At 34.3% G+C, this 57,671-nt stretch carries 57 protein-coding genes and 5 tRNA genes (2 of these 62 running past the window's edge); 50 read left to right on the plus strand and 12 right to left on the minus strand.

The features are described from left to right. From AC13DP_RS09690 to AC13DP_RS09790, 21 genes are all read left to right on the plus strand, one after another. Positions 1-366 carry the 3' end of a glycosyltransferase family 2 protein gene (locus tag AC13DP_RS09690; protein ID WP_483067700.1) on the plus strand. It extends 471 nt beyond the left edge of the window, so the window shows 366 of its 837 coding nt (coding positions 472-837); its start codon lies off the left edge, out of view; it ends in the stop codon at positions 364-366. After that, a complete protein-coding gene (locus tag AC13DP_RS09695; RefSeq protein WP_273300126.1) occupies positions 363-1,148 on the plus strand; it encodes a glycosyltransferase family 2 protein in 786 nt (261 codons plus the stop codon). Before AC13DP_RS09690 ends, AC13DP_RS09695 begins: the two co-directional genes overlap by 4 nt. Before the next feature lie 9 nt (positions 1,149-1,157). Continuing rightward, complete coding sequence (locus AC13DP_RS09700; RefSeq protein ID WP_273300124.1) at positions 1,158-2,180, plus strand: glycosyltransferase family 2 protein; 1,023 nt, start codon at positions 1,158-1,160, stop codon at positions 2,178-2,180. 56 nt (positions 2,181-2,236) lie between these two features. After that, a complete protein-coding gene (locus AC13DP_RS09705) occupies positions 2,237-3,310 on the plus strand; it encodes a glycosyltransferase family 2 protein (protein ID WP_483067701.1) in 1,074 nt (357 codons plus the stop codon). Between the two features lie 25 nt (positions 3,311-3,335). Beyond that, positions 3,336-4,445: a glycosyltransferase gene (locus AC13DP_RS09710; RefSeq protein WP_483067735.1), complete on the plus strand. Its 1,110-nt coding sequence runs from the start codon at positions 3,336-3,338 to the stop codon at positions 4,443-4,445. Further along, positions 4,435-5,598 carry a hypothetical protein gene (locus tag AC13DP_RS09715; RefSeq protein ID WP_483067702.1) on the plus strand — a complete coding sequence of 388 codons (1,164 nt, stop codon included), beginning with the start codon at positions 4,435-4,437 and terminating at the stop codon, positions 5,596-5,598. The genes AC13DP_RS09710 and AC13DP_RS09715 overlap by 11 nt, the downstream gene beginning before the upstream one ends. After that, positions 5,595-6,407 carry a polysaccharide pyruvyl transferase family protein gene (locus AC13DP_RS09720; protein WP_483067703.1) on the plus strand — a complete coding sequence of 271 codons (813 nt, stop codon included), beginning with the start codon at positions 5,595-5,597 and terminating at the stop codon, positions 6,405-6,407. The genes AC13DP_RS09715 and AC13DP_RS09720 overlap by 4 nt, the downstream gene beginning before the upstream one ends. 111 nt (positions 6,408-6,518) lie before the next feature. Beyond that, the gene (locus AC13DP_RS09725) at positions 6,519-7,673 is read left to right on the plus strand and encodes a cytidylyltransferase domain-containing protein (protein WP_483067704.1); all 1,155 of its coding nucleotides are present in this window, start codon (positions 6,519-6,521) and stop codon (positions 7,671-7,673) included. Continuing rightward, entirely contained in the window at positions 7,670-8,545 is an 876-nt protein-coding gene (locus AC13DP_RS09730) for an N-acetylneuraminate synthase family protein (RefSeq protein ID WP_483067705.1), read from the plus strand. The genes AC13DP_RS09725 and AC13DP_RS09730 overlap by 4 nt, the downstream gene beginning before the upstream one ends. Continuing rightward, positions 8,545-9,942 (plus strand): UDP-glycosyltransferase, encoded by a 1,398-nt coding sequence (locus AC13DP_RS09735; protein WP_483067706.1) that lies wholly within the window; start codon positions 8,545-8,547, stop codon positions 9,940-9,942. Before AC13DP_RS09730 ends, AC13DP_RS09735 begins: the two co-directional genes overlap by 1 nt. Continuing rightward, positions 9,942-11,096: a glycosyltransferase family 4 protein gene (locus AC13DP_RS09740; protein WP_272958432.1), complete on the plus strand. Its 1,155-nt coding sequence runs from the start codon at positions 9,942-9,944 to the stop codon at positions 11,094-11,096. The genes AC13DP_RS09735 and AC13DP_RS09740 overlap by 1 nt, the downstream gene beginning before the upstream one ends. Further along, a complete protein-coding gene (locus AC13DP_RS09745) occupies positions 11,093-12,631 on the plus strand; it encodes a glycosyltransferase family 2 protein (RefSeq protein ID WP_483067707.1) in 1,539 nt (512 codons plus the stop codon). The genes AC13DP_RS09740 and AC13DP_RS09745 overlap by 4 nt, the downstream gene beginning before the upstream one ends. Beyond that, complete coding sequence (locus AC13DP_RS09750; protein ID WP_483067708.1) at positions 12,628-13,608, plus strand: glycosyltransferase family 2 protein; 981 nt, start codon at positions 12,628-12,630, stop codon at positions 13,606-13,608. Before AC13DP_RS09745 ends, AC13DP_RS09750 begins: the two co-directional genes overlap by 4 nt. After that, a complete protein-coding gene (locus AC13DP_RS09755) occupies positions 13,605-14,369 on the plus strand; it encodes a hypothetical protein (RefSeq protein ID WP_272958435.1) in 765 nt (254 codons plus the stop codon). Before AC13DP_RS09750 ends, AC13DP_RS09755 begins: the two co-directional genes overlap by 4 nt. After that, positions 14,369-15,184, plus strand: a complete 816-nt coding sequence (locus tag AC13DP_RS09760; protein WP_483067709.1) for a class I SAM-dependent methyltransferase — start codon at positions 14,369-14,371, stop codon at positions 15,182-15,184. Before AC13DP_RS09755 ends, AC13DP_RS09760 begins: the two co-directional genes overlap by 1 nt. After that, positions 15,184-16,293: a glycosyltransferase family 4 protein gene (locus AC13DP_RS09765; RefSeq protein ID WP_483067710.1), complete on the plus strand. Its 1,110-nt coding sequence runs from the start codon at positions 15,184-15,186 to the stop codon at positions 16,291-16,293. The genes AC13DP_RS09760 and AC13DP_RS09765 overlap by 1 nt, the downstream gene beginning before the upstream one ends. Beyond that, a complete protein-coding gene (locus AC13DP_RS09770) occupies positions 16,290-17,378 on the plus strand; it encodes a glycosyltransferase (RefSeq protein WP_272958438.1) in 1,089 nt (362 codons plus the stop codon). The genes AC13DP_RS09765 and AC13DP_RS09770 overlap by 4 nt, the downstream gene beginning before the upstream one ends. Then, a complete protein-coding gene (locus tag AC13DP_RS09775) occupies positions 17,362-18,729 on the plus strand; it encodes an O-antigen ligase family protein (protein ID WP_273300103.1) in 1,368 nt (455 codons plus the stop codon). The genes AC13DP_RS09770 and AC13DP_RS09775 overlap by 17 nt, the downstream gene beginning before the upstream one ends. Then, positions 18,683-19,705: a glycosyltransferase family 4 protein gene (locus AC13DP_RS09780; protein WP_272958440.1), complete on the plus strand. Its 1,023-nt coding sequence runs from the start codon at positions 18,683-18,685 to the stop codon at positions 19,703-19,705. Before AC13DP_RS09775 ends, AC13DP_RS09780 begins: the two co-directional genes overlap by 47 nt. Then, the gene (locus AC13DP_RS09785) at positions 19,695-20,702 is read left to right on the plus strand and encodes a glycosyltransferase family 4 protein (protein WP_228251850.1); all 1,008 of its coding nucleotides are present in this window, start codon (positions 19,695-19,697) and stop codon (positions 20,700-20,702) included. The genes AC13DP_RS09780 and AC13DP_RS09785 overlap by 11 nt, the downstream gene beginning before the upstream one ends. Before the next feature lie 33 nt (positions 20,703-20,735). Next, positions 20,736-22,124, plus strand: a complete 1,389-nt coding sequence (locus AC13DP_RS09790; protein ID WP_228251851.1) for an exopolysaccharide biosynthesis polyprenyl glycosylphosphotransferase — start codon at positions 20,736-20,738, stop codon at positions 22,122-22,124. 303 nt (positions 22,125-22,427) lie between these two features. Here the strand turns inward: AC13DP_RS09790 and lnt are convergent, their stop codons facing one another. Beyond that, entirely contained in the window at positions 22,428-24,020 is a 1,593-nt protein-coding gene (gene lnt / locus AC13DP_RS09795; RefSeq protein ID WP_483067711.1) for an apolipoprotein N-acyltransferase, read from the minus strand. 179 nt (positions 24,021-24,199) lie between these two features. Between lnt and AC13DP_RS09800 the strand changes: the two genes are divergently transcribed. Further along, positions 24,200-24,940 (plus strand): CDP-alcohol phosphatidyltransferase family protein, encoded by a 741-nt coding sequence (locus AC13DP_RS09800; RefSeq protein WP_483067712.1) that lies wholly within the window; start codon positions 24,200-24,202, stop codon positions 24,938-24,940. Positions 24,941-24,979: 39 nt separating this feature from the next. On the opposite strand, the gene lptB is transcribed toward AC13DP_RS09800, so the two are convergent. From lptB to AC13DP_RS09820, 4 genes are read right to left on the minus strand one after another with little or no spacing between them, the layout of a single operon-like run. Then, on the minus strand, positions 24,980-25,720 hold the full coding sequence (lptB, locus tag AC13DP_RS09805; RefSeq protein WP_013070628.1) for an LPS export ABC transporter ATP-binding protein: 741 nt from the start codon (positions 25,718-25,720) through the stop codon (positions 24,980-24,982). A gap of 40 nt (positions 25,721-25,760) precedes the next feature. Continuing rightward, a complete protein-coding gene (locus AC13DP_RS09810) occupies positions 25,761-26,117 on the minus strand; it encodes a carboxymuconolactone decarboxylase family protein (RefSeq protein ID WP_013070629.1) in 357 nt (118 codons plus the stop codon). A 3-nt stretch (positions 26,118-26,120) separates the two neighbouring features. Next, entirely contained in the window at positions 26,121-26,951 is an 831-nt protein-coding gene (gene tatC / locus AC13DP_RS09815; RefSeq protein WP_483067713.1) for a twin-arginine translocase subunit TatC, read from the minus strand. Continuing rightward, positions 26,951-27,916 (minus strand): KpsF/GutQ family sugar-phosphate isomerase, encoded by a 966-nt coding sequence (locus tag AC13DP_RS09820; RefSeq protein WP_013070631.1) that lies wholly within the window; start codon positions 27,914-27,916, stop codon positions 26,951-26,953. The genes tatC and AC13DP_RS09820 overlap by 1 nt, the downstream gene beginning before the upstream one ends. Before the next feature lie 85 nt (positions 27,917-28,001). Between AC13DP_RS09820 and recQ the strand changes: the two genes are divergently transcribed. After that, positions 28,002-30,197: a DNA helicase RecQ gene (recQ, locus tag AC13DP_RS09825; protein ID WP_483067714.1), complete on the plus strand. Its 2,196-nt coding sequence runs from the start codon at positions 28,002-28,004 to the stop codon at positions 30,195-30,197. 10 nt (positions 30,198-30,207) lie between these two features. Continuing rightward, on the plus strand, positions 30,208-30,405 hold the full coding sequence (locus tag AC13DP_RS09830) for a hypothetical protein (RefSeq protein WP_041578709.1): 198 nt from the start codon (positions 30,208-30,210) through the stop codon (positions 30,403-30,405). Between the two features lie 72 nt (positions 30,406-30,477). Here AC13DP_RS09830 and AC13DP_RS09835 read toward each other — a convergent pair whose 3' ends face one another. Then, on the minus strand, positions 30,478-31,266 hold the full coding sequence (locus AC13DP_RS09835; RefSeq protein WP_272958584.1) for a hypothetical protein: 789 nt from the start codon (positions 31,264-31,266) through the stop codon (positions 30,478-30,480). A gap of 25 nt (positions 31,267-31,291) precedes the next feature. After that, a complete protein-coding gene (locus AC13DP_RS09840; RefSeq protein WP_483067715.1) occupies positions 31,292-31,999 on the minus strand; it encodes a class I SAM-dependent methyltransferase in 708 nt (235 codons plus the stop codon). 20 nt (positions 32,000-32,019) lie between these two features. On the opposite strand from AC13DP_RS09840, the gene AC13DP_RS09845 reads away from it, so the two are divergent. Beyond that, complete coding sequence (locus tag AC13DP_RS09845) at positions 32,020-32,514, plus strand: YkgJ family cysteine cluster protein (RefSeq protein ID WP_013070636.1); 495 nt, start codon at positions 32,020-32,022, stop codon at positions 32,512-32,514. A gap of 16 nt (positions 32,515-32,530) precedes the next feature. Here the strand turns inward: AC13DP_RS09845 and AC13DP_RS09850 are convergent, their stop codons facing one another. From AC13DP_RS09850 to AC13DP_RS09860, 3 genes are read right to left on the minus strand one after another with little or no spacing between them, the layout of a single operon-like run. Continuing rightward, positions 32,531-32,959: a methyltransferase domain-containing protein gene (locus AC13DP_RS09850; RefSeq protein ID WP_483067736.1), complete on the minus strand. Its 429-nt coding sequence runs from the start codon at positions 32,957-32,959 to the stop codon at positions 32,531-32,533. Beyond that, positions 32,929-33,147 carry a hypothetical protein gene (locus AC13DP_RS09855; protein ID WP_483067716.1) on the minus strand — a complete coding sequence of 73 codons (219 nt, stop codon included), beginning with the start codon at positions 33,145-33,147 and terminating at the stop codon, positions 32,929-32,931. Before AC13DP_RS09855 ends, AC13DP_RS09850 begins: the two co-directional genes overlap by 31 nt. Before the next feature lie 18 nt (positions 33,148-33,165). Beyond that, positions 33,166-34,416 (minus strand): exo-beta-N-acetylmuramidase NamZ family protein, encoded by a 1,251-nt coding sequence (locus AC13DP_RS09860; protein WP_483067717.1) that lies wholly within the window; start codon positions 34,414-34,416, stop codon positions 33,166-33,168. A gap of 13 nt (positions 34,417-34,429) precedes the next feature. On the opposite strand from AC13DP_RS09860, the gene AC13DP_RS09865 reads away from it, so the two are divergent. Next, complete coding sequence (locus AC13DP_RS09865) at positions 34,430-35,662, plus strand: ABC transporter permease (RefSeq protein WP_339809611.1); 1,233 nt, start codon at positions 34,430-34,432, stop codon at positions 35,660-35,662. 119 nt (positions 35,663-35,781) lie between these two features. Here AC13DP_RS09865 and AC13DP_RS09870 read toward each other — a convergent pair whose 3' ends face one another. After that, complete coding sequence (locus AC13DP_RS09870; RefSeq protein WP_483067718.1) at positions 35,782-36,222, minus strand: copper resistance protein NlpE N-terminal domain-containing protein; 441 nt, start codon at positions 36,220-36,222, stop codon at positions 35,782-35,784. A gap of 138 nt (positions 36,223-36,360) precedes the next feature. Here AC13DP_RS09870 and AC13DP_RS09875 point away from each other — a divergent pair, with 138 nt between their 5' ends. Both AC13DP_RS09875 and AC13DP_RS09880 read left to right on the plus strand, forming a co-directional pair. Next, the gene (locus tag AC13DP_RS09875; protein ID WP_483067719.1) at positions 36,361-37,338 is read left to right on the plus strand and encodes a PLP-dependent cysteine synthase family protein; all 978 of its coding nucleotides are present in this window, start codon (positions 36,361-36,363) and stop codon (positions 37,336-37,338) included. Positions 37,339-37,432: 94 nt separating this feature from the next. Further along, positions 37,433-39,526, plus strand: a complete 2,094-nt coding sequence (locus tag AC13DP_RS09880; RefSeq protein ID WP_483067720.1) for an amino acid carrier protein — start codon at positions 37,433-37,435, stop codon at positions 39,524-39,526. Positions 39,527-40,092: 566 nt separating this feature from the next. Here AC13DP_RS09880 and AC13DP_RS09885 read toward each other — a convergent pair. After that, positions 40,093-40,299: a hypothetical protein gene (locus AC13DP_RS09885; protein WP_483067721.1), complete on the minus strand. Its 207-nt coding sequence runs from the start codon at positions 40,297-40,299 to the stop codon at positions 40,093-40,095. A 332-nt stretch (positions 40,300-40,631) separates the two neighbouring features. Here AC13DP_RS09885 and AC13DP_RS09890 point away from each other — a divergent pair, with 332 nt between their 5' ends. From AC13DP_RS09890 to rpoB, 22 genes are all read left to right on the plus strand, one after another. Further along, complete coding sequence (locus tag AC13DP_RS09890) at positions 40,632-41,351, plus strand: SGNH/GDSL hydrolase family protein (RefSeq protein WP_272958579.1); 720 nt, start codon at positions 40,632-40,634, stop codon at positions 41,349-41,351. Between the two features lie 58 nt (positions 41,352-41,409). After that, positions 41,410-42,687 (plus strand): DUF2851 family protein, encoded by a 1,278-nt coding sequence (locus tag AC13DP_RS09895; protein ID WP_483067722.1) that lies wholly within the window; start codon positions 41,410-41,412, stop codon positions 42,685-42,687. 13 nt (positions 42,688-42,700) lie between these two features. Continuing rightward, entirely contained in the window at positions 42,701-42,931 is a 231-nt protein-coding gene (locus AC13DP_RS09900; RefSeq protein WP_013070646.1) for a PspC family transcriptional regulator, read from the plus strand. Positions 42,932-43,087: 156 nt separating this feature from the next. Beyond that, entirely contained in the window at positions 43,088-45,172 is a 2,085-nt protein-coding gene (locus AC13DP_RS09905; RefSeq protein WP_041579674.1) for an amino acid carrier protein, read from the plus strand. A 23-nt stretch (positions 45,173-45,195) separates the two neighbouring features. After that, entirely contained in the window at positions 45,196-46,050 is an 855-nt protein-coding gene (locus AC13DP_RS09910; protein ID WP_483067723.1) for a ComEA family DNA-binding protein, read from the plus strand. Between the two features lie 127 nt (positions 46,051-46,177). Further along, entirely contained in the window at positions 46,178-47,362 is a 1,185-nt protein-coding gene (locus AC13DP_RS09915) for an acyl-CoA dehydrogenase family protein (RefSeq protein WP_483067724.1), read from the plus strand. A 697-nt stretch (positions 47,363-48,059) separates the two neighbouring features. Next, entirely contained in the window at positions 48,060-48,254 is a 195-nt protein-coding gene (gene rpsU / locus AC13DP_RS09920) for a 30S ribosomal protein S21 (protein WP_013070650.1), read from the plus strand. Between the two features lie 112 nt (positions 48,255-48,366). After that, entirely contained in the window at positions 48,367-49,260 is an 894-nt protein-coding gene (locus tag AC13DP_RS09925; protein ID WP_228251867.1) for a tyrosine-type recombinase/integrase, read from the plus strand. Between the two features lie 34 nt (positions 49,261-49,294). After that, positions 49,295-49,597, plus strand: coding sequence for a ribosome hibernation-promoting factor, HPF/YfiA family (hpf, locus tag AC13DP_RS09930; protein ID WP_013070652.1), 303 nt, complete (start codon positions 49,295-49,297; stop codon positions 49,595-49,597). 101 nt (positions 49,598-49,698) lie between these two features. Beyond that, positions 49,699-49,772 (plus strand) — tRNA-Thr (locus tag AC13DP_RS09935). Positions 49,773-49,965: 193 nt separating this feature from the next. Continuing rightward, positions 49,966-50,048: transfer RNA gene (locus AC13DP_RS09940), tRNA-Tyr, on the plus strand. A 72-nt stretch (positions 50,049-50,120) separates the two neighbouring features. Beyond that, a tRNA-Gly gene (locus tag AC13DP_RS09945) sits at positions 50,121-50,193 on the plus strand. 99 nt (positions 50,194-50,292) lie between these two features. Further along, positions 50,293-50,364: transfer RNA gene (locus tag AC13DP_RS09950), tRNA-Thr, on the plus strand. 57 nt (positions 50,365-50,421) lie between these two features. Beyond that, complete coding sequence (tuf, locus tag AC13DP_RS09955) at positions 50,422-51,609, plus strand: elongation factor Tu (protein ID WP_228251869.1); 1,188 nt, start codon at positions 50,422-50,424, stop codon at positions 51,607-51,609. Between the two features lie 57 nt (positions 51,610-51,666). Beyond that, positions 51,667-51,739: transfer RNA gene (locus AC13DP_RS09960), tRNA-Trp, on the plus strand. A gap of 15 nt (positions 51,740-51,754) precedes the next feature. Beyond that, on the plus strand, positions 51,755-51,952 hold the full coding sequence (gene secE, locus AC13DP_RS09965) for a preprotein translocase subunit SecE (protein ID WP_013070654.1): 198 nt from the start codon (positions 51,755-51,757) through the stop codon (positions 51,950-51,952). Positions 51,953-51,959: 7 nt separating this feature from the next. Further along, positions 51,960-52,511 (plus strand): transcription termination/antitermination protein NusG, encoded by a 552-nt coding sequence (nusG, locus tag AC13DP_RS09970; RefSeq protein WP_013070655.1) that lies wholly within the window; start codon positions 51,960-51,962, stop codon positions 52,509-52,511. 70 nt (positions 52,512-52,581) lie between these two features. Next, positions 52,582-53,019, plus strand: coding sequence for a 50S ribosomal protein L11 (gene rplK / locus AC13DP_RS09975; RefSeq protein WP_013070656.1), 438 nt, complete (start codon positions 52,582-52,584; stop codon positions 53,017-53,019). A 19-nt stretch (positions 53,020-53,038) separates the two neighbouring features. Further along, a complete protein-coding gene (gene rplA / locus AC13DP_RS09980) occupies positions 53,039-53,737 on the plus strand; it encodes a 50S ribosomal protein L1 (protein ID WP_013070657.1) in 699 nt (232 codons plus the stop codon). Between the two features lie 9 nt (positions 53,738-53,746). Next, positions 53,747-54,268 (plus strand): 50S ribosomal protein L10, encoded by a 522-nt coding sequence (gene rplJ / locus AC13DP_RS09985; RefSeq protein WP_013070658.1) that lies wholly within the window; start codon positions 53,747-53,749, stop codon positions 54,266-54,268. A 57-nt stretch (positions 54,269-54,325) separates the two neighbouring features. Beyond that, entirely contained in the window at positions 54,326-54,703 is a 378-nt protein-coding gene (gene rplL / locus AC13DP_RS09990) for a 50S ribosomal protein L7/L12 (protein WP_013070659.1), read from the plus strand. Positions 54,704-54,833: 130 nt separating this feature from the next. Beyond that, on the plus strand, positions 54,834-57,671 hold the 5' portion of the coding sequence (gene rpoB / locus AC13DP_RS09995) for a DNA-directed RNA polymerase subunit beta (protein WP_013070660.1). It continues 975 nt past the right edge of the window; only the first 2,838 of its 3,813 coding nucleotides appear in the window; the start codon lies at positions 54,834-54,836; the stop codon falls past the right edge of the window.

Consider the following 57,671-nt stretch of genomic DNA (forward strand, 5'->3'; position numbering starts at 1 on the left):
TTTAAAAAAGATTTATGGACTGAAGCTGAAGGTTATGATGAAAACTTGAAATCATTTGAAGATTGGGATTTTTGGATTAGGGCTTTAAATCATAAATCGAAAATTAAGCATATTCCAAAAGTCTTATATTTTTATCGTAAGCATAGTACCGGTAGTCTTACAAATACTTTTAAAAATAACCCAGAATATTATTTTGGATTATATGATTACGTTTATACGAAGAATAAAAGTATTTATCAGGAAAATTTTCCTAACCCAATTTTAGCATATCAGGAAAATGAAGCATTAAGACAATTCAATAGTAAAGTGAAAAACACGTTTTTTTTTAGATTATATACAATATTTAAGAGAATTATTAAAAAATGATTTCAGTAGTTATCCGAAACAAAAATGAAGCAAAAGATTTAGAATTTTTATTATTCAATCTAACCAATAGATATTCTCATGCTATTGATGAAATAATAGTAGTTGATAATGAATCCACAGACGGTAGTGAAAGGGTAACTAAAAAATTTAATGCTCGTTTTGAAACCATAAAAAACTTTTCTTATGGCGGGAGTGCAAATTTTGCAGCTGAAAAGGCTAAAGGTGATATTGTAGTAATATTTAGTGCGCATTCTTATCCCGTAAGTCCTGAATTTTTTGATGTAATAAAAGAAAAATTCGATACTAATAAAAAATTGGCAGGTGTTAGATGTTTGCATGCCCCAAATGATTATCGAAATTATATTCTGAGTATAGATGCTGAGAACGACCCAAATAAGTCGGGCTTAATTTTTACAGGTTCAGCATTTAGAAAAAAGGTATGGGAGAAAATTCCATTCAATGATAAAGTACCCACTTTTGAAGATAAAGACTGGACAAAAAGGGTACTTAAAAAGGGATATCAGATAGAATTTGCTCCGGTAATATTTGCTTATGAGGTAAGCAGAACGAAAGCTCAGGCTTATTTTCGAAGAAAAAATGATTTGTTAGGAAATTATCAAATATGGCATATGGAAATAAAAGTGAGACAAGCTTTTAATAATGTTGTGGCTACATTTTTAAACGGATCTAAAAGATTATTTATAGACGTGTATTATGCAATTAAATTTTTCTTTTTTGTTTTGGAATTTAAGAAAAAAAAGCCTGAAAAATTTGAATACTAATTTTATCGGATGAGGAAAGGACATAATCCAAATAAAGATAAAGTTGTATCGGAAGTTAAATTTTTCCATCAAATCCTTATTCCGGTTTATATCCCTAATCAAAAAGATTACTTTAAAGATGCTTTTAAAATTTTTAAAAAGTGCCTTCAATCTATATTTGATACAGTCGATTTAGAGTACACTTATATCGCTGTGGTGAACAACGGAAGTTGCGCTGAAGTTGAAAACTATCTTTCAGCTTTAAAAAGTGAAAATAAAATTCAGGAGCTTATCAATACCTCGAATATCGGGAAGTTAAATGCAATCTATAAAGGTATGGTAGGGCATAATTTTGACTTGGTAACCATTGCAGATGCCGATACTATGTTTTTGTCTGGATGGCAACAGGAAACTATCAGGGTTTTTAATACATTTTCTAAAGCAGGTATGGTAGGTATTGTACCTCAATTTAATATGTATGCCAATTTTTGCACCAATGTGATATTCGATAATTTTTTTAAAAAAAGAATGCGATTTTTTAAGGTAGAGGAACCAAAGAAGATGCAAAAATTTTATCAGAGTATTGGATGGAATATGGATGAGGATCATTATTATTTGCAATATATTTTGGGAATTGAAAAAGGAGGATTGAAAGCTTGTATAGGTTCGAGCCATTTTGTGGCAACGTATAGAAAAGAAATTTTAAATAATGTAAAAAAATTTGTTCCGGCTAAAATGGGGGATAACAGCGAGCGTTTATTAGATGTAGCTCCATTAAATATGGACTTATGGAAGCTTACTACATTTAAAAATTACGCCTACCATATGGGTAATGTTTATGAAAATGGGATGGATGAGGTGAAATTTAATCAAAACAAAAACAAATTAGAATATAATAAATTTCAATTAAATCAACCTTCAAAATTAGCTTTCCTAATAAAGAATAAATTTTTTAAAAAAATCATGCGTATTAAGCTTATTAATGATTGTTATTTTGAATACAAGGGGTTACCCAAAACTTTTCTATCTAAATACGGTAAAACATACTATTAATTTGCTTCGTAAAAATAAATATTATTTCAAATTAGATTCTTTAATCAAGACTTTTAATGCTTAGCCTCGTTTTAACATATCGTAATCGCGATTTAAAAATCGTAAAGCGTTGTTTAGGATCCTTAAAAATTCAAAGCGATCAGGATTTTAAAGTTTTTCTGGTAAACTATGGAAGTTCAGATAAATTTACAGCCGAGATAGAAGGTCTTGTAAAATTATATGACTTTATAGATTATATTTTTGTGCCAACCTATGGGCAACTATGGAATAAGAGTAAGGCAATTAATATCGCTCTAAAAAAATGTACGACTTCATATTTTTTAATGGGTGATATCGATTTGATATATCATCCGGAAATGATTGAAAAATGTAAACAATTGGTAAAGAATTATGAGGTTGTTTATTTTCAATACGCTTTCTTAGATCAAAAAGAATCTTTAAAAGATTACGATTTTTTTGGTTTTGAGGCCTCTTTTCTAGGAAATGAGGAAATCACCGGTACAACTTTATATAAAACAGAGACTCTTAAAAAAATCAATGGCTATGATGAATTTTATCATGGCTGGGGTGCAGAAGATACCGATGTGCATTTACGATTTAAGAATGCCGGTCATTCTGTATATTTTTACGATCAGGAAATTCTGGTAAAACATCAATGGCATCCAAAACAGTATCGAAGTAAAGAAAGTGAATATCCTTTTCATACCAATCTCGAAAAAATTAATCATCGATATATGGTGTTGCAAAATCAGCATAAAATTACCCAAGCTAATCCCGAATTTGAATGGGGTAAAATGCCTGATATTGAAAATTTAAAAAAATTACAAAAACCAATAAACAAATTGGAAATCACTTCAGAATGTTTTCAATTCGATGCTTTTATTGTCGGTATTTTTCCTAGCCTAAAAGAAGCTTCTGAAATTAAAATTACTACCGATAATCGCGCAAAATCAATAAAAAATCAGATAAAAAAAATTATTGGCAAAAAACATCTACAAACGTATTCTCTAGACTTCATCAACAATAAGCTTTTAGAAGCAATTATTCAACAACATAGGTTGGCATCTTACCACTATAAAATCGATTGGCAAAAGGAAGAGATAATGCTAAAAATTGTACCCGATGCCTAAAAAAAAGAAAATATTAATGGTATCGATGCCCAGTTTGCATTTTTTTAGATGGGTGGATCAGCTAAAAGATAGTGATTTTGAAGTGTATTGGTTTGATATTACCGGAGCCGGTAAAAGTATAGAACGTATTAGCTGGATACATCAAATTACTAATTGGAAAATGAAATGGGATGTTCCCGGTCGAATTTTTATAAAATCGAAACTTCCGAGTGTATATCGTTGGATTCAAAAAATTAACGAGCGTAGTATTGCTTCAGAATTTGATAAAACACTTGCTAAAATTCAACCCGATTTAGTACATAGTTTTGCACTTCAGCATGGTTGCCTGCCTATTTTTAATTCAATGATTGGCAATGATATTTTATGGCTATTTTCCACCTGGGGGAGCGACATTTATTATGAAAATAACAAAATCAATTTTGAAGAAAATTTAAAAAAAATTTTATCTCGGGTAAATTTTTTAATCACAGATTGTAAAAGAGACTACAATATTGCTAAGGTTAAAGGGTTTTGCGGAGAATTCTTAGGGGTTTTTCCGGGTGGAGGTGGGTTTTTTTTAGACGAAATTCAGCCAATACCTTTTAATGAAAGAAAAATAATTTTAATAAAGGGATATGATAATAAATTAGGTAAAGCAATTAACGTCTTAAAAGCATTAGCGTTCTTTAAAAAGGAAATAATAGATTATAATGTTATAATTTTTGGGGCATCACCTGCTGTGAAAACTTATTGTAGTGAAAATGAATTCTGGGCCAAAAAAGCTCGAGTATATGATTTTATTCCCCATTCTGAACTAATCAAACTTATGAGTAAAGCAAAACTGTATATAGGAAACAGTTTGTCTGACGGAATGCCCAATACATTGTTAGAAGCTATTTGCTATGGTGCTTTTCCAATTCAATCTAATCCTGGCAATGCAACAAGTGAAATTATTAAAGATGGATTTAATGGATTGCTTATTCAAGACGCTAAAAATGTAGATAATATAAAACAAGTTCTTCATCAATATTTTCTTTTAGATGATATAGATGAAGGTTTAAATTATAATTTTTCAAATTTGAGAAAAAATTATGAGCGTGAAATGATCAAATTAAAGGTGATCTCAAAATATAAAGAAATACTATATGATAATTAAATCACCTCAAAAAAGAATTCTAGATGATAAATGTCGTGTAGAATGTATTTTTACTATTCATGAGACTGAAAAAATACTTTATTATGACTTCCCTAAAGAGTACTATAATTTTTTAGTGACAGAGAATTGCGATGCTTTTTTAGTAGGATTAGTGCTTCTTGCTATGAAAAATGGAGAAAATATTGAAATCGATGGAAAAGTATCTGCAAAATTATATTATAATTTGCTAAATTATTTTATCCCTATATTTTCTACCATACATGATCATTTTTCAGTTATTAATTTAAAATGCAAAAATTTAAATTATAGTCCTTTAGAATCTGAATCAAAGGTCGGAACTGGTGTATCGTGCGGAGTAGATTCTATGTCTACAATTTTTTCGCATCTAAATGACGAAGCTTACCCTATCGATTATTTAGTTTATTTAAATGCTGGATCACATGGACATTGGGCAGATCGAAAATCTAAATTAATTTTTAAAAGAAGGTTAGATAATGCGATGCTTTTTTCTGAAAGGATAGGAAAAAATATCATCGAAATCACTACAAATTTAAGTGAAATTATACAGATTGAATTTCAAAGTAGCCATAGTATAAGAAATCTATCCTGTATTTTAAATTTACAAAATCTTTTCAGTCATTATATATATGCTTCTGCTCAAAAAGTGCAATATCATAGTGTAAACTCCAAAGATGGGAGTGGTTGGGATATATATATTAATAAGTTACTGGAAACCGAAACAATAAGTTTTAGTACATCTATGGTTCAATACTCACGGTTTGAAAGAGTAAAACTAATTTCTAATGAAAAAGAAGTTAACCATTTTTTAGATGTTTGTGTATCTCCTGATCCTAACGCTAAAAAATTGAATTGCTCAAGATGTTATAAATGTTTAAGAACTCTAATCAGTTTAGAACTGATAGATAAACTACATGAATTTTCTGAAGTTTTCGATATGGAAACTTATAACTCACATAGAGATTTAGGTATTTCTGAAATTATCTTAAAAAGAAAAGAAAATGTAGATATTGGAGAACTATATTCTCAATTAAAAAAATACAATAAAATAAAGGTAAAACATCTGGTTATGGTGCAAAAAATGAGAATAGATAAAAAAAAGAAGAACATCAAACAATTGATTAAAAGCAAATGAAAAATATCAGACTTTTTTGGTGGAATGAGCGTATAATTCAACAAAAACCAAAAGAAAATTATGGCGATATGTTGGGGAAATATCTTGTTGAAAAAATATCAGGTAAGAACGTTGAATTTGCCTGGCCAAAAAAGTGGAGTTATAAGGATTATTTTTCCCCAATCTATGTGACTGTAGGCAGCATTTTAACTCATATAAATAAAAAATGTATTGTTTGGGGAAGCGGTATAATTAGCAAAGAATACCATATAAAAAATGCAAAGTTTTTAGCTGTACGTGGACCTCAAACGCGTATGTTTTTGATCAATCTTGGTTATCAGGTCCCAGAAGTTTATGGAGATCCTGCGTTATTACTTTCCAAATATTTTAATCCTCCTGTAGAGAAAAAGATACGTTATGGAGTGATACCGCATTATAATGATTATGATAAGATCAAAGATTGGTTTAATGAATTTGATGATGTAAAAGTTATTGATTTAATGACTAATGACGTTGAAAAAACTACCATTGAAATCATGGAATGTGAGAATATAATATCGTCTTCATTACATGGTTTGATTGTGAGCCATGTTTATAACATTCCTGCTATTTGGCAAAAATTTTCTAATAAGGTTTTTGGAGATGATATCAAATATCAGGATTATATGGAATCGGTTCAACTTTCTTTTTACAAACCCGAAATTCGGCAAACGCCATATACATATTCAGAATTAGAAATGCTGTTTACCAGTTATCCTAGTTTACCAGATGCTCAAAAAATGGAAAACATTAAAATAGGCTTATTGGAAACATGCCCTTTCAAGAAATAAAAATGACTATTGATAGTCACTATCTTCCAGTTACAGATAAAATTTAGCATTCATCGAATTCAATTTCAAAGGAAATTATAAATAGTATATTAGCATTTAATTAACAAAGTAATGAAAGCGTTAGGTTTTGTTCCATTGCGGAAAGGTTCTAAAGGTATTCCCGGTAAAAATAAGCGTAAAATGCTTGGTAGACCTCTATTTTGTTGGGTACTTACCGAAGCCATTTTTTCGAAACTTGATGAGGTTATTGTTTTTACCGATGATACTGAAATTATTGAATTTGTTGAAAATCAATTTAGTTGGACAAGCAAAGTTAAAGCCATATTACGTTCAGAAAAAAGCGCTGATGATATTGCTTCCACCGAATCCGCTATTTTAGAATATTGTGAAAAAGTAGCTTATGATTTTGATATATTTTGTTTGTTGCAGGTCACTTCTCCGTTTACAAAAGTAAGCGATATAAATGCCGGACTTTTAAAAATAGAGGAAGGTGCAGATGCCTCATTAAGTGTTGTTAAAACACACCGGTTTATTTGGAATCAGAAAGGAGAGTCTATAAATTATGAGTATGCAAATAGACCCAGAAGACAAGATTTTAAAGGCTTATTAGTTGAAAATGGCGCTGTTTATTGTACTACAAAAAAGGCCCTTCAGATTAGCAAAAATCGAATAAGTGGAAACATAGTTCCGTTTGAAATGCCTGAAGTTTCCTATACAGAAATCGATAGTGAAGCCGATTGGATTACTGTGGAAAATCTTTTAGCAACGGACTTAAGAAAACAAAAAGTTAATAGTAAAATCACTCATTTGGTATTAGATGTAGACGGGGTGTTTACTGATGGTAAAGTCTTATTTTCTGAAAATGGAGAATTAGCCAAATCTTTCGATATGCGAGACGGTATGGGCTTAGAAATTTTACGCCAGTACCAGGTAAAAGTGATGGTGATGACTTCTGAAAATTCTGCTCTGGTAACCGCAAGAATGAAAAAACTCAAAATCGAGACGGTATTCTTAGGGGCAAAAGATAAGTTTGGATTGCTTCAAGAATATTGTTTAAAAAATAATTTAGAAATAAGCAATTTGGCGTATGTAGGAGATGATGTTAACGATATGGCTAATATGTGCCGGGTAGGATGGAGTTTTGCTCCTGCCAATGCCATGGAAGAAATTAAAAGAATTGCCGATGTGAATTTGGCAAAAAAATCAGGAGAAGGTGCTATTCGAGAGGTAGCTCAATTTATACAAAAATACAATACTAGATTTTGAACACTTATAAGGAACCTTACGTAATTGCCGAAATTGGGTGTAACCATAAAGGCGATATGGAAATTGCAAAAGAGCTTATTAAAGTAGCTAAAATATTTTGCAAGGTAGATGCTGTAAAATTTCAGAAACGGAATAATAAAGAATTATTAACTGAAAGTCAATATAACGCGCCACATCCTAATCCTGTAAATGCTTATGGAGATACCTATGGTGAGCATCGTGAGTTTTTAGAATTTTCGATAGACCAACATCAGGAGTTAAAAAAAATTTGTACAGAAATGGAAATTACCTATTCTACGTCGGTGTGGGATTTAACTTCAGCACAGGAAATTGCCAGTTTGCAACCTGATTTCATAAAAATTCCTTCGGCTTGTAATAATCATTTTGAGATGTTGACCTGGTTGTGCGAAAATTATTCTGGGGAAATTCATATTTCTACGGGGATGACGACTAAAGACGAAATAGGGGAGTTGGTCAATTTTTTCACTGAAAAAGGTAGAAATCAAGATTTAGTAATTTACAATTGTACCTCTGGCTATCCTGTTCCATTTGAAGATGTATGTTTATTAGAAATTACAAGAATGAAACAACTTTATGAAGATAAAGTAAAGCACATAGGATTTTCTGGTCATCATTTAGGGATTGCAGTAGATGTAGCAGCGTTTACCTTAGGAGCCAATGTGGTGGAACGGCATTATACTTTAGATAGAACCTGGAAGGGAACCGATCATGCGGCTTCTTTAGAACCTTCAGGCTTGCGAAAATTAAAACGAGATTTGAGCGCGGTATACCAATCCTTAACCTATAAAGAAAAAGATATTCTAGATATTGAAGTGGTTCAGCGCGAAAAATTGAAATTCAGAAAAAATTAATGGCTAAAAAAAAGGTTTTTGTTTTTTTACCCGATGGTGTTGGCTTGCGTAATTTTGCGTATACTAATTTTAATGATTTAGGTCTGGAATTAGGAATGGATGTGGTGTATTGGAATAATAGCATTTTTCCCTTACAAGAAAAATTAGGATTAAATGAAGTGAAAATAGCATCGAATAACTTACATCCATTAACACCTATTTATTCCCGAGCTAGAAAACGAATAGAGCTTAATTTATGGCAAGCAGAGTTTAACGATCCGGTTTACGATACCTACAAATTTCCTTTACAATACAACACGATTAAAAATGCGACTCGTAGTGTATTGACTAGTCTTTTAATTACCAAGCATGGCTCACAAAAAGGATTAGCTGTAATTAAAGAAAAAATTAAAAAATTAGAACGAAAAAATCCTAAATATCAATACTGTAAAAAGCAATTAGAAGGTCATCAGCCAGATTTTGTTTTATGTACTACTCAGCGTGCTACGCAGGCAATAAGTGCATTATTAGCAGCTAAAGATTTAGGAATTCCCACAGCCACTTTTATTTATAGTTGGGACAATGTTCCTAAAGCGATGTTAGTGGTAGAAACCGATTACTATTTTGTATGGAGTGATTTAATGAAAGCCGAAATGCTGAAGTATTATCCATTTCTAAAAGATAATCAGGTTATTGTTACCGGTACCCCGCAATTTGAACCTCATTTTAATCCAAATCGGATTACACCTAGGGCTAAATTTTTTGCAGAATATGGTCTCGACGAAACCAAAAAATATATTTGTTTTTCAGGTGATGATACAACTACTTCTCCTTTAGACCAATATTATTTAGAAGATTTAGCCGTTGCTGTACAGAATCTTAACAAAGAAGGCTATAATTTAGGAATTATATTTAGGAAAGCACCGGTAGATCATACAGGTAGATATCAGGAAATTATTGAAAAATATAATCAGGAAATTACAGAAATAGCACCAGCGTGGAAAGCAATTGGAAAACAATGGAATACTATTCTTCCTGAACCTTATGATTTTTCCTTATTATCAACAGTTTGCGAGCACTCAGAACTTGTAGTGAATATATGTTCTTCTATGGTTTTTGATTTTGCGATTCATAATAAGCCCTGTATATATATCAATTATGAGCAACCACAATTGAAAAAAGGGACCAGGGATATTGGGCAAAATTATAGGTATGTACATTTTAGGTCAATGCCTTCTGAAAAAGCAGTGGCTTGGGGAACTTCAAAAGAAGCTTTACAATTTATTCTAGAAAATTTATTGAATGATCCGAAACCTGTTATAGCTCAAGCTAAAAAATGGTTTACAGTGGTGGCCGGTAAAAATCCGAAAGATTCCTCTTTGGAAATCTGGAAAGCAATAGAAAATATATTGAATTAATGCACATAGGTTTTCTAACTCCCGAATATCCTCATGATAAAATAAACCATTCTGGTGGTTTAGGAAGTAGTTTGCAAAATTTGGCGATATCTTTACAAGCAAAAGGCGTAAATATTAGTGTTTTTGTATATGGTCAAAAAACAAATACTGAATTCGATGAGAATGGGATTCATTTTTATTGTATTAAACAGAAAACCTATAAAATTGGCGGATTTTATTTATATCGAAAACACATAAATAAAAAACTAAATTATTGGATTCAGAATACCAATATAGATTTATTAGAAGTCCCAGATTGGACAGGTATTACTGCTTTTATGAAGTTTTCGATTCCGGTAATAATGCGCTTTCACGGAAGCGATACCTATTTTTGTCATATAGAAAAGCGTCCCCAGAAGATTAAAAATCGAATTTTTGAACAACAAGCTGTAAATCACGCTTTGGCATTTATTGCTCCAACAACTTTCGCTGGAAATGTTTCAAAGGAATTGTTTCATATTAAGAATAAGACAGTAAAAACAATTCATTATGGGGTGGATTTAGCAAAATTTAATAATGAAGATCCCCAAAATTTTGATTCATTTTCTATATTATATTTAGGTACGTTAATTCGGAAAAAAGGTGTTTTAGAATTACCTGATATTTTTGAAAAAGTACAACAAAAATACCCAAAAGCAACATTGCTATTAATAGGGAGTGATAGTGCAGATATCAAAACAGGAAGTACATCAACTTGGGCACTAATTCAACAAAGAATTGAAGAGAAGAACCTTTCTGGGGTTCAGTATTTAGGTAAAATGCCATATTCTGAAGTAAAAAAGTATATTAAAAAAACTCATGTTTGTGTTTTTCCATCGTATGCTGAAACCTTAGGGATGGTTACTATAGAGTCAATGGCTTTACAAAAAGCAGTGGTTAATACTAATATTGGCTGGGCTAAAGAATTGATTACGCATCAAGAAGATGGATTATTAGCATATCCTGCAGATCATAACGCATTTTCAGAAGCTATAAAACAAATATTTGAAAGTGAGGATTTTCGGAAACAAATTCAGCAAAGTGCTAGAAAAAAAGTGGAAAATATATTTGATATTCAGCAAAAGGCCGTTGAAAATATCGAATATTATGAAGAAATTTTAGCTAGGCAAGTATGATTAAGTTGGTTCATCAATATAGCGAGAAAATAGTAGCCATTTATAAAGATGGAAAGCAAATAGAAGGATATGCTGATGAGGTGGTAATAACTGCTTTTTGGGCAATAGCAAGTGATTATCCAGATCAATGGATTTGTTGGATCGAAGAAAGACAAATAGATAATTTCGACGAAGCTACTTTTTTTGAAATTTTTCATCACAAGTTGATAATGGCTTCCTGTGCCGTTGAAACAAGTTTTTTTAACGAAGACATCGGTTATGTCGATCAATTTCCATTTGTAGCTGTAAATAGATCGGTGAATTATCCTACATGGTTAATGAGTAGTGATATAGGTGCTATACATGCTAATGCGCTATTGAAATTTAAGAGAAGCGTAAGTATATTTTCTAATTTTGATTATCTTCTAAATGCGATAGCAAAATTAGGTCAGCAAAACGGGCTTTTTTGCTATCATTCACCAAACTTGGCTATAAAAAGAAATCAAAATATTACGTATAAAGCGTCCGAAGCTGATTTATTTTCGTTTACATTTCAATTTTATAAAAAAATAAGGGCTGTTATCTTGTTCTTATGTTTTATACAGTACAAAAAAAAATATTACTTACAATCTTTCATTTTTAATTGTTTTAAGCGAAATTTTTTTTCTATTGATATTGATTTTTCTGATATAGCAATTGAATCTTCTAAACTGGGTATCAATAATGCGGTAGATGTTATAATTCCGACAATTGGGAGGCCTAAGCATTTGCTGAATGTCCTAAAAGATTTAAAGAAGCAAACCTTGCTTCCTCATAAAGTTATTGTAGTTGAGCAAAATCCGGACGTAGGAAGCAAAACTGATTTTACTTTTATTGCTGAAGATTGGCCATTTGAAATTAAGCATATTTTTACCCATCAAACTGGTGCGTGTAATGCACGCAATATGGCTTTGAAAGAAGTAACAGAGAGTTGGGTGTTTTTTTGTGATGATGACAATAAATTTGATACTAACCTACTAAAAGATACTTTTTTAATAATAAAGAAATATGGAGTACAAGTATTGGTAACATCTTACCGGACGAAGAATGAAAGCCTATTATACAAAAATGCTAAGCAATGGGGGACTTTTGGAGCTGGAAATGCTATTGTTAAATCGAGTACTATAGCTAATATTCAATTTGATAGATCTTTAGAGCATGGTTATGGAGAAGATACAGATTTCGGAATGCAATTGCGTAATAAAGGTGTCGATATTATCTATCATCCAGATGTCGAGATTATTCATCTTAAGGCACCGATGGGCGGTTTTAGAACTAAAATAATCAAAGCTTGGGAGCAAGTAAAGCTGATTCCAAAACCGTCACCTACCGTAATGATTTATATTCAAAAGAATTATACTTTAGAACAACGAAGAGGATATAAACTCATTCTATGGTTAAAGTTTTATAGATCTCAAAAAATAAAAAATCCATTTAAGTATAAAAGGCTTATGCAAAAACGCTGGGAAGAAAGTGAGCGTTGGGCGGCTAAATTGCAACAAAATAGAGAGGGATGAAGTTTGCTTTAATAATTTGTACTTTTGAAAGAGCAACGGCTTTACTTAGGCTGCTTAACTCTGTAAAAAGACAAGAGGTCTATCCTGATGAGATTCTTATAATAGATGGATCTTTAAGTCATAATACCAAAAAGGCATTAAAGGAGTATGCTATTTCAAACTTAGACTATTATTATGTTCAAACAAAGTATCGGGGTCTAACCAAACAGCGAAATTTCGGAATATCTAAACTTTCATCTGGACTAGATATTGCTTTTTTTCTTGATGATGATGTGGTCTTAGAACCCCATTATTTTGAAAATATACTAAATACTTACAGAAAACATCCAGATGCTTTAGGAGTAGGAGGCTATATAATAGATAATAAGATTAATTGGCATAAAGTAGAAAATACCACTGTTTTAAATGATGAATTTGAATATGATGGCTGGAAACGAAAGTTAGGAAGTCGGAACTTTTTACGAAAAAAGCTGAATTTATTGAGCGATTGCGCACCTGGAATTATGCCGGAGTTTTCTAATGGTTTTTCAATTAGTTTTTTACCTCCTAGCGGAAAAACATATCCGGTTGAATTTTTTATGGGAGGTGTTTCTTCTTTTAAAACTAAGATTCTAAATGAGGTGCAATTTTCAGGATATTTTGAAGGTTATGGTTTATATGAAGATATGGATTATTGCCTTCGAGTATCTAAACTAGGGCAATTGTATGTAAATACTTCCGCCCGTTTGTATCATTATCACGATCCCGACGGTCGGCCAAATCAATTTAGATATGGTACAATGGTGAGTCGAAATGGTAAATATGTTTGGCGAGTAAAATATCCTAATCCTAGATTTAAAGCTAAAATTAAATTTTATAAAATATCATTGCTACTAACGCTAGTTAGATTGGGAAACGCTTTAACTACTTCTAAGCGGAAGGAAGCTTTTACTGAAGCTTTAGGGCGTTTTTATGGAATAATAACAAGTACGAAATGAATTTAAGATCTCTTTTTAAAAAGCGCAACTATTTATATTTATATAATAAATATAAATCTTATCCATCAACAGTTAATTCATTTCCGAATGATTATAGTGAATATGAAAGTTTTAAGGATATTCTAAAATACATTGCAGTTGAAAATTTTGAAAAAGTAGTTGCAGTAGCAAGTGGGCCTACGGCTAAAAATATAGAGTATAATGATAAATATTTGTACTTCTGCACGAATAATTCTATTGAGCTGGTAAAAAATAAAGTAAATTATATTTATACTGTAAGCGATGAATTTTATCTCTATAAGTATTTAAATTCTTTCAAAGAAGATCAATATTGGGTTTCAACTTTTTTTTATTTTTATTTGAACTCAGCCTCGGAATCTAGGAAAAATGATATTTCAAAATATCTGACTAACAATAGTCGTAGCCGGAAGGAATTTCTAATTACCAATGAAAAAAACTCTTTTAATTCGGATAAAATAAATTCCGATATAAAAGAAGTATTTGTGAAATGGAAATATAATCATTTTGGTGTTAATTCAGGATTTAATAATCTCGTACTTTCTTCAATAGTTGCCAATTTCGCTAATCTACCTCTTGTTTCCTATGGGTTGGATATGGGAGAGGGAGGGCAATACTATTTCAATAAACCTAGTTCTTTAGGAAGAAGTATCAAAGGTGATTTTTCTAAAGCAAAGGTAACTGAATTTCTGAAAGTGCTAAATAATGAAGTTACTTTTGAAAATAATTCAAATTTCAAATAATGTATAATAGTTGTAAAATATGTAATAGTGATGTTTTAACAGAAAACCGTACTTATAGTTTAGTTCGATGTCAGTCTTGTGACCTTGTTTTTTGTAGTAAAGAATATAGAGAAAATGATTTCAAAGTTTTATATGATAATTTATATAACGTTGGAAACAATCCTAAATATGAAATTCATAGTGGGGTTGAATATAATGAAATGAAATCTGGGAAAATTGCTATTGGATATAATAGACGAAAATTAATTAAAAACAATGTTAGGGCTAGCGATCGTGTTCTGGAAATAGGTTCAGGAAACGGTTTAGTCGGCTTGTTTCTTAAAAAGAATTTTGATGTTCAATATACGGGGATTGAAATAGATCACGAAACATCAAAGAAAGCTATTGCTTTTGGATTGAATGTTATTAATAGCGATTACAAAGTCATTCAAAATTTATCAGAAAAATTTGATGTGATAATGATGTGGGAAGTATTGGAACACATTCAAGATCTGGATTTTTGTCTAAAACTCCTAAAAAAAAGTCTTTCAGAAAATGGACGTATAATATTATCAGTTCCTAATTATGATAAAAGACTTAATTATAATAACAGAAAAGATAAATTGTATCAAAGTGGTCCTCCAATTCATTTAAATTTTTTTACGGAGCGTTCGCTTAAAAATACTTTTAAATACTATGGGTACAGTATAGATAATATTAGACAGAAAAAACTACCATATATGAATTTTAAAAACCCTGATTTTCTGCGATTAATATGGATGAAATGCATGGGCAGATTTCAGGGACCAACGCTTTATTTAATCACTTCTGCTTAATGAAATTTGTTATCATTACACATGTTGTACATAAGCAAATAAAAAATAATTATTTTGGTTATTCACCATATATTCGTGAAATGAATAGATGGTTAAAATATGTTGGTGCAGTGAAAATAGTCGCACCTCTAGATATAGACTACGCGTCTAGAATAACAGCAACCTACCATCATGATCAATTAGAGTTTGAGAGAGTTTCGCAAATTTCATTACTTTCAATATTGGATGTTTTAAAAACTTTTTTTAAACTACCAGTTATTTGTTTTAAGATATGGAAATCAATGAGATGGGCCGATCATATTCATTTACGTTGTCCTGGCAATTTGGGATTGTTAGGAAGTGTAATTCAGGTATTTTTTCCATCCAAAACAAAAACAGTAAAATATGCCGGTAATTGGGATCCCAATTCGGACCAACCGTGGAGTTATAAGCTGCAAAAGTGGATTTTATCCAATACTTTTTTAAGCAAAAATATTAAGGTTTTGGTTTATGGGGAGTGGGCAGGTCAAACTAAAAACATTCTCCCTTTTTTTACGGCATCATTTTCTGAAAAAGATATAGAATTTATCGATAAGGATTTTTCAAAAAATCTAAATTTTCTTTTTGTAGGCAGTCTGGTGGAAGGAAAGCAGCCGATTTATGCTATTCGTTTAGTAGAGGAATTGAAAGCAAGTGGAAAGAATGTTTGCTTGAAAATCTTTGGAGAAGGACCTTTACAATCTGATTTAGAGAATTATATTGAATTAAATAATATAAAGGATTTTATTAAAATTTGTGGAGGAATTTCGTTGATTGAATTGAAAGAAGAATATAAGAAATCTCAATTTTCAATTTTGGCGTCCAAAAGCGAAGGTTGGCCCAAAGCAGTAGCTGAAGCGATGTTTTTTGGCTGTATCCCAATCGCTACCAAAGTTTCATGTGTGCCTTGGATGTTAGGAAATGGTGATCGTGGAATTTTACTTTCTGAGAAACTGGATAAGGATAGGAATACTATTCTTGAAATATTGGATAATACTAGACAATTAAAAATAACCTCCAGAAATGCGATGGAATGGTCGCAATATTATACTCTTGAATATTTTGAAAAAGAAATAGCAAAGCTTTTATGAGAATTTTACAGATAATCGATTCTTTAGATTCAGGCGGAGCAGAGCGTATGGCGATTAATTATCACAATCATTTGAATGAATTAAAGGATATTGAAAGTTTTTTAATTTCTACTAGAAAGAAAGGAAAACTTTTAAGTATGGTGAAATTTCCTGAAAAATATTATTTCCTAAACCGAACAAAAAAAGGATTTTTTTATTCGGTATTGGATTTAAAAAAGTTTCTAGAAGATAAAAATATTCAGATTATTCATGCTCATGGAACTTCAATTTTTTTTGTTGGATTTCTTAAAATCTCAAAATTGCTCTACGGGTCAAAGGTAGTTTGGCACGATCACAATGGTAATAGTCCTAATATAAAAGGATTAAGAAAAATCATTTTATTTAAGATTTTAAAGAAAATAGAAAAAATATTAGTTGTAAGCAGTTATCAAAAAAACTTTTATGAAATTAATTTTAAGGCTGATTTCATTCAATATTTACCAAATTACTCTTCAGTAAAAAAGAAATATAAGGAGAGCTGTGAAGATGATGTTTTTAGAATTGTACTTACAGCAAATTTACGGTATCCTAAGAATCATCTCCTAGCCCTAAGGGCTTTAAAAATATTGGTGAAAAAAGGCTATAAAATACATCTAACTTTTATAGGTCGCATTACAAATGATGATTATTTTATTGACGTAAAGAATTTCGTAGTTTTAAATAAATTAGATGATTATGTAACCTTTTTAGGTGAAGTTAATAACACGGAAGAACATTTGCATAAATTTGATTTGGGCATACTAACATCGTTTTATGAAGGCTTTCCGGTATCCCTTATTGAGTATGGAATATTTGGTCTCCCTGTTGTGGCCACTGATGTTGGAGAGTGTAGCTCAATAATTGGAGGTGCAGGCACTATTATTTCATCGAACAATTTAGAAGAATTGGTAAATGCCATAGAAAAGTATTATATCGATAGATCTTTATGTGATGTACATGGTAGGATTTTTAGGGAAAGAGTAATGCAAGAGTTTTCTCGGGATATAGTATTAAAGAAATTGGTGAATGTTTATTCTGAAGTAATGGAAAATGGAGCTACAAGTTAATCAAAATAGAAAGCAATATTTTCAATTATTACTTTTACATATAGCAATGGCATTTGCCATTTATATATTTCGTCCTATTTCCTTCATTCTAACGAACGGAATTCTGCTTTTCTGGCTGATTTATATACTTCAAAAGAAAAATAGAAATAATGAGGCTTTGATGGCTGCTGCGTATGTAGCGGGTGGGGAGGTCTATTTTAGAATGACTGATGGAATTATTTTCTATGAAACTGGAAAATATATGGTTATTGTATTTCTACTTCTCGGGATGTTTTTTAAAGGAACTTCTTCCAAAACAGTTCCTTATTGGTTATTTATTTTAATGATGGTACCTGGAATTTTGGTATCTGCAATTAATATCAGTTATGGCGCTGATTTTAGAAAACTAGTGGCTTTTAATCTTAGTGGACCGGTTTGTCTGGGGATTGTAGCCGTTTACTGCTATTATAAAAAAATAAAGAAATCTGATTTTGAAAAAGTTATTTTAATGCTTCTTCTTCCTCTGATATCCAATATGTTTTATCTATATTTATATACTCCAAGTCTAAAGGAGTCACTTATTAATGTATCTGCGAACTATTTAGCTACTGGGGGTTATGGGCCTAATCAAGTGTCTACTATTTTCGGAATGGGCTTTTTTCTGATATGTACCCGATTATTTTTAGTAAAAGATAAATTAGTAAATCTTATTGATTTTATCTTGTTGGGATTAATGGGCTATAGGGCAGTGGTTACATTTTCGCGTGGAGGCGTGTTTACAGGAATTATCTGTATAAGTACTTTTCTGATTTTCTATTATTATAAAATGAATAGAAAATCAAGATCGGCTGTATTTAGGAAAATTCTTTTTATAGGAGCCGTAGGGCTGGGAGTCTGGACCTTTAGTTTGGTGAAAACCTACGGGTTGATTGGGAATAGATATACAAACAAAGATGCCTCCGGTAAATTGAAAGCTGATATTACTACTGGGAGATCTGAATTGATCGAAACCGAACTACATGCTTTTATAAATCATCCTATTTTGGGTATAGGCGTTGGTAAAGGAACAGAATATAGAGAAGAGCAATTAGGGATAAGCATTGCTACACATAATGAAATCAGCCGTATGCTTTCAGAACAGGGCTTGCTTGGTTTGATAAGTTTACTTATATTAATTTTTGTTCCTGTTATATTTTGGTTTAAATTCGAAAACAATTATTATTTTTTAGCCTTTTTAGCTTTCTGGTTTTTAACAATTAATCACTCCGCCATGCGAATAGCTTTACCAGCATTTGTATATGGTTTGGCATTACTTTATATAGTAGATGACAAAAAAGATCCTGTATATAGGAAACGACTTGCGGGTAGATAGTTTTACGGCTACTTATATCTCTTTCTTAAGTAAAATGCTAAGAAAAGAGGGCTTTAAGGTGAAAACTGCATCAGCAAAAAATAATAAGCTTGTCCGTTTGACTGAAATGTTGTGGCTTATTTTTAAATATCATACTAATACAGATATTGTACTCATAGATACTTATGGAGCCACTAATTTTTATTATGCCTATTTAGTAGGTCGCCTTTGTCAGCTCTACCAAATTCCGTACGTACCGATCTTACATGGTGGCAACTTACCGGAACGTTTAGATAAAGATCCTAAATTAAGTAAAAGTCTTTTTAAGAATGCTTATGTAAATGTAGCGCCCTCCAATTTTCTTAAAAATGAATTTGAATCAAGAAACTTTAAGGGGGTGAAGTTGATTCCTAATTCTATAAATCTTAAAGATTATCCTTTTAAAAAACGAACGGTTTTTCAACCAAAGTTGCTTTGGGTACGGAGATTTCAGCGTAGATATAATCCGAAAATGGCATTGAAAGTTTTAGAATTATTATCTATTGAATATAAGGAGGCCGAGCTATGTATGGTGGGGCCGGAAAAGGACGGGAGTATGCAGGAGTGTAAACGAATGGCTCATAAAAAGAAGCTTAAGGTTAAGTTTACCGGAAAATTAAAAAGAAAAGAATGGGCGGCACTATCTTCAGAATACGATTTTTTTGTAAACTCAACTACCATAGATAATACACCCATAAGTGTAATCGAATCGATGAGTTTGGGACTTCCCATTATTTCAACCAATGTAGGTGGGATGCCTATATTGATCGAGCACGAAAAAGATGGTATTTTGGTGAATTCAGAAGATGACCATAGGATGTTTTTGGAAATTAAAAAGATCGTTGAGAACCCTGAAATTGGAGAACAATTAGCTTGGAATGCCAGAAATAAAGCCGAATCTTTTGGATGGGAAAAGGTTAGGAAAGCTTGGTTAGAAGTGATTAATAATGTCGGATAAAAGTATACTTTACCTGGGGAATAAGCTTGCACGTTTAAATCGTACCCCTACTGCCGCCGATATTTTGCCAGGTTTACTAACGGAAGAAGGATTTAGGCTCTATTCCTTTTCTTCCAAGAAAAATAAAATTTTGCGCCTGAGCGAAATGTTGTATCAGACTATGATTTTATCTATGAAGGTAGATTGGGTAATTATAGATGTTTACAGTACTCAAAATTTCTGGTATGCCTATCTCTGCGGAATGATCTGTAAGTTAAAAAGTGTTCCTTATATTAACATTTTACATGGAGGTAATTTAGAGAACAGATTAAGAAAAAGATATTTTTCTTTTTTTAATGGGGCTGATTATAATATAGCGCCTTCCAGATTTTTGTATACTAAATTTACGGATGCCGAATTAAAAAACTTAAAGTTTATACCAAATGCTATAGCTTTAAATGAGTATGAGTTTAAGCAACGCGGAAAATTAAAACCAAAATTACTTTGGGTACGAGCTTTTGCAGAAATTTATAATCCTTTTTTAGCCATTCAATTATTGGAAAATGTTATACAAAAATATAGAGATGCAGAACTTTTTATGGTGGGGCCTAAAAAGGATGGAAGTTTTGAAAAGTGCCGTGCATATGCTCGTAAGCATAAACTGCCAGTTCATTTCACCGGAAAACTGGAAAAAAATGAATGGCACCAGCTGTCAGAAGAATGTGATGTTTTTATAAACACCTCCACTATAGATAATACTCCGGTAAGTATCATTGAGGCCATGGCACTAGGCTTGCCTGTTGTGAGTTCTAAAGTAGGAGGGATTCCTTTTTTAATTGAAGATGAGGTGGATGGAGTATTGTTCGAGAATAGAAATCTTCAGGATTTTACCAACAAAACTATCGATTTATTAGAAAATAGATTAGATTCTATGAATATTAGTATGGAAGCTCGAAAAAAGATTGAGAAATTCGACTGGAAAATTGTTAAGCATCTGTGGATTAATGTTTTAACTTAAAGTAGTATCTTCGCTAAAAGAAATTTTATAGGAATGGCAGACAAACCCCTACTACATTTCGAAATTTCAGAAAGAAAAGTACTTCTACGGATTTTTGATGTGCTTTTTGTTCTGATAGCGTTACTTTTATTAAATAATTTCACCGATTTTGATTACTTTAGAATAACTAAAGACTTTTGGTATTGGACGTTTTTACTGGTTACTTATCTTGAAGTATTTGCACATATTTTTGAACTTTATGACCTTCAGAAAGCCAGTAAATTTGATATCGTTCTTAAAAATGTTGTTTTAACAAGTTCGATTACCGTACTCTTTTTTATTCTTACCCCAATTATTAGTCCCAGTTTGCCAGATAACCGTTTTCAAATTTTATATTTTTTCTTAACCATAAGCATCACACTTTTATGTTGGCGTGCAGCTTACATATATTTGATCGCTTCCCCGAGATTTAATAAAAAAGTCATCGTCGTAGGAGATAGTTTTGACATCCAAATGATTGCTGAAGCTTTTAAAAAAGCCGATCCTAATTATGAGATAGTCGGTTTTGTAAATACAGATGGGAAGATAGAGACTTCTAATGATGAACTTATCCAATTTAATGTGAAGGAGCTTCGGGAAGCTGTACAAAATTATCATATCAAAGAAATCGTTGTGGCCAGCGGTTATAAAACGGGGTTAATGCTGCCTTTATATAATGAACTGAGTTTCTTATTAAATAAGGGTTTCCCCATAAGGGATTATATGCAGGTTTATGAGGAAATTACAGCCAGAATTCCCGTGCAAAATGTAGATCATGATTTTTATCGCTACTTTCCATTTAGCCGAAGTAATCAAAATAAATTTTATTTATATGGATTGCGATTGTTTGATATTGTTATTTCGTTAATCGGAATTTTATTTGGAATTGTTTTAATACCTATAATTCTAATAGGCAATATGATGGGTAATCGAGGCCCTTTATTTTATATTCAGGAAAGAATAGGAAAAAATGGAGAGCCTTTTAAAATTATGAAGTTCAGAACAATGGTTAAGGATGCTGAAGCCGAAGGACCTCGTTATGCAGAAAAGAATGATTATCGCACTACTTCGTTTGGTAAATTTATGCGTCGCGCACGTATTGACGAGATTCCACAGTTCCTTAATTTATTAAAAGGAGAAATGAGTTTGATAGGTCCAAGACCGGAAAGGCCTGTTTTTGTTCAGGAGTTATCTCATTCGATTCCTTTTTATAATATCAGACACGTTATAAAACCGGGGCTAACCGGTTGGGCACAGGTTAAAGGTGATTATAGTGGCGAGGAATCAGGAGCGCTTGAAAAGTTACAATACGATCTTTTTTATATAAAGCATAGAAGCCTATTCCTGGATATTAATATCATTTTAAAAACACTGAGTACCGTTCTATCCATGCGAGGACAATGATTAGGGCTTAGAGAATAATTAGTTTGATGATGTGGGATTCGAAAATGTGCTGATAGTTGATTGAGAGCTAAAATTCAGGAAAATAGATCATAGAATTTAGAAAATAGGCTTTTTGATCTTTTAAATTGTAGAAGGAATTTTGAGACGTTATGTAATCTGAAATCTTCAAGTTCTTAGTTTCTGTAAACTTTAAACGTATGATTATTTTTAGCTGAAAACTGACTACTGTAAGCAAATAATTTTTTTATAAAACTTAAATCCGGAGCGAGCCTAGCTTTGTTGCTAATTGCAGAACGCTAAATTTTAAAAGTACTTACTGCGTTTAAAGCCAACGATTGCAAACAAAAAAATAAATAGCGCCAAAAATTTTGAAATTCTGGCAATATAGTCTCCGTGTAATGCATAAAAGGTGATTTCATCATTCAGTATGATTTTCCCAGAAAGAGTCCCTTGTTTTTCATAACCCAATTTGTGAGTTACTTTTCCTGTAGGATCAATTATTTCTGAAATTCCGGTGTTGGCGCTTCTGGCAACAGATCTTCGGGTTTCTATAGCCCTTAGTTTAGCATAACTGGCATGTTGCCGGTGTCCCGCAGTATTTCCCCACCAGGCATCATTAGTAATTATGCTTAAAAATTGAGCTCCGTTTTTTACGTAACCCGTAACATATTCGCCGTAAATAGATTCATAGCAAATGATAGGAGCGGTACTCACACTATCTTTTAATGTAAAAACTTCACGGTCTGGCTGTGTTGTTTTCATAGCCACGGTTCCGCCAAGATCGATCATCACATCACCTAAAACAGGTTTCAGGATATCCTGGTAAGGAAAATTTTCTACGCCTACCACTAATTTTGATTTATGATAAAGTTGGTTTTCTGAAAAATTATTGATTAGAAATGCCGAATTATAGTCATTAAACCAGTCGTTTTCTCGCAATAAATTGGATTGGGGACCAACCTTGGAGGAATCTGAAAAGCGCTCGTATAAAGAAACACCTCCTAAAAAGCTTAGATTAGGCTGAAGGGAAGCAATCTGTCTTCCAAAAAAAGCAGCTTCGGAATTATCGAATCCTGGCAATATTGTGCCGTCAGCAAAAACAGTTTCTGGGGCTAATATGATAGCCGTTGAGTCGGTTATAGCTTCTCGACTCATCTTCAATAATAATTCTCCGATTTTAGTGTCGTTTGTGTTATATTTTTCGGTGTAGGGATTAATATTCGGCTGTAAAATTAATGCACTTATGTTGTCTTTGGGCATTTCATAGTTCCACAAAATCAGGTATGATACTAAGATTGGAAACCCGATCATTACGACCAATTTGAAGCCTGCACGATAGATTATGGTTTTTTCTTTAAATTCATTATAAGATAAATAGGCCTTGAAAAGCATAAAGTTAACAAACAGTATCCATAAAGTGCCGCCAAAAGTTCCGGTAAACTGGTACCATTGAATCCAATTAATATAGGCTGAAAATCCATTTCCCAAGTTTAACCATGGCCAGGAAAATTCCCATCCAAGATGAATTTTTTCAAAGACCATCCAAAAACTAATAAAAAAACTGGCAGAGGCTTTAAAACCAGTTCTTTTAGCTACCATATGATAGATAAGAAATACCACAGACATCAACAATGAATTGGCCAAAATAGCGAAGGCACCCCCAAAAGGTGTTGAAAAATAAATCCAATAAGTGGTTAGTAAATTCCAGATGAAAAAAGCCAAATAGGAAATTCCAAACACTTTCCATTTAACAAATTTTGTTTTGGAGTTTCTAATTTTAAATTCAGCAATCAGTAGAGGCACGAAGCTTAAAAATAATAAAAGTGGAAATCCATTTACAGGCCAACCAAAAGCCAGTAAAAGTCCGCTTAAAATGGCTAAAAGGATGTTTTTCATAAGGAATTATTTTCTTAACTGATTGCAATCTAATATTACTGTTGTTAATGCTGCAAATTTGCTTTTGGTTTCAGACATCAAAAATAATAAACTCAGGTGCGAAAATAGGTTTTAAGGAAATTTTATTAGAGATTGAGGTGTAAATACCTATTTTAGTTGCACTGAAATTTAGCCAATCAATGAAAAAATATATACCTAACCTAATAACGCTTTGTAATTTATTTAGTGGTAGTCTTGCCGTAATTTTTGCCGTTCAGGGAAATTTGGTGGCGGCGGCTTTCTTTGTAGCACTAGGAATTTTTTTCGACTTTTTTGATGGATTAGCGGCTAGAGCTTTAGATGTAAAGAGTGATGTGGGTTTACAATTAGATTCCCTTGCCGATGTAGTGACCAGTGGTGTAGTGCCGGGTATTGTGATGTTTCAGTTATTCACTATGGCATTGCCAGGTGATAATGGTGTAAAGCAATGGACGGCTGATACCAATTGGCTGGAATTTACGTTCAATCCCTTAGCTCTTTTTGGTTTACTAATCATTTTAGGTTCAGCTTATCGATTGGCGAAATTTAATGTAGATGATCGCCAAACCGACTCATTTATTGGCTTGCCAACACCGGCAAATGCCTTATTGATCCTTTCATTACCTTTAATCTTGACTTATCAACCCAATAGTTTTGCTACCGGAATCATTCTAAATGAATGGTTTCTTTTTGCGCTAACAATTATTAGTGTGATTATTTTGAATGCTGAACTACCTTTGTTTGCCTTAAAATTTAAAAACTGGGGTTTTAAAGGAAATGAGATTAGATATATTTTCCTGATTCTTTGTGTGGTTTTAATTGTGTTATTTCAGTTTTTAGCAATACCGATGATTATATTGAGTTATGTGTTGTTATCGGTTTTCTTTGGAAAGAAAAATTAAAAAGATAATAAAAACATACAATTTTTGACTTATAATATTCTACTGAAAAAGCTTTTTCTTTCTAAGTTCGAAGTTTTGGCCAAGATAGACTTTTCGAACCATTTCATCTTCGGCAAGTTCTTCCGGTATACCGTGTTTAAGAATACTTCCTTCAAACATTAAATACGTGCGGTCTGTTATTGCCAAAGTTTCCTGTACATTATGATCGGTAATTAGGATCCCGATATTCTTATTTTTTAGTTGCGCTACAATGCGCTGAATATCTTCCACCGCAACAGGATCTACACCTGCAAAAGGTTCATCTAAAAGAATAAACTTGGGATCGGTTGCCAGGGCACGAGCAATCTCAGTACGACGACGCTCCCCACCACTTAAAAGATCTCCACGGTTAGTACGAATATGATTTAGGCCAAATTCTTCAATTAGGGATTCCATTTTCATATGGCGTTCTTTTTTAGAAAGCTTGGTAAGCTGCAAAACGCTCATAATGTTATCTTCTATACTTAATTTTCTGAAAACGGAAGCCTCCTGAGCCAGATAACCAATCCCATGCTGAGCCCTTTTGTACATAGGGAAATTCGTAATGTTTTCTTTATCAAGAACAATACTACCACTGTTTGGTTTTATAAGTCCGACAATCATATAAAAAGAGGTTGTTTTTCCGGCTCCGTTAGGTCCCAGGAGCCCAACAATTTCACCCTGATTTACTTCAAGGGAAATTCCTTTTACTACTTTCCTTCCTTTGTATTGTTTTATAAGATCGTCGGCTCTTAATTTCATGCTAGAGGTTTAATTCAGTATAAACATAAATTATACCGATTTATTTTTCGGTATTTGCTTGTTCTAAAGATTCCCAGTATTCAAAGGCCCTTCTTAAGTGAGGAATCACGATAGTGCCTCCTATTAAGGTTCCGATACTTAAAGTTTCCATTACTTCTTCACGCTTTAAACCTTCATTAAAACTGCTCTCTAAATGGTATTTTACGCAGTCGTCACAACGTAACACCAATGATGCTACAAGACCTAAAAGCTCTTTAGTTTTTTTATCTAATGCTCCTTCAGCAAAAGCATTGGTGTCTAAATTAAAAATACGTTTTAGAACTTTATTATTCTCTCCAAGAATTTTATCGTTCATTTTTTGGCGGTACGAATTGAATTCGTCAACCTGGTTGATCATAGCCTAACTTTTTTCTTTAATTTCTCTTTTATAAATAATATTCGAAATAATAATACTTACCTCGTAAAGTATAAGTACCGGTACAGCAACAATAATCTGACTTACAATATCTGGAGGTGTAATTACCGCAGAGACTATAAGTACAATTATTAGTGCATATTTTCTATATGTTTTTAAAAATTGAGGGGTGACCACGCCCACTTTTGTAAGAAAATAAATAAGGATAGGAAGCTCGAATATAAGTCCTGTTGCGATTACCGAAGCCCTTACCAGGCTGATATAACTACTTAAGTCAAATTCGTTTAACACCAGTTCACTAACCTGATACTTCCCAAGGAAATTGATGGATAGTGGGGTTACTACATAATAGCCAAAAAGGACACCTAGAAAGAATAAAAATGAAGTTACAAAAATAAAACCTTTGGCATGTTTACGTTCATTTTCATGCATTGCCGGTGCCACAAACTTCCAAAATTCGTAGATTACAAAAGGGAAGGCTATAATAAAACCGGCGGTTATCGAGGTCCATACGTGTGCAGAAAACTGGCCACCCATGGTTCTACTCTGTATGGTAAATGGCAGTTCCTCAAAACAAAAACCACCATCAATTCCTACCATTTCGGATAATTTACAGAGCATATTGTACGACCAGAAATCACCTTTACTAGGGCCAAAGAGAAGGATGTCAAAAATAAAGCCTTTCAGAAAAAAAGCTACAGTTGCCGCAATAACTACGGCGAGCACAGCTCGTATTAGATGCCATCTTAACTCTTCAAGATGATCTAAAAAAGACATTTCTGGTTCCTCTTGTTGTGGCAGTCCTATTTTTTTCATTATAAAATTCCTTCTCTTATTAAATTATGAATATGAACCACCCCACTGTATTTTCCGTTTTTGGTAGCTAATAATTGAGATATTTTATTTTCCTCCAAAAGATCGAGTGCCTGGGTAGCCAAAGCTTCTTCATCGATACTTTTAGGAGAGGTACTCATGATATCACCAGCGGTAAGGTTCTTAAATTCGTCATTGTTTTTTAGCATTCTACGAATATCGCCATCGGTTATAATACCAACAATTTTATCGTTTTCCAAAACGGCAGTTACTCCCAGCATATTTTCAGAAATAATAATGATGGCATCGGTAACGGTGGTTTCTGGAGAAACACTTGGTTTCATATTTTGCTGTGCGATATCCTTAACGCGCAAATATAGTTTTTTTCCCAGACTGCCGCCTGGATGATATTTCGCAAAATCTTCCTTTGAAAAACCTCTTAATTCTAACAAACAAATAGCTAAAGCATCGCCAATAACCAATTGTGCGGTAGTACTTGTTGTTGGCGCCAGATTATTAGGACAAGCTTCTTTCTCTACATAAGAATTCAAGATGAAATCTGAAGATTTTCCTAAAAATGAATCTCTGTTGGCAGTGATGGCAATAAGCGTATTATGAAAATCCTTAATAAACGGAACTAAGACCTTAATTTCAGGACTATTCCCGCTTTTACTAATACATATAACGATATCGTCTCTTTGAATAATGCCTAAATCCCCGTGTATAGCATCTGCAGCATGCATAAATATGGCTGGAGTTCCGGTAGAATTTAAGGTCGCAACGATTTTACTACCTATAACTGCACTTTTTCCTATACCGGTAACGATAACCCTTCCTTTAGAATTATAAATATTTTCTACGGCTTCTACAAATTCATTATCAATAAGATGTTCTAAATTTGCAATCGCTTTAGCTTCGATTTTTACAGTTTCTTTGGCGACATTTAAAATTTTTTGCTGAAGTTTCAAATTTTGAAATAATTAAGGATTGCAGATACTAAAGAAATATGTATATTTAGATGTGCAAATGTATGTAAAATTGTAACACAATTGAATGAGTTTGACTGAAATTGATTTACATAAACAACTGAAGAAATATTTTGGCTTTAGCCAGTTTAAAGGTCTTCAGGAGGATGTTGTGGCCAGTATCGTACATAAAAACGATACTTTTGTAATAATGCCAACAGGAGGAGGTAAATCCCTATGCTACCAGCTACCTGCATTGATTGAAGAAGGAACAGCAATTGTAGTATCGCCCCTAATCGCCTTAATGAAAAACCAGGTAGATGCCATTCGTGGAATTTCTTCGGAATACGGTGTTGCTCATGTTTTAAATTCTTCGCTTAATAAAACGGAAGTAAAACAGGTAAAAGAGGATATTATCAACGGTGTGACCAAGCTACTTTATGTAGCGCCAGAGTCGCTTACAAAAGAAGATTATGTTGATTTCCTTAAAGAACAAAAGATATCTTTTCTGGCTATCGATGAAGCGCATTGTATAAGCGAGTGGGGACATGATTTTAGACCTGAATATCGAAATTTGCGGCAAATTATTAAACGTATTGGAGAGAATATTCCAATTATTGCCCTTACCGCTACTGCCACTCCAAAAGTGCAGGAAGATATTCTTAAAAATCTTGGGATACCAAAAGCTAAAACCTTTAAGGCAAGTTTTAACCGCCCTAATTTGTATTACGAGGTAAGACCGAAAACAAAAAATGTTGATGCGGATATTATTCGTTTTGTAAAACAAAACAATGGTAAAAGCGGGATCATTTATTGTCTTAGCCGAAAAAAGGTAGAAGAACTTGCGCAGACGCTTCAGGTAAATGGAATAAATGCTATTCCCTATCATGCTGGCTTAGATGCTAAGACAAGGTCGAAACATCAGGATATGTTCCTGATGGAAGAAGTAGATGTTGTAGTCGCTACCATTGCTTTTGGAATGGGAATAGATAAGCCTGATGTACGCTTTGTAATTCATCATGATATTCCAAAAAGTATCGAGAGTTATTATCAGGAAACGGGTAGAGCAGGGCGTGATGGCGGAGAAGGACATTGCCTTGCATTTTATGCTTATAAAGACATTGAAAAGTTAGAGAAGTTTATGAGTGGTAAGCCTGTTGCAGAGCAGGAGGTAGGCCATGCATTGCTTCAGGAAGTGGTGGCTTATGCAGAAACTTCGATTTCCCGTCGAAAATTTATTCTTCATTATTTTGGTGAAGAATTCGACGAAAAAACAGGAGATGGTGCGTCGATGGATGATAATGTTCGTAATCCTAAAAAGCAACACGAGGCCAAAGAGGAGTTAGAACTTCTCATAAAAGTAATTAAGGACACGAAAGAGTTATACAAATCCAAAGAAGTAGTAAAGACCCTTATGGGGAAAAGTAACGCTTTAATTGTATCGCATAAAACCGATGCTAATCCTCTTTTTGGAAAAGGGAAAGATAAAGACGAAAGCTTTTGGATGGCGTTGACCAGGCAGGCACTTGTTGCTGGCTATCTTAAAAAAGATATAGAAACCTATGGTGTAATAAAATTAACACCAAAAGGGGAAGAGTTTTTAAAGCAGCCCGAGTCATTTATGATGACTCACGATCATATTTTTGATGAAAATACCGATAATGCCGCTGTAACATCTAAAGCTTCAACCGGAGTCGATGATAAATTAGTAGGCATGCTAAAGGAACTACGAAAAAAAGTGGCCAAGAAAAACGGTGTTCCACCATTCGTGGTTTTTCAGGATCCGTCTATAGAAGATATGGCGCTTAAATATCCCGTAGATCTAAAAGAGCTAGGAAATATTCATGGTGTTGGTGAGGGAAAAGCTAAAAAATACGGTAAAGATTTTGTGAACCTTATCGAAAGATATGTAGAGGATAATGAAATTATTCGTCCAGACGATTTGGTCGTAAAAACGACAGGAGCAAATAGTGGTTTAAAATTATTTATCATCCAGAGTGTAGATAGAAAATTACCACTAAACGATATCGCTTCAGCTAAAGGTATGGAAATGCCTGAATTTATTAAAGAAATGGAAGCTATTGTATATAGTGGAACCAAACTTAATATCGATTATTATCTTGAGGAAATTTTGGATGAGGATCAGCAGGAAGAATTACACGAATATTTTCTGGAAGCTGAAACCGATAAAATTGAAGCCGCACTTGAAGAATTTGATGGAGATTACGATGATGAGGAACTTCGCTTATTTAGAATCAAATTTATAAGTGAAGTCGCAAACTAAAAAATATAAAATGCTAAGAAATTCAAGTAATAAACAAGCACTAATACTACTAATTTTAGGGTTAGCTTTAATAGTGGTTAGTGTAGTTTCTTTTAAAGTAGAGATGTTTACAGATACCTGGAGAGGATTTTTAAACGGAGTTGCTATTGGTATTTTAGTAGTTTCGATTATTGGATTTGCGAAAAACAAAAAACTTGAGAAAAAATAATTGCTCATAAAACAATAATAAAAAAGCCTTTTTGATTTCCAAAAAGGCTTTTTTATATATTAAAACAGTCAATTATTTTCCGCCGTTTGCTTGAAGATCAGCAATACACTTTGGTCCAAGTTCAGGAGGTGTACCACGAATCTGATTGATAATGCCCGTACCAAACTCTAAAGAAGCGCGCATTAAACATTTTTCTTCAGTACAATGCCCATCAGAATCAGGATCTTCATGATCACTTTGAAGTTCGGTACCAACATTTACCAAGCCAAATAAATGCCCAAATTCGTGATTTAATACCGCAGTTTCTATCACGCTTTTGCTAGGCGCATTTACTCTGTTTGCAAATTTATTTATAGTCTCCCCATATATAACCATGGAGGTATTACGATAAGCCGATCCCAGAACATAACGTTGATCCGTATCATCTTCGTTGCTGCCGTCAGCAAAATAAATATAAATACTAATTTCGTCGCCTACATTATAGAAACTTCGCTGCTCATCTTCGATATCTACAATTTCCTGAATTTCGAAAGGTGCAAGGCCTGATGACGCCACTGGTCGGGAACTAATAGAAATGCCATCAGGTTTGTAAACCCGTTCTTCCAGGAAAGCCTTAAAATTATTCATAGCCGCAACGGTAGGCTGATAGCCATCTACATATAATACTTCGATTTTAATCGAAGTATAAGTATCATCGCTTAATAGGTCATGGGCAGAATCCCCAAGTCCTTTTTTATTTAATGATCGATCGATTGCTGGTTCGTCATCAGTAGGATCATCGATCCCATTGCCATCACTAGAACAAGAGGTGATTGCTACAAATAGGAAAAGTGTATAAAAATACTTGTAAAACTTCTTCATGAATTATATAATATAGTGTTCAAATTTAATCATTTCTAATGGTAAGTTTTGCTAGATAGTCGTAATGCTTTCCTTCGACTATTAATTCGCAATTAAAATTATTTTTTTCGGCTGCTAATTTAAGCAATTCAAAGTCCATATAGAGCCATGGAAAATAATTGGACTTTTCTCCTTTATAGCTTATACAAAAATCAATTTCTCCTATATACTTACGATCTAAATCATTATTAGGTTCTTCCTCATCTTCGAGAAAACTAAGATCTGAAGAATCGATTAAAATCTGCCCCCCCGGTTTTAGCACTTCTTTACAGATAGCTAGAAAGTTATCGGTATTTATAAGGTTACCAATAATTCCGGTTCCATTCATTAAAAACAATAAGGTGTCATATGTTTCATGTTCGGCATAAAAATCTTTTACTTCAGCATTAATAACCCCGCGTTCTTTAGCAATGGCTATGGCACCCGCAGAAGTATCAATCGCTTTTACCTTAAAATTTTTTCGCTGAAGATAAAGTGCATGACTTCCAGCACCGCAACCTACATCAAGCACAGTTCCGTAGGCGAGTTGTAACGCCTGCTGCTCGGTTTTTGGCATTTCAGAAAAATCCCTGAAAAGGTATTCAATGGCAATCTCGTCATTGTCAAAATCTGGCGAATGTACAATAATCGGAGTTTTATCTTTTTTGAAATAATAGGCCTTCATCGCCATTCCGAAGATATCTTTTTCCTTCATAATCTTATTATCTTTGCGGCATGCAGGAAATTTTAAAAGAGCTGCCGGGAAAGGCCAAAGATAAGCAGAAGGAAAATAAAAAGTTTTTTTCTAAGCTAAAGAAACGACCACCAAAAGATTTAGACGTTAAAATGCAACAAATGCATGAGGAAGAGTTTGCCAGAACCAATTGTTTGGACTGTGCAAATTGCTGTAAAACTACGGGGCCGCTGTTTACAAATAAAGATATAGAACGTATTAGTAAATTTTTAAAACTGAAGCCACAGCAATTTATCGATCAGTATCTTAGAGTAGACGAAGATAAAGATTATGTGTTGCAAAATGTTCCCTGTACTTTTTTAGGAAATGATAACTACTGCTTAATCTACGATGTGAGACCAAAAGCCTGCCGGGAATATCCCCATACAGATAGAAAAGACTTTCATAAAATATCGAATCTTACTATCAAAAATACCGCTATTTGCCCTGCTGCTTTTAATATTGTAGAAGAAATGAAACGCCGGATAAAAGTTTAAATTCGATAATTTTGAACTATAACTTTTCTGCGATAAAACGGAGTACAGATCCGGTGCCATTGTGATATAAACCTTCTTGAAGTGCTACAGGCTTTTCTTCTAAAAGAATCACTTTAAAATCTTTGAAATCCTTCTGTACTTCCTTTTTAGAAAATAAAGAAGCCTGATCCTTAGGACCACCAACATTAGGATTTTCTTTGCGATATTTTAAATGATGTTCTCCAAAAGCTTCAAAAATAATACGACCACCTGGTTTAAGATGAGTGCTTAATATTGAATGGAATTTTTTACGAATTTCGGCAGGAAAATGAGCGTAGATTAATGCTATAACATCAAAGTGGTAAGGTTTAAACTTTAAATCGGGGAGATGACCAACCCTATAATCAATATGAACTTGATTTGATTTTGCTAATTTTAAGGCCTTATTTTTACCTTCAGTACTAATGTCGAAAGCTGAAACATTCCAGCCCTCTTTAGCTGCATAAACGGCGTTTCTTCCTTCACCTTCAGCCCAAAAAGTATTTTTCCCGGTTTAAAGTGGTTAAGTTGCTGTGCTAGAAACTTATTTGGTTCAATTCCGTAGGCGTATTCCTCTTTTTTGAAAACGATCTTCCCATCTTTGCAACCATTCATTTTCCATAGTTTTTCTTTTTATTGATATAGCAAATATTGTTCTCGTTTTATCTTAAACTGTTTTAATCCGCTTTTCCAGGTTGATCTAATTTCTTCTTCGCTTAGGCCATTTTCTATTTGTTTTTGTAGTTTTTCTGTACCGGCAAGTTTAGTGAAAAAGCTATTGAAAAATCCGGCTTTATTTTCAGTGTTATTATATGCTCTTATAAGCCATTTTAAGTTGATTTTATTTAAATACGTACTTTCGCTAAGATCTTCACCAAAACATTTTTTGCCTAAGTGTTTAGGGCTTTTTGCGCCATCCATTGATAGTGGCGTATACGTATACGAAAACTCTTTAGCATTTAAAAAAGGGGACCCAAAAACCTGAAATTGTTTATGGGTACCGCGACCGGCGTTAACATTGGTTCCTTCAAAAAAACAAAGACTAGGATAAAGGTTTATAGATTTATCATTGGGTAGATTAGGAGAAGGTTTTACCGGTAAACTATATTTTTTTTGGTGATCGTAATTACTCATTTTAATTACTTGCAGATTACAATGAATACCGTTTTTTAACCAGTTTTCCCCATTGATCATTTTGGCGTATTCTCCCATCGTTAAACCATGTACAACGGGAATAGGATGCATTCCCACAAAACTTTGATATTCTTTTTCGAGAATCGGTCCATCTACATAATGTCCGTTAGGGTTTGGGCGGTCAAAAACCAAAAGTTTAATATTATTTTCAGCACAGGCTTCCATTACATAATGTAACGATGAAATATAGGTATAAAAGCGAGCCCCGACGTCCTGAAGATCAAAAATCAATATCTCGATATCCTCTAATTGTTCGGGTTTAGGTTTTTTATTATTTCCATATAGGGAAATTACAGGTAATCCTGTTTTTGGATCTTTGCCGTCTTCCACTTTTTCACCGGCATCGGCTTTTCCTCTAAAACCATGTTCAGGTGCAAAAACTTTTTTTAGCGCTACATTGAGTGCCAGAAGCGAATCGACCAGATGCACATACTCTTTATTTTTATTAAGTATTAAGGAGGATTGATTTCCTACTACTCCAACTTTTTTGCCGTGTAGCAATGGCATGTATAAATCTGTTAGATTAGCACCTACAACAATATCCTCTATTATTTCTTCGGAAGAATTGATATCATTCTTATTTTTTGTTGAAGAGGACTGAGTTCTATTTTTATCGGCTTCTACGTTTCCGCAAGAAAGAATTACGATAAGAGTGAATAAAAATGTACTTTTGAATAACCGGTTAATCATATAATTGTAGCTCTTGAATTTTGAATTATTTGTAGTTAAGCGTTTAATAAGCGCCAATAAAGATAAAAGTAGTATTTCCTCGCCTATTATAAAAATTGCCATTGCTGCAATTGCAATCGGAGTGGTGATGATGCTGGTATCTTTTGCTACAGGTTTGGGGTTGCAAAAGAAAATCAGGGATAAAATAGCAGCTTTTAATGGGCATATTATTATTACCAATTACGATAATAATAGCAGTGAAGTGACGCTAGAGCCGGTTTCTAAGGATCAGGATTTTTATCCAGATTTTAATGCGGTTTCTGGAATAACGCACATACAGGGTACCGCTACTAAAGCAGGAATCATTAGAACTGCAGATGATTTTGAAGGAGTAATTGTAAAAGGAGTAGGGACCGATTATGATTGGTCTTTTTTTAAAGATTTTTTAGTTGCAGGAAAATTACCCGATTATTCATCCAACCTTAATGATGAGGTTTTAATTTCCAGATATCTTGCAAACCGGTTACATTTAAAAGTTGGGGATCGCGCGCCTACTTATTTTCTTAGGGAAGGCAGGGACCGCCCTTTTGTGCGCGGATTTAAAATTGTTGGAATTTATGACTCAGGTTTTCAGGATTTTGATGAACTGTATTTAATTGCCGATTTACGACATATCCAAAAGTTAAATGGCTGGAAGGACAACGAGGTTGGTAATTTTGAAGTTTTTATAAATGATTTTGATCAGCTGGATGAAAAATGGAACGAGGTTTATCTAAACACCGGGTCGTTTTTGGACGCACAGCATATTGGCCAGAAATATTATAATATTTTTGAATGGCTTTCCCTTTTCGATTTTAATATTGCCCTGATTATCGGCATTATGATTTTGGTAGCCGGGATAAATATGATCACTGCGTTGCTAGTACTTATTTTAGAGCGTACGCAAATGATAGGTATTTTTAAAGCATTGGGCACCCAGGATTGGTCGGTTAGAAAGATCTTTTTGTATAATGCGGGCTACCTCATTTTGCTTGGCCTATTTTGGGGGAATGTGATAGGTTTGGGATTACTTTTTATCCAGAAGTATTTTAAATTAATTCCTTTAAATCCAGAGACCTATTATGTAAGCGAAGTTCCTATTTATATAAGTTGGGATTATATTTTGGCCGTGAATGCCGGGACGCTTATTCTGTGTATGCTAATGTTGCTTATCCCTTCGATGATTATCGCTAAAATATCGCCAGTAAAATCGATAAAATTCGAGTAAAATTTATCAAATTTTAGAATTTTATTACCCTACCTGTCTAATTATTTCTTTTCATTAGAAAACTTTATTGTAGTAATCCGGATAGGGGGAATTGAGTTGCGCTGGAATATTTAGTCCTTTTATATTCTACGTAACGTATAACTTTTGGTGCTATCTTTTTTGATTCTGTCAACTTCAGGATTTTTCCAGGACAAAACATTGTCTGATACTTTAAATTTCTGATTGTTCAGGATAATCAAAGAATCATTTTCGCTCCATTGATATTGGCCGGTTTCGGTTTTAATTTCACCTGCAACGCTATCATTTTCGTTGTAATTTTTTACAATTCTATAAGAGTTATCTTTTTTTAATTGCAGTTTAACGATGATTCCTTTACAATCGGCGCAGGGTAAAGTTACCTGATAATTGCCGGTATAATCCCATTTTTGTCTGGGACTTTTTTCTTGCCATTCGCTTTGAGAATCCAGATTGCTTTCTTTCTTTTCGTTCTGGCAGGAAATATTAAATAATAAGGAGGTAATCCCAAGAAAGATAACCTGTTGTGCAATAAAGTTTCTCATGATTTTTTTGCGCAAAAGTATATTCATTTTCCAGAATTCAAATCTAAAAAATTATTAAAATTTAATAGCAAGTTTTAATTTTTCTTAAACAGAATTATCCTTTTGGATTCCCTACATTGTGAATCCAAAAAAAATTGCATGACTTACGCTGAGAATATCCTGGAAACCATTGGGAATACGCCTTTGGTGAAAATGAACAAACTTACTGCTGAAATTGATGCGCTTGTCCTGGCTAAATACGAAACGTTTAATCCCGGTAATTCAGTTAAAGACCGTATGGCTTTAAAGATGCTTGAAGAAGCTGAGGCTAAAGGATTAATACAACCGGGCGGAACTATTATTGAAGGAACTAGCGGTAATACCGGTATGGGACTTGCACTAGCCGCGATTGTAAAAGGTTATAAAATGGTGTGTGTAATGTCTGATAAGCAAAGCAAGGAAAAAATGGATATTCTAAAAGCCGTAGGGAGTAAGGTTGTAGTTTGTCCAACCGATGTAGCTCCAGACGATCCTCAAAGTTATTATTCTGTAGCTAAAAGAATGGCTGAAGAAACACCAAACTCCTGGTATGTAAACCAGTATGATAATCTTGCCAATACCAAGGCACATTACGAAAGCACCGGTCCGGAAATCTGGAAGCAAACCGATGGTAAAATCACTCATTTTGTCGTTGGTGTTGGTACTGGAGGAACTATTTCTGGTGTTGGAAAATATCTAAAAGAGCAAAATCCTAAGATCAAAGTTTGGGGGGTCGATACTTATGGATCTGTGTTTAAAAAATATCACGAAACCGGCGAATTTGATGAAAACGAAATTTATCCTTATGTTACCGAAGGTATAGGGGAGGATATTATACCTAAAAATGTGGATTTTAGTGTAATCGATGGATTTACCAAGGTAACCGATAAGGATGCTGCCATCTACACCCGAAAACTGGCAAGAGAAGAGGGCTTTTTTTTAGGTAATTCTGCCGGAGCCGCAGCAAAAGGACTTTTACAATTAAAAGAGCATTTTGAAAAAGATGATGTTGTGGTTGTACTATTTCACGATCATGGTAGCCGGTATGTGGGAAAAATGTTTAATGATGAGTGGATGAAAAAACAGGGATTCTTATAGAGAATAAATCCTGTTGCAGTAATACCTTACCGAAGATTCTTGCTAAAGAAAATAAATTAAATAACGACTGAATTATAATTTAATCTAATTATTTATGCGAAGAAACTACATTGTTTGTTTTTTATTAATCCAATGCTTTTTTACTTCATTATTAGCACAAAACGAAGCTGATTTTCAGGTTTCGGTGGCCACGAATAATCCTTCTCAGGAGATTAACGATGCTGAAGCAATAGTGAAGGTTAAAGGAGGAACCCCGCCCTATCAATATAAATGGAGCCAAAAAGAAACACCTTTGGATGCTAAAAAAGCTACAGGTTTTATAGAAGGCTTAACGCACCAGGTAACAGTGACCGATGCTAACGGTGAGAAGGTCAAAAAGAGTTTTAAAATTGAAGCTTCATCTATTACCGAAAAAGTAAATAGCCGCGCCCAACCGGCTGTAGATTTTTTAGAAGGAATCTTATTTTGGGACCCGTTCGAACCCTTAGGACTTTATGATCCTGTAGTGTATACCGATGAACGACCTGTTTTAATTCCTGAATTTGATGCTAAAACCAAGAAAAAATATACGCTACAAAGCTGGTTAATTCAAGAAAATGGGAAAATTGAAAAAGGAGATAAAATTGCTATTGTACAAAAAGGGAATGAGGAACAAATTCCTGTTTACGCGCCAGCTGGCGGAACATTAAAGCATGCGGTAAAAGAAGGTGCAATTATTTTTAATCCAGACAATAAAGAAGATGTGATAGAACAAAATGCACATCAATTAGCAAATATAATTTACGATTCCCCACAACCAGTATTGTATCCTAATGGAGATGTGCGTAAGAACTCTATCCCTTTTATAGTAATATGGCTTATTTTAGGAAGTATTTTTTTTACGTTTCGTCTTGGTTTTATAAATGTTAGAGGTTTTACGCATTCTATAGATCTTGCGAAAGGAAAATATGATAATCCGGATGCTCCTGGGAGAATAAGACATTTTGAAGCAATGACAACGGCGGTTTCAGCAACTGTTGGATTAGGGAATATTGCAGGGGTAGCAGTTGCTATTTCTTTAGGGGGAGCAGGAGCGACTTTTTGGATGTTTATTGCTGGTTTTTTCGCCATGTCTTTAAAATTTGTGGAGTGCACACTTGGAGTAAAATATCGCCATATTAATGAAGAAGGACGGATTTTTGGTGGTCCAATGAATTATCTGCGATATGGACTGGAAAAAAGAAATATGAAAGGAGCCGGTAAAGTACTGGCTATTTTATTCGCTGTTTTGGGTGTAGGAGCTTCTTTTGGTGGGGGAAATATGATTCAGTCTAACCAGGCGTTTAAAATTGTTTCAGACCAGATTCCTTTTTTAGAAGGTCATGGATTTTGGTTTGGTTTAGGTTTTGCCGTTTTGGTAGGAATTGTAATTATTGGTGGTATTAACAGTATTGCTAAAGTAACCGGGAAGGTAGTGCCATTCATGGCCATTGTATATATTTTAGGATGTTTTGTGGTAATAGGGACCAATATTGAAAATATAGGAAATGCGTTTCATGCAATTTTTGATGGGGCTTTTTCGGCCAGTGCCATGAAAGGCGGTTTTATAGGCGTGTTGATTGTAGGGTTGCAAAGGGCGGCATTCTCTAGTGAAGCTGGGGTTGGATCTGCTGCTATTGCCCACAGTGCATCTAAGACTAAAAATCCCATTGCTGATGGTTTTACCTCGCTGGTTGAACCATTTATAGATACCATGGTTGTTTGTACGATGACAGCTTTGGTGCTTATTTTTACCGGAATGCACGAAGTTGACGGTATGGGGGGTGTAGAACTTACTGCTGATGCTTTTGGGAGCGTAATTTCCTGGTTTCCTGCGGTACTTGCTTTCGCTGTTTTTTTATTCGCATTTTCAACAATGGTTTCCTGGTCTTATTACGGCATGCGTTCGTGGACGTATCTTTTTGGAAGAAGTAAAAAATCAGAACTAATTTATAAGATCATGTTTCTTTTATTTGTGGTGGTGGGAGCTTCGGCAAGTTTAGGTGCAGTGCTTAGTTTTTCTGATATGATGATCTTAGCAATGTCTTTTCCAAATATTATTGGATTGTATGTAATGTCTTCTGAAATCCGTGGAGACCTAAAAAATTATATGAAGCGATTACGTAATAATGAGATTTTTATTAATCCAAAATTCGAAAAGGCAGATTAAGTAAATAGTATACTATCTCAATTCTGTATAATTTAGTTAGTTTTTTCTAAATGCTGGATGCCATAAAAAAGGAAGGCACCCAAGAAATACATTATGGCATCCATAAGATCAGCAGTATATCGCTGCATGAACGATGGCAGGATTAACTCAAAATAGATGGAATAAAGAAAGCTTAAAGTTATTATCGGTAGTATTGGAATGTTATATAGTGGATCTTTTTTTATCCATTGAAGAATCAATAAACAACATCCAAAAACTATAGGCATACATAAAAAGTCTTTAAAATAATAACGAATCCAGAATGGTAGGTATAATGGATATCGAATGCTATATTCTATTATAACAAACAATAAAAAGCAAGTGATTACGAAATACCATATATACCTCACAAGAACATATTTAAGTTTAGCAGTGATTTTTTGTTAAGTTCAAAAAGGAAATCACTTGATTTTTAGTCGGTATGCTATACTATAGAGTAGCCCATATAGTAATGTTAAGCACCTAAGTTATTTTGTATTCTTTCTAAATCAATCGATTATAGCAATGAAGCTTTGATCTTGATTTGGCTATAAAGCGACTATTGTTGCAAAAAATGCAAGGATGCCACCTATTCCTAGAATGATAATCCAAATGGCATATCCGCTTTTAGCAAAAAATCGAATAACCGGGTTTTTATGGTCTCTTAATGATCTTTCTGATTCGGGGCTTTTAGAAGATTTATTCTCAGTACGGGAATCTGGACGACGTTCCGTTTGGTGATTATTAGAAGCCATTTTTTCTTTAGAAAAATATTGAAATCTATCATAAGTTCAAAACTGACTTTCTATTTATAAGTTTAATTTAACTTTATCTGAAAATAAGATTGAAATGTCGCAATACTTTAAGAAGACCTTTACTAGCTTAAATGCTTAAATATGTATTTTTACTGCGTAATCAAGATGAATTGCTATAATCCCATCTAGCTACTTTTACTGTTATTTGATTAGAATACAAGAAAAACTAACAAATTCTTTATGTGTTTGCTACGGAGAGTTTATTTATAAAAGCTTGCTTTATTTGAATTTCCAGTGTTATAAGCTATTCATTAATCTAAAATCCTAATACTATGAAACTATATTACTCGCTGTTATTATTGGTTTTTAGCGCTATCAGCATTTCTTGTAGTTCTGGTAAAAGTATACCTGAAGCTCAAAAGGACAACGGATCAGAAGGGAATCCAAAATACAGTTATTTAGCTTTAGGAGATTCTTACACCATTGGAGAAAGCGTTAAAGAATCTGAGCGTTGGCCGGTACAGCTTACCAAAGGCTTGAGGGAACGTGGATATGCCATGGCAGCACCAAAAATTATAGCGAGAACAGGATGGACTACAGCAGACCTTATCGCCGGGATAAATTCAGAATTAGACGTGCAGCGAGATTTCGATTTGGTTTCTATTTTAATAGGAGTGAATAACCAGTATCAAAATAAATCAATTACAGAGTATGAAGAAGAACTTCGTGAGATCTTTAGAAAGGCCATAAACCATTCTAAAAAGATGGAGGCAGGTGTTTTTGCAGTAAGTATTCCAGATTATGGTGTAACTCCGTTCGGCGCTGCCAAAAAAGATGAAATTGGTCGTGATATCGATGCTTTTAATGAAGTTTTTAAACGAGTAGCGCAGGATTTCAATGTAGATTTTTACAATATTACCCCAATTTCCAGAAGAGCGGCTGATGATCCGGATCTTATTGCTGAGGATGAATTACATCCTAGCGGATTGATGTATCGCTATTGGGTAGAAGATTTTATCCTGAATGTAGTTGAAAAATTACCTAAGGAGTAGAGATATTTTATGATATTGATTTTTAGCGTATTAACTGATTCTTTCATAACTTTAGGAAGTGAGAGAAGAATTTTTACATTATATATGGCAATTTCAGAAGTTTGATAAAAAGCAACTTCAAACAGTTAATGGCGAACCGCTAGAAATCTATCATACCGGAACTCACAATGCTGAGAGTGGCCCCGATTTCTTTGCTGCGAAATTGAAAATAGATAAACAGCTTTGGGCGGGGAATGTAGAAATTCATCTAAAATCTTCAGACTGGTATTCCCATAGTCACCATACCGATACCAATTATGATAATGTAATTCTTCATGTGGTCTACGAACATGACATTGATATTTTTAGAAAAGACGAATCTGTTATTCCTACCCTTGCTTTAAAAGAAAAAATTCCACCTCAAATTCAACAAAATTGCCTTCAATTATTTGAAAAGGATCACGATTGGATTAATTGTGAAAAATTCTTTCCTGATTTTAATGATTTTGATGTAGAGAACTGGTTAACACGTTTATATGTTGAGCGTCTCGAAGAGAAAACACAGCTTATTTTTGATTTATTGAAAGAAAGCAACAATGATTGGGAGGCGGTCATGTTTAAATTACTCGCTAAGAATTTTGGATTAAATAGAAATGGCAACGCTTTTTTAAATTTGGCTATTTCCATTGATTTTGAAGTGATTCGCAAACTTTCTCAATCTCAATTTCAATTAGAAGCTGTTTTGTTGGGACATGCAGGCTTACTACAAGAGGATTTTCAAGATAGTTACTTTAAAGCATTGAAAAAAGAATATAACTATCTTCAGAACAAATTTAAAATAGGCGAACCAATACAAACCTCTCCAGTATTCTTCAGGTTGCGTCCCGATAATTTTCCTAGTATAAGATTAGTGCAGCTGGCGGCTGTTTTTGCTAAATCTACTTCGGTGTTTAATACTCTTAGTAAAGCTAAGATCAAAGCTAATATCTATAAGGTTTTTGATGTAGAAGTGACTGAATACTGGAAAACACATTACAACTTTAATAGTTCGCACGATCCCAGGCAAAAGAAACTCACCAAATCTTTTATAGATCTATTAATCATTAATACTGTTATCCCTGTTCAATATGCTTTTGCGAAAAAAAACATGAATAAAGAAGAATACTATCTTGATCTAATTGCTGAGCTTGATCCTGAAAAGAATGTTGTTATTCGGCATTTTCAGGAATTAAAACCCAAATTGTTTAAAAATGCAATGCACTCCCAGGCGCTATTGCAATTAAAACATAGGTATTGCGATAATAACAAATGTTTAAAATGTGCTTTAGGGGTGAAGCTTGTGAGAGGGAAATATTAGTTATATTTGGCCTGTGAGACAAAATTTTTACAACTTAAGATATTATTTAGAACGTAATGGCTTTTACGTTTCTTCTCGCCTTGCCGATAAAATTGGAATGCGGGCAAAAAGTGTAAGACTGTTTTTTATCTATGTAACATTTTTCACTTTCGGGGTAGGTTTTGCAGTATATCTTACATTGGCTTTTTGGTTAAAACTTAAGGATTTGGTATATACTAAAAGAACTTCGGTATTCGATCTTTAGCAAGAATCGTATAAAAAATAGGGGGATAATTAATATTTTTGTTAAGTTTCATTAACAAAACCTTGACATTTTAACGACATAAAATTTGAATTAGCCTATTTTTTTAGCATCTTGCTGAGCGGAAAAAATAAATCTAAATTAAACACTAATCTGTATATGAGAAAGTACTTACTTTCAATGTTATTGCTACTTCCTGTGGCATTACTTCAGGCACAGGAGCTGGAAGTAAAAACAAAAGTCGGAAACCCCACAAATAAAATTAACGACGGATTTATAGACGTTGAAGTAACCGGAGGAACCCCACCTTACACTTATAAATGGTCTAATAAAGAGACTCCGCTTAGTTCTTCAAAAGCTGAAGGGCTAACTGAAGGAGTTCCTTACACTGTAGTTGTTCAGGATAGTGATGGGAATACGGCTACGGTAGAAGCTAAGGTGAAAGCTGAAGCGATTACTGAAAAATTTAATGGAATATTTACGCCAGCTGTTGAGGGATTAACAGCTGTTCTTTTTTGGGACCCTTTTGCAGCGATAGGTATTTATGATCCTATTGTGTACGCTGATGTGAAAAATGTCGAAACTCCGGGTTGGAGTGCAGATGTTCAGGATAAGTTTATGCTAAAAAAATGGCTTATAGCAGAAGGTTCGCATGTAGATAAAGGAGAGCAGATAGCTGTAGTGACCTCTACCAAAGGTGGTGATGTTCCCGTTTATGCAAGTGCTGCTGGTAAATTAAAGTACCTGGTAAAAGAAGGAGGCTCAATTTACGATTTTCAAAATACCGAAGATTTAATTGAGACTGGAGCACATTATCTGGCACAAATAAAATATGATGAGCCGGTAATTCTTACCTATCCAAATGGTGACCCACAATCTCACCCAATACCATTTATTGTGATCTGGTTGATTTTTGGTGCAGCTTTCTTTACGATAAGAATGGGTTTTATTAATATTAGAGGATTTAAGCATTCTTTTGAACTTGCTAGTGGAAAATATGATGATCCAGATGCACCGGGAACGATTACCCATTTCCAGGCCTTAGCGACAGCAGTCTCTGCTACGGTTGGTCTAGGGAATATAGCAGGGGTAGCTGTAGCCGTTTCACTGGGTGGTGCTGGTGCAACTTTTTGGATGATTATTGCCGGTTTACTGGGAATGTCTTCTAAGTTTGTAGAATGTACTCTTGGTGTAAAATATAGACATATTAATTCTGAAGGACGTGTATTTGGAGGGCCTATGAATTATTTACGTTATGGTTTGGAAAAACGTAACATGAAAAGTTTTGGTCGCTTTCTTGCTGGCTTCTTTGCTATTTTAGGTGTAGGAGCTTCTTTTGGAGGAGGTAATATGTTCCAGGCCAACCAGTCTTTTGAGATTTTGTCTGGTCAATTTCCAATGTTAGAAGGAAACGGATTTTGGTTCGGTATTATTTTAGCTGTTCTTGTTGGTGTTGTAATTATTGGAGGAATTAATAGTATTGCAAATGTAACGGGTAAAATTGTTCCCATAATGGCAGCAGTTTATATCATAGGAGCTTTTGTGGTTATTGGAATTAATATTGAAAATATCGGACCGGCATTAACCGCTATTTGGGATGGAGCTTTTAGTCCTTCTGCTTTAAAAGGAGGAGTTATTGGTGTATTGATCGTAGGATTCCAAAGAGCAGCATTCTCTAATGAAGCTGGTGTAGGTTCTGCTGCAATTGCGCATAGTGTGGTAAAAACAAATAATCCTCCTTCTGAAGGCTTTGTGGCATTATTAGAGCCTTTTATAGATACGGTTGTTGTTTGTACATTAACTGCTTTGGTACTGATCTTTACCGGAATGCATGAGGTTGAAGGAGTAGGTGGTACGCAGTTAACATCAGATGCGTTTGCAAGTGTGATCGACTGGTTCCCTTATGTGCTTTCCGTAGCGGTCTTCTTATTTGCTTTTTCAACAATGATTTCTTGGTCGTATTACGGTATGAGAGCCTGGACCTTCCTTTTTGGAAAGAGTACAAAATCAGAACTTATTTATAAAGTATTTTTCTTGGTATTTGTCGTAATTGGAGCTTCCATTAGTCTTGGTGCTGTACTGGATTTCTCTGATATGATGATTTTATCAATGTCTTTCCCTAATATTATTGGTCTTTATATAATGAGTGGAGAGGTTAGAGAGGACCTACGTGAATACTTTAGGAAATTAAAAGCAGGAGAATTATTTACTAAAGACGGTAAGCCAAAGACTACGATGCAATAATAATGTAGTCTAAACATATAAGTATGAAACACTGGAAATCCCATTTCGTTTTCAATAAAAGTGAACGGAATGGGATTTTTGTTTTAATTGCTCTTATTATTATCCTTCAGGTGTTTTATTTTAAGTCTCCTTTTCTATCCCTCGAGGAGGATATTCCCAAAGAAACGAATGCTGAAATTATTCAATTCCAGCATAAATTAGATAGCCTAAAGCAGGTCGATACCGGTAAAGATACTATTTATCCTTTCAATCCTAATTACCTTAAGGACTATCAGGCTTATCGAGTTGGACTGTCTTTAAAAGAGATTGATGCACTATTAGACTTTCAGTCTTCCGGGCAATGGATAAATTCTGCCGAAGATTTTCAGAGGATTACCGGTGTTTCAGACTCGGTTTTGGAGCAATTAATCCCTTATTTTAAATTTTCCGAATGGATTACTGATAACAACAATTCAGTTTCGATAAAACAAACCGCAGTTTTAAAGTTCGATCTAAATTCCGTGGGTGCTTTAGAACTTCAGAAAGTAAAGGGAATAGGAGAGGTACTTTCCAACAGAATAATAAAGTATAGGGAAAGTATTGGCGGTTATAGAAGTTTAATTCAGTTAAAAGATATTTATGGGCTTTCTGACGAGGTTCGGATCGAGCTTTTAAAATATTTAAATGAAATTCCGCCCAATTTCAACAAAAAGAATATCAACACTATTGGAGTTTTAGAGCTTTCAGAGCTTCCCTATTTTAATTATGACCTGGCAAAAGCAATTATAGATTACAGAAACCTTCATGAAGGAATAGATTCAATTGAAGTTTTGTTAAAAATAGAGGATTTCCCGGTCTTAAAAATTGATAGAATTCAATTATATTTAAGTTTTAATTGATATATTGTAAAAAAATACTATATTCTTAATTTTAAGTCCATTTTGTAAGGTAAATCTAAAAATGAATTTAATTTAGCGGTATTTTTTATAGAAATAGATCGACTATTTTTTACATTATTAAGATTAAATGAATTCCATGTATTTTACTGAAGAGCATGCTCTATTCAGAGAGAGTTTTAAAGAGTTTTTACAAAAGGAGGTAGTTCCACACATTGATAAATGGGAAGAGACAGGAACTATAGACCGTTTTATTTGGGAAAAGTTTGGTGAAATGGGGTATTTTGGTTTATATCAGCCAGAGGAATATGGAGGATTAGATCTTGATATATTTTATACCATTATATTCCTGGAGGAGTTACAAAAAATAAACTCAGGAGGTTTTGCTGCGGCAATGTGGGCGCATGCTTATTTAGCAATGACGCATGTTAAAGTAGAAGCCAGTGAAGAACTAAAAGCAAAATATCTTATTCCAAGTATTAGCGGAGAGAAAATAGGTGCCTTATGTGTTACAGAGCCTTTTGGCGGCTCTGATGTTGCTGGAATGAGATCGACTGCAGAAAAAAAAGGAGATACCTATATATTAAACGGTTCGAAAACTTTTATCACTAATGGGGTTTATGCTGATTATTTAGTTGTGGCAGCAAAAACCAGCCCTGAGCTTAAAAGTAAGGGGATGAGTATTTTTATTGTAGATAGAAATGCGAAAGGAGTTTCTGCTTTAAAGTTGAATAAACTCGGGTGGAGAGCTTCAGATACTGGAGAGATTGCTTTTGATAATGTAGAAATCCCGGCCAGTAATATGTTAGGAGAGGAGAATAAAGGTTTTTCATATATTATGCAGCACTTTGCAATGGAGCGATTGATAATGGGGGTAAATGCGCATGCCAGAGCCGAATTTGCCCTGGATTATGCGATTAATTACATGAATGAGCGGGAAGCTTTTGGGAAGAAGATAAATGAATTCCAGGCCTTACGACACAAAATCGCAGATATGGTAAGCGAAGTAACGGTTATCAAAGAGTTTAATTATGCTACTGCCTATAAATTAGGAAAGGGAGAGTATCCGGTGAAAGAAGCTAGCATGTCTAAACTTTTAAGTACCAAAATTGCGGACGAAGTAATCTACGGAAGTCTGCAAATGTTAGGTGGCTACGGTTATATGGAAGACTATCCGCTAGCGAGAATGTTTAGAGATAGCCGACTTGGACCAATAGGCGGTGGCACCTCTGAAATTTTAAGGGAAATTATCGCCAAAATGGTCATAGATAGGAAAGAGTACAAGGCACCGGTGAAGGAGGTGTTTAAATCGTAACCCGTTTTGGCGAAAATGATCCAAAGATTATCGCCAAAATGGTCATAGATAAGAAAGAGTACAAGGCACCGGTGAAGGAGGTATTTAAATCGTAACCCGTTTTGGCGAAAATGATCCAAAGATTATCACCAAAATGGTCATAGATAAGAAAGAGTACAAGGCACCGGTGAAGGAGGTATTTAAATCGTAACCCGTTTTGGCGAAAATGATCCAAAGATTATCGCCAAAATGGTCATAGATAAGAAAGAGTACAAGGCACCGGTGAAGGAGGTGTTTATATGAAAAAGAGTGGAACAGTTTGAAAGTTAAAAGTTCTAAGCGTGAAGGTTTGATTTTGGTTTGAATGAGATTGTTCTTGTCGTTTTCATTTAAAATCTAATAGTCATTGTTTTTTGAGAATGTTACGTTTCACCTTGTACCTTATTTAATCATTATACGTTATACATTTTACATGAGCTGTGCCAGCTGTAGATTCTAAATTGTAAGCTGGCTAAAGTTAAAGGATTTTAATTTTGAAAAGTTTCAGGTTTAAGATTTAAGGTTGAATAATACATAAACTATCCTTTGGTTTTAGAGTGAATAGCCAATAGTTGATTGCTTATTGCTAAAAATTATATTTAATCTTTTAAATAAAGTTGTGAGGAAGTAAAATTAGATTATATTTGCACCCTAATTTTCAAAGAAAGGAGGTGGATCTATGTTAATAATACCAGTAAAAGACGGAGAAAACATTGATAGAGCGCTTAAGCGTTTTAAGCGTAAATTCGATAAAACAGGAACAATGCGTCAGCTAAGAAGTCGTCAGCATTTTACAAAACCGTCTGTAGAACGTAGGGCGCAAGTTCAAAAAGCGCAGTATATTCAGCACCTTAGAGACCAGGAAGATATCTAGTATTTCCTTTCTTTTTTAAGAGTGAATATCGGTAAAGAAGCCCTGCTTCTTTGGTAAAAATATAACTGTTGATAGATAAAGTTTTTTAACTTTGTTTGTCAACAGTTTTTTTATGTCTATTCCGAAATTTAAAGATTATCTTCTTTTAGAGAAGAATTATTCCCTCCATACTCTTAAGGCTTATGAAGCCGATCTTCTCTCATTTCAGGAATTTTTATTGGCTGAATTCGAATGTTCGGATTTAAAGAATGTGGATTATGCCCAAATCCGGAACTGGATTGTTTCTCTATCAGAATCAGGTGTATCTAATAGAAGTATTAATCGTAAGATATCTTCGCTAAAATCCTATTATTATTTTCTGCAAAAAGTAGGGGAGCTGTCTATTTCACCTTTACAAAAACATCGGCCGCTTAAGATGGCAAAAAAGCTGCAGGTGCCATTTTCTAAAGTAGAAGTGGCTACTGTAATTAATGATATTGACACGGATAGTTTTGAAGGGATACGCGATAAAGCGATTATAGAGTTGTTTTATTCGGCAGGTTTAAGGCGAATTGAATTGATAAACCTGGGGATTAATGATCTGGATCTTGCCAGACTGAATATTAAAGTGCTTGGGAAAAGAAATAAAGAAAGATATCTGCCGTTATTAAAGAGTGTAGCGAAGACGATTGAATTGTATATAGAGCAACGAAGCCATATTGTGCCTGATACTGCAAAAACTTCTCGTTTATTTATCTCTTCTAAAGGAGACAAAATGAGTGAAAGTCTTGTTTATAGAATAATAAATACCTATTTTAGTAAGGCGTCGGCTAAAGTAAAGAAAAGTCCTCATATACTTAGACATTCCTTTGCCACGCACTTATTGAATGAAGGGGCAAACTTAAATGCGGTAAAAGAACTCTTAGGTCATTCTAGCCTGGCGGCTACTCAGATCTATACGCATAATAGTATTGCAGAGCTCAAAAATATTCATTCGAAAGCTCACCCTCGTAACAATAAGGACTAGCTTAACCTTTTTGTTTAATTAAATTTTTGAAATTATGAAAGTAAACGTGCAATCTGTAAACTTTAACGCAGATCAGAAGCTGATTGGTTTTATTCAGAAAAAAATGGATAAACTAGAGAATTTCTACAGCAAGGTTATTTTTGCGGATGTTTATCTGAAAGTTCAGAAAACAAGTGATAAGGAAAATAAGATTACAGAAATTTTGCTGAGTATTCCAGGAGGGGATGTTATGGTGAAAAAGACATGTAAAACTTTTGAAGAGTGTGTAGATGAGTGTGTTAACTCATTGCAAAGACAGTTGATTAAACGTAAGGAAAAGTCCAAAGCTTATGCTTAGACAAAAAAATCTCAAAAATATATTTTGAGATCTAAATAATTTATATACATTTGCAGTCCGTTAGAAATAGCGGACTTTTTTATTGTGAAAAGTAAAGTGTTGCCGATGTAGCTCAGCTGGCTAGAGCAGCTGATTTGTAATCAGCAGGTCGTGGGTTCGAGTCCCTCCATCGGCTCTGAAATTTTGAATCTGAAAGCTTTAGTTTGCTTAATTTATTGAAAATTAACAAACTAGAAATTTTTCGAATTTTTTTTGAAAAAAGCTTTGGATGGTGCTGTAAAATTACTTTAATTTGCAGCCGTTTTGATACCATCATAAAGCTGGCCTTCGGGTTGTAGTTCTATGAAATAATGGTATAATAATTTTGAGGGGAGATACTCAAGCGGCCAACGAGGACAGACTGTAAATCTGTTGGTTTTTACCTTCGCAGGTTCGAATCCTGCTCTCCCCACATAAGGAATTCAAGATTTAAAAAGTTAAGATTCGAAATTGAATTTTTAAATATTAAATATTGGATAAATAAGCGGGAGTAGCTCAGTTGGTAGAGCGTCAGCCTTCCAAGCTGAATGTCGCCGGTTCGAACCCGGTCTCCCGCTCAACAAAATTATTAAATGAGATCAATGATATCCGTAAGCTATTATTAGCTTATGGTTTTTGTTGTTTAAAGCAATCGGGTAGCTTAGCTATCCATGTTTGCCGACGTAGCTCAGGGGTAGAGCGCTTCCTTGGTAAGGAAGAGGTCACGAGTTCAATTCTCGTCGTTGGCTCTGGTTTAGTATAAAATTGAACACTAATATATAACTAAGATTAAATAAGTATTAATTATGGCAAAGGAAACTTATGATCGTTCCAAACCGCACTTAAATATAGGTACGATTGGACACGTAGATCACGGAAAAACTACTTTAACAGCAGCTATTACTAAGGTGTTAGCTGACGCTGGATATTCTGAAGCTAGAGCTTTCGATCAAATCGATAACGCTCCTGAGGAAAAAGATAGAGGTATTACCATTAACTCTTCTCACGTAGAGTACGCGACTGCAAACCGTCACTATGCTCACGTTGACTGTCCAGGTCACGCCGATTACGTTAAGAACATGGTAACTGGTGCTGCTCAGATGGACGGTGCTATCCTTGTTGTTGCTGCGACTGATGGTCCTATGCCACAAACTCGTGAGCACATCCTTCTTGGTCGCCAGGTTGGTATCCCAAGAATTGTTGTGTTTTTAAATAAAGTTGACCTTGTAGATGATGAGGAGCTTCTTGAGCTAGTAGAAATGGAAGTTAGAGATTTACTTTCTTTCTATGAGTATGATGGAGATAATGGTCCTGTAATTTCTGGATCTGCTCTTGGTGCTTTAGAAGGTGATGATAAATGGACACAGTCTGTTTTAGATCTTATGGAAGCTGTTGATAGCTGGATTGAATTACCACAGCGTGATGTTGATAAACCATTCTTAATGCCAATCGAGGATGTATTCTCTATTACTGGTCGTGGTACAGTAGCAACTGGACGTATCGAAACTGGTGTAGCTAATACTGGAGATCCTGTAGAGATTATTGGTATGGGTGCTGGTAAATTGACTTCTACAATTACTGGAGTAGAAATGTTCCGTAAAATTCTTGATAGAGGTGAAGCTGGTGATAACGTGGGTCTTTTATTAAGAGGTATCGAGAAAACTCAGATCTCTAGAGGTATGGTAATTACTAAACCTGGATCTGTAACTCCTCATGCTAAGTTTAAGGCAGAGGTTTATATCCTTAAAAAAGAAGAAGGTGGACGTCACACTCCATTCCATAACAACTACCGTCCTCAGTTCTACGTACGTACAACTGATGTAACAGGGACAATTAGTCTTCCTGAAGGAGTAGAGATGGTAATGCCAGGTGATAACCTTACAATTACTGTTGATTTGATTCAGCCTATTGCAATGAATGTTGGTTTACGTTTCGCTATCCGTGAAGGTGGTAGAACTGTAGGTGCTGGTCAGGTAACTGAAATTTTAGACTAATCATAGTTTGAATATATAAGGTATCCTGTGAAGAGCAGGATACCTTCTCTTTATCTTACGGGTTTAGCTCAGTTGGTAGAGCACTGGTCTCCAAAACCAGGTGTCGGGAGTTCGAGCCTCTCAACCCGTGCAAATACTTTAAGGAATGGCAGGAATTGTTAATTATATATCAGAGTCTTATAACGAGTTGAAAAACCATGTTACCTGGACAAGTTGGCCTGAAGCTCAAAGGCTAACAATTCTAGTTGCAGTTTTTTCTATTATTTTTTCTTTAGCTATTTGGGGTGTTGATACTTTATTCAGTACCGTGATTGAGCAATACTTTGAATGGGTAAAATCGTAAACTAGTTATGGCAGAAGTTAAGGATAAGAAATGGTATGTAGTTCGTGCCGTAAGTGGACAAGAAAATAAAGTAAAAGATTATATAGAGCGTGAAATTTCCCATATGGGTATGGAAGACTGGGTGGATCAGGTATTGGTTCCTACAGAAAAGGTTATCCAGATTAGAAACGGGAAGAAGATTAATAAGGAGAGAGTATACTTTCCTGGATATATAATGATTCAGGCCAATTTAGGTGGCGAAATTCCTCATATTATTAAAGGTATTAACGGAGTGATCGGTTTTCTTGGAGAAACAAAAGGTGGTGATCCTGTCCCACTTAGACAGTCTGAAGTTAATCGTATGCTAGGAAAAGTAGATGAGTTATCGGTTAAAACTGATAATGTTGCGATTCCTTTTACTCTTGGGGAAACTATTAAAGTAATTGATGGTCCTTTTAACGGTTTCAATGGAACTGTTGAGAAAATTAATGAAGAAAAGCGTAAGCTTGAAGTTATGGTTAAGATCTTTGGTAGAAAAACACCATTAGAGCTTAGTTATATGCAAGTTGAAAAAATATAATTGTTACAAATTTTTTGATAGTTTTTTATTTGCTTCCACTCTAATAAACTATCTTCTAAAAATGTAAAAAATGGCAAAAGAAGTAAGTAAAGTTGTAAAACTACAAGTTCGCGGAGGTGCTGCTAACCCTTCACCACCAGTTGGACCTGCTTTAGGTGCTGCCGGAGTTAATATCATGGAATTCTGTAAGCAATTCAATGGTAGAACTCAGGATAAACAAGGTAAAGTGCTACCAGTAGCTATTACTGTTTATTCTGATAAATCATTTGATTTTGTTATCAAAACTCCACCAGCAGCAGTACAGCTAATGGAAGCAGCAAAAACAAAAAAGGGTTCAGGAGAGCCTAACAGAAAAAAAGTAGCAAGTGTATCTTGGGATCAAATAAAAGAGATTGCTGAGGATAAAATGCAGGATTTAAATGCATTTACTATCGAATCTGCAATGAAAATGGTCGCTGGTACAGCTCGTTCTATGGGTATAACAGTAAAAGGTGATGCACCGTTTTAATCCAAAAAGAATTTAGAAAATGGCAAAGTTGACTAAAAAACAAAAAGAAGCTCAATCTAAAATCGAAAAGGGTAAAGCCTATACGGTTGCTGAAGCTTCTGCTTTGATCAAAGAAGTTTCTAGCGAGAGCTTTGACGCTTCTGTGGATTTAGCGGTACGTTTAAATGTAGATCCTCGAAAAGCTAACCAAATGGTTAGAGGGGTGGTTACATTACCACACGGGACAGGTAAAGATGTTAAGGTTCTTGCCTTAGTAACTCCAGATAAAGAAGAGGAAGCTAAGAACGCAGGTGCTGATTATGTAGGTCTTGATGAATACCTTGATAAAATTAAAGGTGGTTGGACAGATGTAGATGTGATCATCACTATGCCTAGTGTTATGGGTAAATTAGGACCCTTAGGACGTGTTTTAGGTCCTAGAGGTTTAATGCCTAACCCTAAAACCGGAACTGTGACTATGGATATCGCTAAAGCAGTATCTGATGTGAAGGCTGGTAAAATCGATTTTAAAGTTGATAAAACCGGTATCGTTCACGCTGGTATAGGAAAAGTATCTTTTAATCCAGATAAAATAGCCGGTAACGCAAGAGAATTATTAACGACGCTTGTAAAACTGAAACCTCAGGCAGCTAAAGGTGTATACATTAAAAGTATCCACATGTCCAGTACAATGGGGCCTGGTGTAGCAATAGATACAAAAAGGTTTACTGAGCAATAATAAGGTATTATGACAAGAGAAGAAAAATCAAAAGTAATAGAAGATTTAACTGCCCAGTTAGCTGATACTTCAACTATCTATATTGCAGATATCTCAGGTTTGGATGCCGGAACAACCTCTAATTTACGTAGAGCTTGTTTTAAAGCTAATGTAAAACTTGCGGTAGTTAAGAATACGTTACTAACTAAAGCAATGGAAGCCTCTGATAAAGATTTTGGAGATCTTCCAACAACTTTAAAAGGTAACACCTCTATAATGATTGCTGAAACTGGTAATGCGCCAGCTAAAGTAATTAAAGAATTCAGAAAGAAAAACGAGAAGCCTGTTCTTAAAGGAGCTTTTATTGATGAAGCAATTTATGTTGGAGATGAGTATTTAGAAGCTCTTTCTAATATTAAGTCTAAAGAAGAGGTTGTTGGAGATATCATTGGATTACTTCAATCTCCTGCTAAAAACGTTGTTTCTGCACTTAAATCAAGTGGAGGCAAACTTGCAGGGATACTTAAAACTCTTTCAGAAAAAGAGGACTAGTATAGTACGCACTTTTTAATAAATATAACTTTTACAAAAATTTTAAAACGATAGAAAATGGCAGATTTAAAAGAATTCGCAGAACAATTAGTTAACTTAACAGTTAAAGAAGTAAACGAGTTAGCTGATATATTAAAAGAAGAGTATGGTATTGAGCCTGCTGCTGCAGCTGTAGCTGTTGCTGGTGGAGCTGCTGCTGGTGGTGAGGAAGCTGCTGAAGAGCAAACTGAATTTGATGTAATTCTTAAAGCTCCAGGTGGATCTAAATTAGCAGTTGTAAAACTAGTAAAAGAATTAACAGGTCTTGGACTTAAAGATGCTAAGGAATTAGTAGATGGAGCTCCAAAAGCAGTTAAAGAAGGAGTTTCTAAAGATGAAGCTGAAGCTTTAAAATCTCAATTAGAAGAAGCAGGAGCTGAGGTTGAGCTTAAATAAGCTTGACGAGAGCAATATTATTTAGGTTTAGGCCTCAGGATACGCTCCTGAAGGTCTAAACCCTTTTGCGTATATGGAGCTAATGCTTTTTTCGCAAGCAATTTTTATATAAATTATAATCCGTCCATTGATGTTAGCAAAGCAAACTGAAAGATTTAGTTTCTCTTCTGTAAAGAACAGACCTGACTATCCAGATTTTTTGGATATTCAGATCAAATCTTTCCAGGATTTCTTTCAATTAGAAACAAAATCAGAAGAGCGGGGAAATGAAGGCCTTTATAACACCTTCCTTGAAAACTTCCCAATTACGGATACCCGTAACCAATTTGTATTAGAATTTTTAGATTATTTTGTAGACCCACCAAGATATTCTATTCAAGAGTGTATTGAGCGTGGTCTTACATATAGTGTACCTTTAAAAGCAAGGTTGAAACTATATTGTACAGATCCAGAACATGAGGATTTTGAAACTATCGTACAGGATGTTTATCTAGGGACAATTCCTTATATGACCCCTAGTGGGACTTTTTGTATTAATGGTGCAGAGCGTGTTGTAGTTTCTCAGCTTCACCGTTCTCCGGGAGTATTCTTTGGACAATCTTTCCATGCAAATGGAACAAAATTATATTCTGCCAGAGTAATTCCTTTTAAAGGTTCCTGGATAGAATTTGCTACCGATATTAATAGCGTTATGTATGCTTATATCGATAGAAAGAAAAAATTACCTGTAACCACTCTTTTCCGCGCAATTGGATTTGAGCGCGATAAAGATATTCTTGAAATTTTTGATCTTGCTGAAGAAGTAAAAGTTTCAAAAACAGGTCTTAAGAAAGTTTTAGGTAGAAAGTTAGCGGCTCGTGTGCTTAACACATGGTACGAAGATTTCGTAGATGAAGATACTGGTGAAGTTGTTTCTATCGAGCGTAACGAGATTGTTTTAGATCGTGATACCGAATTAGATAAGGATCATATAGAAGAAATTCTTGAAACAGGAACCAAAACAATTCTTCTTCATAAAGAAGACAATTCTACCGGTGATTATGCGATTATACATAATACACTACAGAAGGATCCAACAAACTCTGAAAAGGAGGCGGTTGAACATATCTACCGTCAATTACGTAATGCTGAACCGCCAGATGAGGAAACTGCACGTGGAATAATCGACAAATTATTCTTCTCAGATCAGCGTTATAGTTTAGGAGAAGTTGGTCGTTATAGAATGAACAAAAAACTTGGTCTTGATGTAGCTATGGATAAGCAGGTGCTTACCAAAGAAGATATCATTACCATTGTAAAATATTTAATTGAGCTAATTAACTCTAAGGCAGAGATCGATGATATTGATCACTTATCTAACCGTCGTGTTAGAACTGTTGGAGAACAGTTATCTCAGCAATTTGGTGTTGGTTTAGCCCGTATGGCTCGTACGATTCGTGAAAGAATGAACGTTCGTGACAACGAGGTGTTTACGCCTATCGATTTGATCAATGCGAAGACACTTTCTTCTGTGATCAACTCATTCTTTGGTACCAACCAGTTGTCTCAGTTTATGGATCAAACGAACCCATTGGCTGAGATTACTCATAAACGTCGTCTTTCTGCATTAGGACCTGGTGGTCTTTCCAGAGAGCGTGCTGGTTTCGAGGTTCGTGACGTTCACTATACTCATTACGGAAGATTATGTCCTATTGAGACTCCTGAAGGTCCTAACATTGGTCTTATTTCTTCACTTTCAGTTTATGCGAAAGTTAATGGAATGGGATTCATTGAAACACCTTATAGAACCGTAGAGGATGGAAAGATTAATATTTCTGAAGAGCCTATTTATTTAAGTGCAGAAGAAGAAGAAGGAAAGAAAATTGCCCAGGCAAACATTCCATTAGGAGATGACGGAACTATTGATACCGATAAGGTAATTGCACGTATGGAAGGTGACTTCCCGGTTGTGGATCCTAAAGAGGTACATTATACCGATGTTGCTCCAAACCAGATTTCATCAATTTCTGCGTCTTTAATTCCTTTCTTGGAACACGATGATGCGAACCGTGCGTTGATGGGATCTAACATGATGCGTCAGGCAGTTCCTTTATTAAGAGCAGACTCTCCAATCGTAGGAACTGGATTGGAAAGACAAGTGGCTACAGATTCTCGTGTATTGATTAATGCGGAAGGAGAAGGAGAAGTAGAATACGTAGACGCACAAAAGATAACAATTAAATACGATCGTACTGAAGAAGAAAGAATGGTAAGTTTCGATTCAGATTCTAAAACTTACGATCTTATTAAATTCCGTAAAACGAACCAGGGAACTTCAATCAACCTTAAACCAATTGTTAGTGTAGGAGATAGAGTAACTAAAGGTCAGGTATTATGTCAGGGTTATGCAACCGATAAAGGAGAACTTGCTCTTGGACGTAATATGAAAGTTGCCTTTATGCCCTGGAAAGGATATAACTTCGAGGATGCGATTGTAATTTCAGAGAAAGTTGTAAGAGACGATATCTTTACATCTATTCATATTGATGAGTATTCATTAGAAGTTCGTGATACTAAATTAGGTAACGAAGAGCTTACTAACGATATACCTAATGTTTCAGAGGATGCTACTAAGGATCTTGATGAGCATGGTATGATTAGAATTGGTGCTGAAGTGAAGCCGGGAGATATTCTTATTGGTAAGATCACTCCTAAAGGGGAAAGTGATCCTACGCCAGAAGAAAAACTTCTTAGAGCGATCTTTGGTGATAAAGCGGGAGACGTTAAAGACGCTTCTTTAAAAGCTTCACCATCATTAAGTGGTGTGGTAATTAACAAGAAGTTATTTGCCCGTGCAATTAAAGATAAGCGTAAGAGAGCACAAGATAAAGAAGATGTTGCTGTTTTAGAGAAAAAGTACGAAGCGAAGTTTGCTGTGCTTAAATCTCAGTTAGTAGATAAATTATTTGCTATCGTAGGTGGAAAAACA

This window comes from Zunongwangia sp. L-65 (genome assembly GCF_056859415.1).

Bases quoted from the DNA above. Each gene is read 5' to 3' on its own strand.
- AC13DP_RS09695 (WP_273300126.1), top strand. From the start codon at position 363: ATGATTTCAGTAGTTATCCGAAACAAAAATGAAGCAAAAGATTTAGAA.
- AC13DP_RS09700 (WP_273300124.1), top strand. From the start codon at position 1,158: ATGAGGAAAGGACATAATCCAAATAAAGATAAAGTTGTATCGGAAGTT.
- AC13DP_RS09705 (WP_483067701.1), top strand. From the start codon at position 2,237: ATGCTTAGCCTCGTTTTAACATATCGTAATCGCGATTTAAAAATCGTA.
- AC13DP_RS09710 (WP_483067735.1), top strand. From the start codon at position 3,336: ATGCCCAGTTTGCATTTTTTTAGATGGGTGGATCAGCTAAAAGATAGT.
- AC13DP_RS09715 (WP_483067702.1), top strand. From the start codon at position 4,435: ATGATAATTAAATCACCTCAAAAAAGAATTCTAGATGATAAATGTCGT.
- AC13DP_RS09720 (WP_483067703.1), top strand. From the start codon at position 5,595: ATGAAAAATATCAGACTTTTTTGGTGGAATGAGCGTATAATTCAACAA.
- AC13DP_RS09725 (WP_483067704.1), top strand. From the start codon at position 6,519: ATGAAAGCGTTAGGTTTTGTTCCATTGCGGAAAGGTTCTAAAGGTATT.
- AC13DP_RS09735 (WP_483067706.1), top strand. From the start codon at position 8,545: ATGGCTAAAAAAAAGGTTTTTGTTTTTTTACCCGATGGTGTTGGCTTG.
- AC13DP_RS09740 (WP_272958432.1), top strand. From the start codon at position 9,942: ATGCACATAGGTTTTCTAACTCCCGAATATCCTCATGATAAAATAAAC.
- AC13DP_RS09745 (WP_483067707.1), top strand. From the start codon at position 11,093: ATGATTAAGTTGGTTCATCAATATAGCGAGAAAATAGTAGCCATTTAT.
- AC13DP_RS09750 (WP_483067708.1), top strand. From the start codon at position 12,628: ATGAAGTTTGCTTTAATAATTTGTACTTTTGAAAGAGCAACGGCTTTA.
- AC13DP_RS09755 (WP_272958435.1), top strand. From the start codon at position 13,605: ATGAATTTAAGATCTCTTTTTAAAAAGCGCAACTATTTATATTTATAT.
- AC13DP_RS09760 (WP_483067709.1), top strand. From the start codon at position 14,369: ATGTATAATAGTTGTAAAATATGTAATAGTGATGTTTTAACAGAAAAC.
- AC13DP_RS09765 (WP_483067710.1), top strand. From the start codon at position 15,184: ATGAAATTTGTTATCATTACACATGTTGTACATAAGCAAATAAAAAAT.
- AC13DP_RS09770 (WP_272958438.1), top strand. From the start codon at position 16,290: ATGAGAATTTTACAGATAATCGATTCTTTAGATTCAGGCGGAGCAGAG.
- AC13DP_RS09775 (WP_273300103.1), top strand. From the start codon at position 17,362: ATGGAGCTACAAGTTAATCAAAATAGAAAGCAATATTTTCAATTATTA.
- AC13DP_RS09780 (WP_272958440.1), top strand. From the start codon at position 18,683: ATGACAAAAAAGATCCTGTATATAGGAAACGACTTGCGGGTAGATAGT.
- AC13DP_RS09785 (WP_228251850.1), top strand. From the start codon at position 19,695: ATGTCGGATAAAAGTATACTTTACCTGGGGAATAAGCTTGCACGTTTA.
- AC13DP_RS09790 (WP_228251851.1), top strand. From the start codon at position 20,736: ATGGCAGACAAACCCCTACTACATTTCGAAATTTCAGAAAGAAAAGTA.
- lnt (WP_483067711.1), bottom strand. From the start codon at position 24,020: ATGAAAAACATCCTTTTAGCCATTTTAAGCGGACTTTTACTGGCTTTT.
- AC13DP_RS09800 (WP_483067712.1), top strand. From the start codon at position 24,200: ATGAAAAAATATATACCTAACCTAATAACGCTTTGTAATTTATTTAGT.
- lptB (WP_013070628.1), bottom strand. From the start codon at position 25,720: ATGAAATTAAGAGCCGACGATCTTATAAAACAATACAAAGGAAGGAAA.
- AC13DP_RS09810 (WP_013070629.1), bottom strand. From the start codon at position 26,117: ATGATCAACCAGGTTGACGAATTCAATTCGTACCGCCAAAAAATGAAC.
- tatC (WP_483067713.1), bottom strand. From the start codon at position 26,951: ATGAAAAAAATAGGACTGCCACAACAAGAGGAACCAGAAATGTCTTTT.
- recQ (WP_483067714.1), top strand. From the start codon at position 28,002: ATGAGTTTGACTGAAATTGATTTACATAAACAACTGAAGAAATATTTT.
- AC13DP_RS09830 (WP_041578709.1), top strand. From the start codon at position 30,208: ATGCTAAGAAATTCAAGTAATAAACAAGCACTAATACTACTAATTTTA.
- AC13DP_RS09835 (WP_272958584.1), bottom strand. From the start codon at position 31,266: ATGAAGAAGTTTTACAAGTATTTTTATACACTTTTCCTATTTGTAGCA.
- AC13DP_RS09840 (WP_483067715.1), bottom strand. From the start codon at position 31,999: ATGAAGGAAAAAGATATCTTCGGAATGGCGATGAAGGCCTATTATTTC.
- AC13DP_RS09845 (WP_013070636.1), top strand. From the start codon at position 32,020: ATGCAGGAAATTTTAAAAGAGCTGCCGGGAAAGGCCAAAGATAAGCAG.
- AC13DP_RS09855 (WP_483067716.1), bottom strand. From the start codon at position 33,147: ATGAATGGTTGCAAAGATGGGAAGATCGTTTTCAAAAAAGAGGAATAC.
- AC13DP_RS09860 (WP_483067717.1), bottom strand. From the start codon at position 34,416: ATGATTAACCGGTTATTCAAAAGTACATTTTTATTCACTCTTATCGTA.
- AC13DP_RS09870 (WP_483067718.1), bottom strand. From the start codon at position 36,222: ATGAGAAACTTTATTGCACAACAGGTTATCTTTCTTGGGATTACCTCC.
- AC13DP_RS09875 (WP_483067719.1), top strand. From the start codon at position 36,361: ATGACTTACGCTGAGAATATCCTGGAAACCATTGGGAATACGCCTTTG.
- AC13DP_RS09880 (WP_483067720.1), top strand. From the start codon at position 37,433: ATGCGAAGAAACTACATTGTTTGTTTTTTATTAATCCAATGCTTTTTT.
- AC13DP_RS09885 (WP_483067721.1), bottom strand. From the start codon at position 40,299: ATGGCTTCTAATAATCACCAAACGGAACGTCGTCCAGATTCCCGTACT.
- AC13DP_RS09890 (WP_272958579.1), top strand. From the start codon at position 40,632: ATGAAACTATATTACTCGCTGTTATTATTGGTTTTTAGCGCTATCAGC.
- AC13DP_RS09905 (WP_041579674.1), top strand. From the start codon at position 43,088: ATGAGAAAGTACTTACTTTCAATGTTATTGCTACTTCCTGTGGCATTA.
- AC13DP_RS09910 (WP_483067723.1), top strand. From the start codon at position 45,196: ATGAAACACTGGAAATCCCATTTCGTTTTCAATAAAAGTGAACGGAAT.
- AC13DP_RS09915 (WP_483067724.1), top strand. From the start codon at position 46,178: ATGAATTCCATGTATTTTACTGAAGAGCATGCTCTATTCAGAGAGAGT.
- rpsU (WP_013070650.1), top strand. From the start codon at position 48,060: ATGTTAATAATACCAGTAAAAGACGGAGAAAACATTGATAGAGCGCTT.
- AC13DP_RS09925 (WP_228251867.1), top strand. From the start codon at position 48,367: ATGTCTATTCCGAAATTTAAAGATTATCTTCTTTTAGAGAAGAATTAT.
- hpf (WP_013070652.1), top strand. From the start codon at position 49,295: ATGAAAGTAAACGTGCAATCTGTAAACTTTAACGCAGATCAGAAGCTG.
- tuf (WP_228251869.1), top strand. From the start codon at position 50,422: ATGGCAAAGGAAACTTATGATCGTTCCAAACCGCACTTAAATATAGGT.
- secE (WP_013070654.1), top strand. From the start codon at position 51,755: ATGGCAGGAATTGTTAATTATATATCAGAGTCTTATAACGAGTTGAAA.
- nusG (WP_013070655.1), top strand. From the start codon at position 51,960: ATGGCAGAAGTTAAGGATAAGAAATGGTATGTAGTTCGTGCCGTAAGT.
- rplK (WP_013070656.1), top strand. From the start codon at position 52,582: ATGGCAAAAGAAGTAAGTAAAGTTGTAAAACTACAAGTTCGCGGAGGT.
- rplA (WP_013070657.1), top strand. From the start codon at position 53,039: ATGGCAAAGTTGACTAAAAAACAAAAAGAAGCTCAATCTAAAATCGAA.
- rplJ (WP_013070658.1), top strand. From the start codon at position 53,747: ATGACAAGAGAAGAAAAATCAAAAGTAATAGAAGATTTAACTGCCCAG.
- rplL (WP_013070659.1), top strand. From the start codon at position 54,326: ATGGCAGATTTAAAAGAATTCGCAGAACAATTAGTTAACTTAACAGTT.